The organism is Vibrio sp. V42_P2S4T144, from assembly GCF_009904715.1.
In the GTDB taxonomy this organism is placed as follows: Bacteria; Pseudomonadota; Gammaproteobacteria; order Enterobacterales; family Vibrionaceae; genus Vibrio; species Vibrio alginolyticus.
Map to the genome: position 1 here is coordinate 1 of NZ_WXWS01000290.1, position 57,671 is coordinate 57,671.

At 46.1% G+C, this 57,671-nt stretch carries 49 protein-coding genes and 1 pseudogene (1 of these 50 running past the window's edge); 12 read left to right on the top strand and 38 right to left on the bottom strand.

Annotated features, from left to right (window positions below; genetic code table 11):
• Positions 1–243: 243 nt before the first annotated feature.
• The 3 genes from CAG68_RS09755 to CAG68_RS09765 form a co-directional block, all read right to left on the bottom strand.
• A complete protein-coding gene (locus CAG68_RS09755; protein ID WP_024703815.1) occupies positions 244–1,320 on the bottom strand; it encodes a replication initiation protein in 1,077 nt (358 codons plus the stop codon).
• A gap of 89 nt (positions 1,321–1,409) precedes the next feature.
• Entirely contained in the window at positions 1,410–1,742 is a 333-nt protein-coding gene (locus CAG68_RS09760; protein WP_104968900.1) for a hypothetical protein, read from the bottom strand.
• Positions 1,739–2,329: a hypothetical protein gene (locus tag CAG68_RS09765; RefSeq protein ID WP_161441057.1), complete on the bottom strand. Its 591-nt coding sequence runs from the start codon at positions 2,327–2,329 to the stop codon at positions 1,739–1,741. The genes CAG68_RS09760 and CAG68_RS09765 overlap by 4 nt, the downstream gene beginning before the upstream one ends.
• A gap of 551 nt (positions 2,330–2,880) precedes the next feature.
• On the opposite strand from CAG68_RS09765, the gene CAG68_RS09770 reads away from it, so the two are divergent.
• Positions 2,881–3,234 carry a hypothetical protein gene (locus tag CAG68_RS09770; protein WP_109170125.1) on the top strand — a complete coding sequence of 118 codons (354 nt, stop codon included), beginning with the start codon at positions 2,881–2,883 and terminating at the stop codon, positions 3,232–3,234.
• Positions 3,235–3,325: 91 nt separating this feature from the next.
• On the opposite strand, the gene CAG68_RS09775 is transcribed toward CAG68_RS09770, so the two are convergent.
• Positions 3,326–4,279, bottom strand: coding sequence for a head processing protein (locus CAG68_RS09775; protein ID WP_161441058.1), 954 nt, complete (start codon positions 4,277–4,279; stop codon positions 3,326–3,328).
• 13 nt (positions 4,280–4,292) lie between these two features.
• Positions 4,293–5,966, bottom strand: coding sequence for a portal protein (locus CAG68_RS09780; protein WP_161441059.1), 1,674 nt, complete (start codon positions 5,964–5,966; stop codon positions 4,293–4,295).
• A 381-nt stretch (positions 5,967–6,347) separates the two neighbouring features.
• On the opposite strand from CAG68_RS09780, the gene CAG68_RS09785 reads away from it, so the two are divergent.
• The 5 genes from CAG68_RS09785 (at position 6,348) to CAG68_RS09805 (ending at position 16,011) form a co-directional block, all read left to right on the top strand.
• Positions 6,348–13,067 carry an SNF2-related protein gene (locus CAG68_RS09785; protein ID WP_161441060.1) on the top strand — a complete coding sequence of 2,240 codons (6,720 nt, stop codon included), beginning with the start codon at positions 6,348–6,350 and terminating at the stop codon, positions 13,065–13,067.
• Between the two features lie 55 nt (positions 13,068–13,122).
• Complete coding sequence (locus tag CAG68_RS09790; protein ID WP_109170129.1) at positions 13,123–13,548, top strand: hypothetical protein; 426 nt, start codon at positions 13,123–13,125, stop codon at positions 13,546–13,548.
• 532 nt (positions 13,549–14,080) lie between these two features.
• Positions 14,081–14,320 carry a hypothetical protein gene (locus CAG68_RS09795; protein ID WP_109170130.1) on the top strand — a complete coding sequence of 80 codons (240 nt, stop codon included), beginning with the start codon at positions 14,081–14,083 and terminating at the stop codon, positions 14,318–14,320.
• A gap of 3 nt (positions 14,321–14,323) precedes the next feature.
• Positions 14,324–15,097, top strand: a complete 774-nt coding sequence (locus CAG68_RS09800) for a ParA family protein (RefSeq protein WP_161441061.1) — start codon at positions 14,324–14,326, stop codon at positions 15,095–15,097.
• The gene (locus CAG68_RS09805; protein ID WP_161441062.1) at positions 15,094–16,011 is read left to right on the top strand and encodes a ParB/RepB/Spo0J family partition protein; all 918 of its coding nucleotides are present in this window, start codon (positions 15,094–15,096) and stop codon (positions 16,009–16,011) included. Before CAG68_RS09800 ends, CAG68_RS09805 begins: the two co-directional genes overlap by 4 nt.
• A gap of 21 nt (positions 16,012–16,032) precedes the next feature.
• Here CAG68_RS09805 and CAG68_RS09810 read toward each other — a convergent pair whose 3' ends face one another.
• The 18 genes from CAG68_RS09810 to CAG68_RS22150 form a co-directional block, all read right to left on the bottom strand.
• Complete coding sequence (locus tag CAG68_RS09810) at positions 16,033–16,365, bottom strand: hypothetical protein (RefSeq protein WP_079878982.1); 333 nt, start codon at positions 16,363–16,365, stop codon at positions 16,033–16,035.
• 94 nt (positions 16,366–16,459) lie between these two features.
• Positions 16,460–17,905 (bottom strand): hypothetical protein, encoded by a 1,446-nt coding sequence (locus CAG68_RS09815; protein WP_161441063.1) that lies wholly within the window; start codon positions 17,903–17,905, stop codon positions 16,460–16,462.
• Positions 17,906–18,140: 235 nt separating this feature from the next.
• Entirely contained in the window at positions 18,141–18,824 is a 684-nt protein-coding gene (locus tag CAG68_RS09820; RefSeq protein ID WP_161441064.1) for a hypothetical protein, read from the bottom strand.
• 68 nt (positions 18,825–18,892) lie between these two features.
• Entirely contained in the window at positions 18,893–23,686 is a 4,794-nt protein-coding gene (locus CAG68_RS09825; protein ID WP_161441065.1) for a hypothetical protein, read from the bottom strand.
• Complete coding sequence (locus CAG68_RS09830; protein WP_161441066.1) at positions 23,683–24,309, bottom strand: hypothetical protein; 627 nt, start codon at positions 24,307–24,309, stop codon at positions 23,683–23,685. Before CAG68_RS09830 ends, CAG68_RS09825 begins: the two co-directional genes overlap by 4 nt.
• Positions 24,302–24,715, bottom strand: a complete 414-nt coding sequence (locus CAG68_RS09835) for a hypothetical protein (RefSeq protein WP_053307343.1) — start codon at positions 24,713–24,715, stop codon at positions 24,302–24,304. Before CAG68_RS09835 ends, CAG68_RS09830 begins: the two co-directional genes overlap by 8 nt.
• Complete coding sequence (locus tag CAG68_RS09840; protein WP_074190812.1) at positions 24,712–25,035, bottom strand: hypothetical protein; 324 nt, start codon at positions 25,033–25,035, stop codon at positions 24,712–24,714. Before CAG68_RS09840 ends, CAG68_RS09835 begins: the two co-directional genes overlap by 4 nt.
• A 399-nt stretch (positions 25,036–25,434) precedes the next feature.
• On the bottom strand, positions 25,435–28,059 hold the full coding sequence (locus tag CAG68_RS09845; RefSeq protein ID WP_161441067.1) for a hypothetical protein: 2,625 nt from the start codon (positions 28,057–28,059) through the stop codon (positions 25,435–25,437).
• Positions 28,060–28,153: 94 nt separating this feature from the next.
• Entirely contained in the window at positions 28,154–29,272 is a 1,119-nt protein-coding gene (locus CAG68_RS09850) for a hypothetical protein (RefSeq protein ID WP_109170136.1), read from the bottom strand.
• A 73-nt stretch (positions 29,273–29,345) separates the two neighbouring features.
• Positions 29,346–30,605, bottom strand: coding sequence for a hypothetical protein (locus CAG68_RS09855; RefSeq protein ID WP_161441068.1), 1,260 nt, complete (start codon positions 30,603–30,605; stop codon positions 29,346–29,348).
• A complete protein-coding gene (locus CAG68_RS09860) occupies positions 30,605–31,066 on the bottom strand; it encodes a hypothetical protein (RefSeq protein WP_109170137.1) in 462 nt (153 codons plus the stop codon). The genes CAG68_RS09855 and CAG68_RS09860 overlap by 1 nt, the downstream gene beginning before the upstream one ends.
• A 56-nt stretch (positions 31,067–31,122) precedes the next feature.
• Entirely contained in the window at positions 31,123–31,962 is an 840-nt protein-coding gene (locus CAG68_RS09865) for a hypothetical protein (RefSeq protein WP_161441069.1), read from the bottom strand.
• 91 nt (positions 31,963–32,053) lie between these two features.
• Positions 32,054–33,451 carry a hypothetical protein gene (locus tag CAG68_RS09870; RefSeq protein WP_161441070.1) on the bottom strand — a complete coding sequence of 466 codons (1,398 nt, stop codon included), beginning with the start codon at positions 33,449–33,451 and terminating at the stop codon, positions 32,054–32,056.
• On the bottom strand, positions 33,448–33,795 hold the full coding sequence (locus CAG68_RS09875; protein ID WP_033905435.1) for a hypothetical protein: 348 nt from the start codon (positions 33,793–33,795) through the stop codon (positions 33,448–33,450). Before CAG68_RS09875 ends, CAG68_RS09870 begins: the two co-directional genes overlap by 4 nt.
• 3 nt (positions 33,796–33,798) lie before the next feature.
• Positions 33,799–36,486 (bottom strand): hypothetical protein, encoded by a 2,688-nt coding sequence (locus tag CAG68_RS09880; protein ID WP_161441071.1) that lies wholly within the window; start codon positions 36,484–36,486, stop codon positions 33,799–33,801.
• 128 nt (positions 36,487–36,614) lie between these two features.
• The gene (locus tag CAG68_RS09885) at positions 36,615–37,427 is read right to left on the bottom strand and encodes a hypothetical protein (RefSeq protein WP_074190819.1); all 813 of its coding nucleotides are present in this window, start codon (positions 37,425–37,427) and stop codon (positions 36,615–36,617) included.
• On the bottom strand, positions 37,427–37,942 hold the full coding sequence (locus CAG68_RS09890; RefSeq protein ID WP_161441072.1) for a hypothetical protein: 516 nt from the start codon (positions 37,940–37,942) through the stop codon (positions 37,427–37,429). The genes CAG68_RS09885 and CAG68_RS09890 overlap by 1 nt, the downstream gene beginning before the upstream one ends.
• A gap of 11 nt (positions 37,943–37,953) precedes the next feature.
• A complete protein-coding gene (locus tag CAG68_RS22150; protein ID WP_074190821.1) occupies positions 37,954–38,514 on the bottom strand; it encodes a hypothetical protein in 561 nt (186 codons plus the stop codon).
• A 343-nt stretch (positions 38,515–38,857) separates the two neighbouring features.
• On the opposite strand from CAG68_RS22150, the gene CAG68_RS09900 reads away from it, so the two are divergent.
• Positions 38,858–39,328, top strand: a complete 471-nt coding sequence (locus CAG68_RS09900) for an arsenate reductase/protein-tyrosine-phosphatase family protein (protein ID WP_161441073.1) — start codon at positions 38,858–38,860, stop codon at positions 39,326–39,328.
• A gap of 134 nt (positions 39,329–39,462) precedes the next feature.
• Here CAG68_RS09900 and arsJ read toward each other — a convergent pair whose 3' ends face one another.
• From arsJ to CAG68_RS09925, 5 genes are all read right to left on the bottom strand, one after another.
• Positions 39,463–40,689: an organoarsenical effux MFS transporter ArsJ gene (gene arsJ / locus CAG68_RS09905; RefSeq protein ID WP_161441074.1), complete on the bottom strand. Its 1,227-nt coding sequence runs from the start codon at positions 40,687–40,689 to the stop codon at positions 39,463–39,465.
• Between the two features lie 50 nt (positions 40,690–40,739).
• Entirely contained in the window at positions 40,740–41,237 is a 498-nt protein-coding gene (locus tag CAG68_RS09910) for a phosphatase domain-containing putative toxin (RefSeq protein WP_161441075.1), read from the bottom strand.
• Between the two features lie 12 nt (positions 41,238–41,249).
• The gene (locus CAG68_RS09915; protein ID WP_161441076.1) at positions 41,250–42,251 is read right to left on the bottom strand and encodes an ArsJ-associated glyceraldehyde-3-phosphate dehydrogenase; all 1,002 of its coding nucleotides are present in this window, start codon (positions 42,249–42,251) and stop codon (positions 41,250–41,252) included.
• 13 nt (positions 42,252–42,264) lie between these two features.
• Positions 42,265–42,606: a metalloregulator ArsR/SmtB family transcription factor gene (locus CAG68_RS09920; protein ID WP_071178641.1), complete on the bottom strand. Its 342-nt coding sequence runs from the start codon at positions 42,604–42,606 to the stop codon at positions 42,265–42,267.
• A gap of 76 nt (positions 42,607–42,682) precedes the next feature.
• On the bottom strand, positions 42,683–43,054 hold the full coding sequence (locus CAG68_RS09925; RefSeq protein ID WP_161441077.1) for a hypothetical protein: 372 nt from the start codon (positions 43,052–43,054) through the stop codon (positions 42,683–42,685).
• A gap of 172 nt (positions 43,055–43,226) precedes the next feature.
• Between CAG68_RS09925 and CAG68_RS09930 the strand changes: the two genes are divergently transcribed.
• The 5 genes from CAG68_RS09930 to phoU all read left to right on the top strand — a co-directional run bounded on the left by CAG68_RS09930 (position 43,227) and on the right by phoU (position 47,674).
• Positions 43,227–44,219, top strand: coding sequence for a PstS family phosphate ABC transporter substrate-binding protein (locus CAG68_RS09930; protein WP_161441078.1), 993 nt, complete (start codon positions 43,227–43,229; stop codon positions 44,217–44,219).
• Between the two features lie 70 nt (positions 44,220–44,289).
• A complete protein-coding gene (gene pstC / locus CAG68_RS09935) occupies positions 44,290–45,222 on the top strand; it encodes a phosphate ABC transporter permease subunit PstC (RefSeq protein ID WP_202599909.1) in 933 nt (310 codons plus the stop codon).
• A complete protein-coding gene (pstA, locus tag CAG68_RS09940; protein WP_102969022.1) occupies positions 45,222–46,142 on the top strand; it encodes a phosphate ABC transporter permease PstA in 921 nt (306 codons plus the stop codon). The genes pstC and pstA overlap by 1 nt, the downstream gene beginning before the upstream one ends.
• A 14-nt stretch (positions 46,143–46,156) precedes the next feature.
• The gene (pstB, locus tag CAG68_RS09945; protein WP_161441079.1) at positions 46,157–47,017 is read left to right on the top strand and encodes a phosphate ABC transporter ATP-binding protein PstB; all 861 of its coding nucleotides are present in this window, start codon (positions 46,157–46,159) and stop codon (positions 47,015–47,017) included.
• A 9-nt stretch (positions 47,018–47,026) separates the two neighbouring features.
• Complete coding sequence (phoU, locus tag CAG68_RS09950; RefSeq protein WP_161441080.1) at positions 47,027–47,674, top strand: phosphate signaling complex protein PhoU; 648 nt, start codon at positions 47,027–47,029, stop codon at positions 47,672–47,674.
• Positions 47,675–47,791: 117 nt separating this feature from the next.
• Here the strand turns inward: phoU and CAG68_RS09955 are convergent, their stop codons facing one another.
• The 10 genes and pseudogenes from CAG68_RS09955 to CAG68_RS10000 all read right to left on the bottom strand — a co-directional run.
• Positions 47,792–48,028, bottom strand: a complete 237-nt coding sequence (locus tag CAG68_RS09955) for a thioredoxin family protein (protein WP_161441081.1) — start codon at positions 48,026–48,028, stop codon at positions 47,792–47,794.
• A gap of 9 nt (positions 48,029–48,037) precedes the next feature.
• Positions 48,038–49,054 (bottom strand): permease, encoded by a 1,017-nt coding sequence (locus CAG68_RS09960; RefSeq protein ID WP_161441082.1) that lies wholly within the window; start codon positions 49,052–49,054, stop codon positions 48,038–48,040.
• Between the two features lie 102 nt (positions 49,055–49,156).
• Complete coding sequence (locus CAG68_RS09965) at positions 49,157–51,094, bottom strand: methyl-accepting chemotaxis protein (RefSeq protein WP_161441083.1); 1,938 nt, start codon at positions 51,092–51,094, stop codon at positions 49,157–49,159.
• A gap of 80 nt (positions 51,095–51,174) precedes the next feature.
• Complete coding sequence (locus tag CAG68_RS09970; RefSeq protein ID WP_161441084.1) at positions 51,175–51,741, bottom strand: sigma-70 family RNA polymerase sigma factor; 567 nt, start codon at positions 51,739–51,741, stop codon at positions 51,175–51,177.
• Positions 51,734–52,798, bottom strand: a complete 1,065-nt coding sequence (gene arsB / locus CAG68_RS09975) for an ACR3 family arsenite efflux transporter (protein ID WP_161441085.1) — start codon at positions 52,796–52,798, stop codon at positions 51,734–51,736. The genes CAG68_RS09970 and arsB overlap by 8 nt, the downstream gene beginning before the upstream one ends.
• A 45-nt stretch (positions 52,799–52,843) precedes the next feature.
• Positions 52,844–53,182, bottom strand: coding sequence for a metalloregulator ArsR/SmtB family transcription factor (locus tag CAG68_RS09980; RefSeq protein ID WP_161441086.1), 339 nt, complete (start codon positions 53,180–53,182; stop codon positions 52,844–52,846).
• Between the two features lie 476 nt (positions 53,183–53,658).
• A pseudogene (locus tag CAG68_RS09985) lies at positions 53,659–55,022 on the bottom strand (TrkH family potassium uptake protein).
• A 1-nt stretch (position 55,023) separates the two neighbouring features.
• Complete coding sequence (locus CAG68_RS09990) at positions 55,024–55,677, bottom strand: potassium channel family protein (protein WP_025787165.1); 654 nt, start codon at positions 55,675–55,677, stop codon at positions 55,024–55,026.
• Between the two features lie 13 nt (positions 55,678–55,690).
• Positions 55,691–57,151, bottom strand: a complete 1,461-nt coding sequence (locus CAG68_RS09995; RefSeq protein ID WP_337250508.1) for a TrkH family potassium uptake protein — start codon at positions 57,149–57,151, stop codon at positions 55,691–55,693.
• A protein-coding gene (locus CAG68_RS10000) for a response regulator (protein WP_014234407.1) crosses the window boundary here: on the bottom strand, positions 57,144–57,671 show its 3' portion. Its footprint extends 171 nt past the window's final position; 528 of the gene's 699 nt are visible here — the last part of the coding sequence; the start codon falls outside the window, past its right edge — the gene reads right to left on this strand; the stop codon is at positions 57,144–57,146. The genes CAG68_RS09995 and CAG68_RS10000 overlap by 8 nt, the downstream gene beginning before the upstream one ends.

Below are 57,671 nucleotides of genomic sequence, written 5' to 3' on the forward strand. Positions count from 1 at the left end.
ACATAATTTAGGTGAAAGTGATCATATATCAGGTGATTGGGTAACATATTTTAGGTGTTTATTTTCTTAAATGACATATTTTAGGTGTGTGAGATGGTTATATCGAAGTCTTGTTCGGTTTTTTTTACTTTCGAGTCAATGATCACGTCGGATTCTCGCTTACATACCTAAAATGTGTCACATAGCTCATTTCAACCTAAAAAATGTCATCTATAGAGCGCATGACCTAAAACTTGTTAGCTATCAGTAATCGTGAGTATCGGTTAGTTCTGAAAGGGTATCTATCTTTTCCATTAACGACTCTAGTTCATGTATTCCATCATCATGTTTTTGTTGCTCTTTTTCTGAGTATCGTTTTGACAAGCTATCTTCAACTTTAAGAGCGTGGTCTTCTTTACCCACATAGCGGTACGCGATGGCAAGTGATTCTAGTTCAGACTCGGTGAGTCTGACTTGGTTTTGAAGCCTTTTCAATTCGAGTTGTCGAATTGTCTTTAGAGCATCGTGTTGATTCAGTTCATCAATTGAACCTAGCTTAACCCACCGGAAGAGAAACTTGATTCCTGTAATGGTTCTACCTTTCTTTACAACCTCAAAACCCTTATCACCCTGGCTACTTTCTAAAAATAGAAGCTCTTTGCTAATCTGAGGATGTTCAGAAAGTTCTTTAATACTTTCCCGGATACAACGTTTCATAAATACACTGTTGTTTTTGAAGGAACTTTTATCTTTTTTCAGCTTCCCTGATTCGTCCAAAAGCCCGAATATTCCTTTAAGTTCACTAAGCTTTTGCGCATGCATTTCAAAGCCCTTGTCTTTGAAGCGACTAAGCAGTTCGTACAAGCGCTTAGAGTACTCCTTTTTTACCTCAAAGAAATTGCGAGTGTTAATCAGAGCAAATCCTTGATTATATTCAATATACTCTGGTTTGAGCATATCGTTAGGAACCATCGTAAGTATGCCGTGTTTATAAGCGATATGTTTAAAAAGAGGTCTATAGTCGAATTCAATATCACCTTTCGGGGTTTCCACCTTTATCCCGATTTTTCGACTAGCTAGGCGGTTCGCTACTGGACTTAAGTTGCTACCAATATGTTTAGACTCAACACCTAACCACTCTGATAATTGATGTGAAGTAAATTCATAGTGTGGTGTTTTCTGATCCCAGTCGTTTGGTTTCATATGTGCAATCATCAACGCAAACATATCAGCTTCCCTAGCGGATAGATCTTGACGACTAAAGACCAGTTGATGGCCTTTTTTGATATGTTTCGGGAGGTTATCGCTTACCGCAGGGTAGAAATATTCTTCATCACTCATGCAAATGCATATCCATAAATAACAAGATTTAGGTAATTATGACACATTTTAGGTCGCGCATGTACAGAAATACTCACATCAAGCAGTGATTACAGATACCTGATTTGTACTCGCCCTACTGCGTCACGATAGTATTCAACCAAGCCTTGAGACTCTTTCTCTGAAATGGTGTTCATGTACTCTGCTAGTATGGTAGCTGTATCACGAACCTTGTTCACGCTAGCTTTCACGGCGCTTGCAGCCTTGTTGTGCCAGCTAGCAATCACAAACTTAAGGTATGACACGAACTTAGGCGCTAAAGGCTGTTGGTGCTTGTTGTACAGCTTGATAACACGACGAGCTCCACTAGCTGATAGGCGGCCTTGCTTAGCAGCTAATTGAAGTTGTTTTACTTCATCTGCGTCACGTTTGAAGATTTTCAAAAACCAAGAATCAGATGGGATACCGTTATTATTTTATTTTTACTCTCTGTAGAGAGATCTTTTGTATTTATGCTGCAATTTTTGTTTTTGTCTGATTGCTCCCAAACCTTGTCAGAACTGGCCTCAAGAGGTTTTTCCACAGAAGCCCCCCCTAAATGCAATTTTTGTCTATTACAAAACTTCTCTGCCGCTTGTAGCGCGTATTTGTATGCACCAGTGAACATGTTTTGGATGCCATCAACGCATAGAGTGATGTGACGTTGATTCTGACCTGTGTGATCGTTCCTCTTTGGCTGTCCATAAGCGATCAGGCCAAGTTCTTTTGCACGTTTGATGTAATTATCAATAGTGCGCTTTATGATTGGCTTACAACCGTAACGGTGACAGTTCTCATTGTAGGTACGCATTAAGGTATCGCTTGAAGCAAAGCAAGTGTGACCATGCTTAAGGATAAAGCTTGAGATAGTTTCTAGTAGGCAAGCAAGCTTACGTTGTGCCAATGGTTTATTGGCTTTAATATTGGAAGCTTGTGTTCTGAATCCTGACTTCCAGTACCGAGGATTCAGCAAAAGTGGTGTAATTTGCATAAAATTTGCTCAAATAAAAAGCGCAAAAGTTTGCCACCGATCTCTTTGAACGTTATAATTACACCTGTCTTGTGTTGTGTAATTTTAACGCTCGCTAAGATTGGTGCTCAAAACAATCTAAGTTGTTAAATTAATTACGAACCATTTGAGACATTAGTCGCCAAACTAAAATGTCTCACCTGATTAGGCTTCGGTCTAATTTATTACGGCATACTGACTTTCCTTAAGTTCGTTTGTCGTGACGCTTTAAGTTTGCCGCTTAAAGCTCGATTTCAGTAAGAAAGCCCGCTCGCCAAAGCGGGCTTTTTTATTTTCTGTTGTCCGAAATCGAATCACTTTCTCTCTATCACGGCATCGCCATGATCTAATTACAGAAAAACGCCCCTATTATTGATCTTAAATGGTTGATCAAACAAGTCTCCATATCAAATCAATTCCGAACATGGTGCGTTACCATCTGGCGCTAGAGTTTACCAAAAATTTTATCTATTTAAACTCCTTTTAGACGTGTTAATATTCCGAACACGCTAAGTTTTGTGGATAACTCTGTGATGAAATTTACTCCCCCACCAAGTGCTGAACAGCAATTAGAAACTCAAGTTGACCAATTAAAACAAAAGTTTAAGCGCCGACAGTTCCCGAAAAAGAACGCACCAGTGCTACCGTTGGATTTGTTAGTAACAATCTCAGGTTGCACCTTTGGTTTGCATAGCCAAAAAGACGGTAGACTCGTTCTAAAGGCCGACAAGGCGATTAACTTTGATAAGGGTATCAATGTGTTGCGCGCAGTGTCGTATATTGCTGGCGCGCGAGATAGCGTATCTATCGCTGGTTGGGACTGGCGACCTACGCACTTTAAGAAAGATAAACTCTACTTGCGTCCTGTCGCTCCTAGTGATTTATAAAATTCCGAATTGGCCACCAGCATTTTCGATTGAATTGACTGTTTTTTGAACTTTATTGCTAATCGCTGGTGGCGCTTTTTGATTGATCAGCTTATTGGAATTTTCGTGCCGAAGATCCGAAGTTGACGAACTGCTGTTTAATTTGAGGCGCAACACTCACTTTTTGCTCTACTGGAACGTAGCTATTTGTCGGTAAAGTCGCCATTTTTCGGGAACCTAGCGACTCAAACATAGCTCGCACCACTTGATGATCTTCCTTGCTGGCCATGTTGGCGATCGCTTTGCGCTGCGCATCGGTCACATAGATAGGTAAAGAGTCCACAACATCAAGCAGCATCGAGGTTGCCTTAGCGTTTTGCTCTACCTTTTCACGCAACTCTGCGTTCACGCTTTCTAGGTACATAAGCTGGTTAGTAAGATCACCGACAAGCTCAACATTAGTCTGTTGAGTCATGTTCGCGTAGATATTACGCGCGGATTCCTCATCAAAACCTTGTTCCTGTAGCGATTCGAGGATCATTTGCTCGCTGTTCGCACTTTCCATCATCATGGCCGGATGGTCTAGGCTGATATAGTTCGGCTGCAATACGTAGTCCATACCGTGATATGAAGTCGTGATCGATGCCTCGCGTGTATCTTGGCCACCAGTCGCCCAGCTCCAACCACCAGCACGGCTATTGTGCAAACCTAAAGCAATACGGCCTGTGTCGGTATCTAAAAACTCTTGAGTGTGTTCAACAATACCGTCATCTGAACAGGTGATAGAGACTGTGCGGTTAGATGGCACGTTTTCTACCACAACCGGACGACCATTAATCATGATCACCTCAGTTTCACCGATTGAGAGCTTATTGGCGCGTTGGCGGGATTGATGACCATAGTAACCATACGCCTCACCTAGTCGCAGTAGCTCTTTAGTTCGTGGGCTGTTGATCATCGCTTGCACGGCTTTGATGATGTAATTGCGCTTGTTGGCGCTAAGTTTTCGACCGTCATTGAATAGGCTGAAACGGTCGGATACTTGTTTAAGTGCTTTTGCTGTCACTTTCTTTTCTCCATTAATGGCTTTGGATTTCGGTTAGTAGGTCGAGAACTACGTCTCTAACGAATCGTTCCGCTTCGCTTTGGTCAGTCATGCCAATGGATTCCATCATCTTGTTGTTCTTGGCCACTTGAGCTGCGAGCTCGGAAATGACTTCATTGGCCAGCTCGGAGTCGAGGCCAACAACGGACGTGTAAAGATGGTTTTTGAGTTTCGGAGACTTGCTGATTGGGGATTGCTCGATAAGGTCAAGCACGGTAGTCAGCATGGTTGCGTAGTTCGCTTGCGACTCCATTGCTGCCGACTTCTCTTGCTCGATAGCAGTGTTGAGAGAGTTAAATCGGATCTCGAATGGCATATCGTTGTCATTCCACACCTTGCCGTCTCGGTAGATGGTGTGAATGTCGATAGCGCGCTTAACGAACGTCACCACGGCTGCGCGGATTTGGTTGGCGCGTAGTGCAGATTGAATCGAAGTGCGGAAGAAGCCGCCCTCGCCTAGTCCACCAGAAAGAAGATCACCAAACCCAAGCATGGATGGGTCTACGCCAAGCGTTCCGGCTAAGCGTTTAAGGTGAAACATAATGTCTTCGATGTGGGAGATATTTGGGTCAGTGGTAAAGGTATCGATCTGCAAGCCACCTTTAGCGCCGCCCATAAAGGGCAACAGCGTGTTGATGACGGTTGGGATGAAACCTAGCTTGCGGGAACGGTCTACCACCTCTTGACGGTCTTGCTTCATCTGGTCAGCGACCATGTTGATGTATTCCGCAGCTCCCGCAGCATCTAAGCCGTCAGTGTTTACCGCTACCATGCGATCGATAAGTGAAGCATTCACACGACTTGCGCCTAGCGCTGCAATGGACTGGCGAAGCATCGACCAAGCCTCAAAACAGGTAAGCAGAATGGACGTGCCGTAGTTCTGCGTCTCGATTGGCATGCGTGAATACGCATCGTCATAAAGTGAGTAGCGCTGGCCAGTGTAGTTAACTGGCGGCATATCCATATCTGGTCGCCAGATTGGCATCTTTAGTGGGATAAGCGCCCAAGGTTCGGCAAGGCGTACCTGTTCGCCGTTCGCTCTGGTTTGTAGATATTCCGCAGTAAATCCAGCTAGCTCGCCCGAACGTTCGTACTCACGAATTTGGTTTGGCAACGTGTAGTAGTTGGCCTCAAAGTGAGTAATACCCACTCCCTCTTTCGTGTATGGGCGAACATAGTTAACCCCATAAACCAGCGTTGAATACGTCCAGTTCATTAGGTTTTCGTTGATTGGAGTTAGCAGCTCTCGATTAAGACGGCCTACGTACTCGGCGTACTTCTCATCGGTTGGATGAAGATACACAGCCATGCCATTGTCGTTTGATACCGAAAGAGCGTGACCAAGGTGCAGATTGAGCGCGGCATCAATCGTGCTGTCCTCGGCCATTTCCTTGAGTATCGGATATAGCATGAAGCGATCTTTCGGCAGCTTGTGCAGAAAAAAGCGGTCTGAGCTTTTTCGACCGTCATTGGTCAGAGCGCCGGTGCTTTCATCTAATTGGTTTTCGCGATCGTGGAATGGCGATCCCGTGTATCCAGCGCCAGATTCAAAACTGATCCCGCTCTCTTTATCGTCATTCTCGTTAAAGAAAGGGAACGCTTGTTTTAAAGCTGTCGCTAGCCCAATTGATGCCTTGTTTTGCGACATGTGCGACCTCGGTTAGTTGAGGCGCTTTCTACAGGGATGGGGATGATCTTGGATGATAGCGCATCGCGTCAATGTGACCAATACGCTAATAAATGATTGATTTTCTATGCGTTAAATTTTTTTAGTCAAAGTTCAATTGCTTGCCTTTGAATCTTGGTTACTCACCAAAAACACTAATTTTTATTCTTGATGATAACCTCCGTGTTCGGAATAATTCTCTCGTCCCTAAAAATCTACTTCCTTAGATATTTTAGATTATTCATTAACTTAAATTGATATTGATAGTGGCGTTTTTTTGGGATGGGGAATAGGAAAGGAAAAAGTCGGGCGAAAGCTCGACTTTTTTTTTGGCTTTTATCCAATGAATAAAAGGCAAGTTCAATGAACACTGATTTAACCCGCAGTATTGAACAGGCGACAACAATCGATGAACTGGTACGCCAGTTTGAAGCCTTGCTCGCTGTCGATATTAGCGACACTCCAAAAGGCCACCAGCGCCTTAAGGCTAACCAACTAGCCAAAGATATTCTCGCCAAGTACAACGGCGACTACTCCAACGTTTCACCCGAAGATAAAGCAGCTCTGCGCGACTACACAGGTTTTGGCGGTATCGGTGGCTCCACCAACGAATACTACACGCCTAAATGGCTGGCGAGCGCGACTTGGGATGCAGTTCGTTCCTATGGCTTTGCTGGCGGCAGCGTACTTGAACCAAGTTCGGGCGTGGGCGTATTTAGCGAAACCAAACCTAAAGGCACCCTGACTACATCCGTAGAAATGGATCAGACCTCAGCGGCCATCAACCAAATTCTTCACCCCGAAGACCATGTAATCCAATCAGCATTCGAAGCGGTAGCAACTAATCCTGGCATTGGTGACTTTGACCTAGTGATCGGCAACCCGCCTTATGGTGTTCGAGACGCTAGCGCGATGAAAGACAAAGCATACAAAGACATTAAGTACGCTGATCAGTATTTCGTTTCTCGTTCTATCGATAAAGCGAAAGCTGGTGGCTTGATTGCCCTAGTGCTGCCAACTCGTATTTGTGATGCGAAAAACCTTGAGAAGTGGCGTACACAACTCGCACTTAAAGCGGAGTTTTTGGGCGCGCACCGACTACCAACGGGCACGTTCTCTGATACGGGCGTAGTGACTGACCTTGTTATCTGGCGCAAACACAGCGACCAAGCGAAAGCACTGATTGATAGTGCCGACCGTGACACGCTGATTGAATCTAACGTGCTTTGGGATACTTGGCTTAAAGGTAAGTGGTTCGAGCGCGAGGGTAAGAAATTCATCAACGGCGAACAGACTGTTGAGGGCGTAGGTAAGTTTGCGCGCAAAGTCGTGAAGCGTGGCAACCGTTCTAACGAGGATATTAAAGAGTCGCTAATGCGCCGCTTTGACAGTCGCATTGACTGGATGTTGCTCGATGAAGCGGTCAGCGAGCCAGTGAGCGCGAAATACTCCGAGGGCGACACGATTTTCCGCAATGGCCAGCAGTACGAAATGATTGATGGCGAATGGGAGTTATCTGAAAGCAACGCGCAAACAGGCGCTATCAGCAAGCCGACCTATGGCGTAGATAACACCGATGAGATCGGTCCTATCACCTACTCTACTGAATCGATGCTTAAGCTATCGGCCAGCCAAGCGCTCAAGCTTTTCGAAGATTACGGTTACTTGTGTCATGACGACTTTAAAGCCCTAATGCGCGAGATAGCCAAGCTGCCAAAAGCGAGCCAAGAACACGCTTATAAAGGCATTCTACTTGGCATGAAAGTTCAAACACTTGCAACGCTGGTTGCTGGTGGCCGAACCACAGCCAATAGCGACTTGGCCAACATGGCAATGGGCGCGGAGGACTTCCAGACCGAACAATATCGCGTGAAGTTAAGCGGCGAAGTGTTTGAGCTGAACGCACTAATGGGCGGCTCTAAGGTATCGAAGAAAGCGCTAAGCAACTTAAGCGAGAAGTACGTTTCTGCATGGAATTACTACCACTCATCGATCGATTCTAAGGGCAAACTGTCTGACCTACTCAAAGGCGACCTTAAGCGTGAGCTGACTGTTCAATACAGTTCGTCTCGCATTGGTGACGTGTTCCATCTATGCGATCGTGAACTAGGCATAACCACACTGACACTGCATGACGTTCGCACGTATTACACCGCAAGCGGTATCGATGCGATGAGCGATGAGCAGTTGCTTGATTACCTAGCGAACATGGATGAGGTAGCCGTAAACCCAGACGGCACGGTGACGGCATTCCATAAGGCGACGACTGGCCTAGTCGGCAAGCGCATGGATCAGCTGACCGCACAATTAGTATCGGCCACCAGCGATACCGTGAAAGCTAACATCATGCGCCAAATTCAAGCCATCGAATCTAAGCGAAACAAGATCTCGATTGCCGATGTGAAGATGAAGCTTACCGATAAGTGGATTCCTAAAAACATCATGCTTGAGTTCCTGCATGACCGTGGCTACACGGAATTTATCTTGGGCGACTTTACCGAGGATAAGGACGGCTTTGAGGATTTCGTACAAAGCGAATCCGGCCAATACCTCACTGGCTACCGTTGGCGTGATGGCGAATGGGTTGATGGCCTAACTCGTAATGGCGTGAAAGGTAAAGCAGCGAACAGCGATGAGCGATTTGAGCGTCAAATTGAATCGTACATCAACTATGGTGCTGTTCGTGGCGGTAGTAAGAACGAAGATAAATCACTTATCCGTGAACAAATGCGCCGCCTCGATGATGAGTTTTCTACATGGATTGCATCATCTGACCATTCAGAATACTTGGAACAGGTTTACAACAATACGTTTAACGGTTGGATTAAACCGGAGTTCGATGATACTCCATTATCGCTAGATGGCGTATCTGGTGCGATTGAGTTCCTACCTTACCAAAACTCAACCATTCGCAGTCACAGTGCAGACGGTAACGGCATTATTGCCTTTGGTACTGGCTTGGGTAAAACGCTCACTGGCCTTGGCCTCGTGCAGCACAACCTAGAAACCAAACGCGCTAACCGTGTGGCCATCGTTGTTCCTAAATCTGTGTTAGAGAACTGGTTCTATGAGTCCGACCTGTTCTTTGGTGAAAGCAATCTATCTGACAAGGTATTTATCGGCCTTGGAGTTCACAAAGACGATGACGGAAAAATCATTCGGGAACCGGTATTAGATGAAACGGGCGAACCGAAGTTAGACAAGAAAGGCGATCCTATCTTGCGCGCCAAACTGACCGTAGACACCAACGGCAAGCGCGTAGCAGAACAGCTCCACCAGCTTACACAGTCAACCGCTCGCATCGTGGTAATGACAAAAGACGTGTACAACCGCATTCCATTGAAGCCGGACACGATTTCGGCCAACGTGCTTGAAATGCGCGATGCTGGTTTGATTGCTGGTTCAAGCAAGCTAGTTAAGGAAGCGGAAAGCCACACAGAGAAAGCGAAGAACGCGCGCTTTGAAGCGAAATACGCTGACGATGGCACGGCCAAAAACGAAGAACTACCGTACTTTGAGGACTTGCTATTCGATTCGGTTATGGTCGATGAGGCGCATGATTTCCGCAACTCGTACAAGGGCGGCTCATACCGAAACAATCTGGCATTCTTGCCTAGCCAAGCGCAAGCCGATCGCGCTATCGATATGCAGATTAAGAACAACGTCATTAAGGCTCGCAATGACGGTCGAGGCGTTTATTTCCTAACAGCTACGCCAACCGTAAACAGCCCTGTTGATATGTTCAATATGCTGTCCCACATCATTCCGGCAGACACGTTTGCCAAGATGGGGATCTTTGACAGCGACGACTTTATCCGCATGTTTGGTAAGACTGGCGAAGCGCTGGTTACTAAGATTTCGGGCGAAGTTGAACAGCGTGAAGCCCTACTCGGATTCCAAAACCTAGACGCACTTCGAAACATCGTTAACCGCTACATGACGATCGAGGATGCTAAATCCGTTGGTGCCAACGTTCACATTCCTGACCTGATTAGTCAGCAAAGCGTTGTCCAAATGAATAGCGAACAGGAAGCGCTATACGAGGAACTACGCCAGCGCGCTGATGCAATCAGCAATCCAGACAAAGACGAAAACCAAGAGATTGTCGAGCAATACCCTAACGACACGGTTTTCGGCCTGATCCGCAAGATGGACAAGGTAAGTACAGACCTTGATTTGTACTATGAGCGTGTTACCTACCGATTCGCCAAGGACAGCAAGAAAGAGGTTGAGGCGGCAGTAGCCAAGCTACCAAATACCGTCACGGTCGCCTTTGAGGACGTGGCACCAGACGGTACGGTTAAGCTAAGCAAAATCCAAGTTAAGGTTGATAAGAGCGTTAAGGTTGAGGGCGATCACTGCGTGGTTCAGCTCCACCAGCAACTTGATGACAGATTCACAAACATTTGTGACAAGGCCAAGTTGAAATTTACGCACCCTGTCTCTCCTAAGTACGCCAAGTTCCTTGAGAGCGCCCGCGAGATTTATCTGGCTGGTGGTAAGCAGCTTGTCTTTACCGAAGAAAAAACACAGCACAAGAAAGTCGCGCGAATCATTGCGGATTTTGTTGGTTGTAAGCTGTCTGAAATCGGCATTTTGAACAGCGATACCGTTGCGGGTAGGAAAGGCTCTAAAGCGACTGAGGACGATGAGGAAGCGGGTTTGGAAGCAATGGCCAATGCTTACAACACCTCGAAATACAAATTCATGATCCTCAATAAAAAAGGGGAAGTTGGCATCAACTTGCATCATGGCACAACCGATATTCACCACTTAACGCTACCTTGGACTCCAATGAGTATCACACAGCGTAATGGCCGTGGCGCGCGTGTTGGCTCTAAACAAAACATCGTGAACGTTCACTACTACACGTCGAAAGGCTCATTCGATGATTTCCGCTTGGCCACAATCCAACGCAAAGCCACTTGGATTGAGACAATGTTCAAAGGTGATGACAAGTACATTGCGAACGCCGATGCAGACGCAGCCGACGAAACTGCAATCATGCTGGCAGCGAATCCAGAAGAAGCGAAAGCCCGTATCGAAGCGGCTAAGCGTCAAGCTGAGCGCAAGAGAAAATTAGAGGAACGCCGACTAGCAAGTATCAACGTTAGCAAGTACATCAAAGCCACCCAAATGCTTGCTTTGGATGTGAGTGCGGTTGAGGGTGAGCTGGCCGAACTACGCGATAAGTTAGAGCCGCTACGCAAAGAGGTGGAAGAAGATCGCCTACGTGCAGAGGGCGAGAAGCGCGGCAGTTGGCAGCACAAAAACTACCAACGCACCAAGGGCAGACTGTTTGCCCTAGAAAGCCAAATCAAAACCTTTGAGGCAGCGATCAAAAACCGGGATAAGGCGAGCGACACCATCAAGAAACTGAAACCAGCAATGGAGCTGGCCATCAATGACGGTGTGCTAAAAGATTACCCTGACTTCCTAACTCATCCAGAGTTATACATTGTTCGCAACGGTGTGATTGTTCGTAATGGCTACACCTACAAAGCCGAAGTTAAGAGCCGTTCTTGGAGCGCCGAGTACGACTCAAAAGCAACAATCATGATCACCAACTTCGACCGTAAATCTGGCACGGTGGACGGCTTTATTACTGAAATGGACGGCGAACCAGCGTCACGCAACTATGTCGATCTACCTGTTGAGCGCATCATTGAAATTGCGCCAGTGAATCAGGATAGAGCAGCACTAGAAGCAAAAGCGCTCCAAGGTGTACCACTAAGTGAAGTCGCTCATACGTTTGACCGTGAGACGTTCTTTGAACTGGTCGCAGAGAAGAAAATGAAAGCCTACGGAAATAGTCGCCGTTGTTTGGTGCGTAATGCTGACGGCTCATTCTCTACGCCGTGGGGATTGGATGTTGAACCAGACCAAACGCTGATTTATCCAGATGCGAGCGATAAAGCGACCGCGAGAGCCCTACTCGACCAAGTGACCAAGCAATTGGAAGATAAAGGTCGCGTGATGTTGGAACACGACATTCTAAGTTTCTTTATCGGTAGCGATTGGGACAAACAGGCGATGGAAAACGGCAACCAAGTGAGCGAACAGGAAGTCGTTGAACTGGTGACACTTGAGATCAAAGCATTCGAGGAAAAACACCCTGAGCTTTATCAAGAGGCGCTACTCAAAGCGGAGACGACTTACAAAACGTCTATCACGTTCCTCAAAGAGCTAGATAACCATCTAAGCAATTTGAAATGGACAGGTTACACCAACGCACACGAAGCGCGCCGCCTATCGGCTCGTGAGTACACTCGTTACACCGATATTCTGACCGAACGTTCTAGCGAATACCGCACAGAGTTGGAAGATAAGCTATTCGCTGACTTCACTAAGCTGGTGGCCAACGACCCTGACCGTGCAAAACGTCTATCACAGATCGCGTACTGGATGACGCAATACAAGCCGACGACCGATACTCACTTGCTGAAAAAGGTCGATGCGATTTACGGCGAAAACTCACAAGAAACCATGCTTAAGGTATGCGCTGACCTACACGCTATTGGCGAACGTGAGTTCCTATCCGGTGACGGCTTAATCTTCTCGGATGACTGGTCATTGAATCGCATGAAAGGTGCGTATGGTTCGCTATTCACTTACCGCAGCGCACAGCGTGAGGAATTTATCGAGAAGTACCTAAATGCGGATAAGCCGGAAAGGGCCGAGGTTAAAGTGACCGAAACGCAGAAAGTGAAAATCGATAATATATCTGCCATTAACGTAGAGAGCATCGAGAAGTTTAGTGAACTAATGTCAGGCATTGGCATCGACGTTAAAATGGTGACTTCACCAATTAGCTGGAAGCCTAAGCGCGGTCGCAACCGAAAAGAGATTGTTGTGGAACCATACGAGCGCATTGGTTTGATGGACAACAACGGTCTTAAAGGTTCGCTTAAAGTGATGTTCGCTGGTGACAAGGAAGCCAAGGCCGAGTACGGCGCAGACTTCGCCTCGAACGCAAGCAGTGAGTTTAATGGCGGCTGGTGGTTTATCTCTGCTAAAGCGGATTTGGAATTGCTAGCGAAATCGCTATTAACCATTCACAACACAATGGCCGAAGCTGCCTAACTCAAATTTTCGCATGCGATAAGTTTTCGCATGCGAAAACTTTTTGGAGACAAAAATGATTACCCAAGTGAAATTGCCTACCGTTGAAGATCTACAGCCCCTACTCGATGAGGCGTTAGAAACAGCGCAAAGCAAAGAAGCATTTATCCAAGCTCAAGTAGATGGCATTTATAAAACACTTAAAGCCAATCCGCTCATGTACCGTCACTATGGCGCTTATTGGTGGGCGGTTAAATCGCTCATGGCTAAGCATGGTTATGACCTTGGCAGCGATTCAGAAGTGATCACAGAGCAACACTTCAATTTCGAAGACCCTGCGATTTTGTTGTGTGCTGCGTGGGCGTACCAGCAAGAGCAAGTTGATAAAGGCTACTGGCAAGCAAACCTACATACCTACTACGCCGATGATGAAGAATTTGAATATTCTATCGAGGACGTAAATCTCGAAGCGTGGAGTGTTAACAGCAAATCGATGCAGTAAGTTTTCGCATGCGAAAACTTTTTCTCATATACCCGTCATCTTTGGCGGGTATTTTTTTGCATGGAATTTAGTGGAGAGTTTTCGCATGCGAAAACTTTTGAGAAAAAAAAAATAAACCCCGCCACTGAAAAAATGGCGGGGATTGCACGTTGAACAGATAAGCTTTGATGCAATCAATCCTACCCCTAATAGTTTTGTTGCCGCCTATCTGTAATTTAATGTATATGAAATAATTTTCATATTCAACAGGTTTTTAGATCTTTTTTATTAAAAACAACGATCTATGCAACTAGGTGCTTTTGTCTTCTTATGCCTGTTGACGCTGCTCTTTGTAACCTAGTTAAGTAATAGAATTGTCAAAAAGTTTTCGCATCCGAAAACACATGGAATCAATCTCACAATTTATCTGATGTTCTCGCATGCGAAAACTTGTGCAATCGGTTCTGTTTGTTCACTTTTTTGCTTGTGCTGTTGCTTCTGGCAACGTATAGTGTAACCCCGTTGCCAGTGACAACAATTAAGAGGCGTTGATATGGCATCCAAGGAACGATGCGAAAGACTAATTCAATTAGTCGAGAAAGCAGGAAGTACCAGAAAAGCCAAGCTGCTTATTGATGGCGTTAAGGGAGTAAGCCCTTGTCACACTGCCATCTACAAAGCCATGAATGGCGGCGGTACGACCGATTATGTGGTTCAGTGCTATATCGATGATCTTGAGACAGCACTGAGCAAACCAAAACAGCAAACAAATTCCACCAGCAAAGGAAATTAATTAATGAGCATTATCATGGCGATTGCCAACCAAAAAGGCGGCGTTGGTAAAACAACTTGTACTTACAACTTTGGCATTAGCATCGCTAATCAAGGCAATAAATGTCTATTCCTGGACTTTGACCCACAAAACAACTTAGGCGGTTCAATCGCACCGGAAATGGTCGAGAATCCAGAGTACACATCTGCGAGCTGCCTACACAACGCTTACAACCTTTTCGAAAATCCAGTAAAGGCTAAACCTTTCGAAGTCACCGAAAACGTACACGTTATTGGCGGCGATAAGCGCATGGGCAACATTACTCAATCACAAATCTTAAACGTGGCTGAGTCTATTGACCTTATCAAAGACGACTACGACTATATCTTTATCGACTGTCCACCAGCGGCGAACGCGCTACAGCATGCAGCGCTACTTGTGGCCAGCAAGCTACTTATCATTAGCCAAGCACAAAAAATGTCGATCAAAGGCGTTAATGAGCTGGTTAAGACCTCGCGCCAAATCCGTCGAATGAACCCTGACTTGGAAGTGTTAGGCATTGTCCTAAACCTTATTGAAGCCAACATTACAAACGACCAGCGCGAACAGGAAGCGGAACTTCGTAAAGAGTACGGCAACCTAGTTTTTGAAAACAAACTGATTAAAACAACGCGCGTAAGTGAAGCTCTAAACCAAGGCAAAGCACTGATTGAAACCAACCCTAAAGCGGCTGAGAAATTCGGCTTTACAGCGGTTTGTGATGAGCTTTGCAAGCGCATGGTAGAGGTGACAGCATGACCAAAAGCTTAAGAGATCGAATCAAGCTTAGCGACCTAGATAATCTCTTGGATGAATCAGCGGTAGAAATCCGCGATGCAGCAAAAGTGCTGGCTATCCCTAAAGACTCTTTGTATTCAGTTGAGCAAGTTCGTGAAGAATTTAACGATGAATCACTACTTGAGTTATGCGAAAGCCTAGAAGAAAACGGCCAAATTCAACCTGTCGTTGTTTACCCGTTCGATGGCAAGGGATACAAAATCCAAGAGGGTGAACGCCGTTGGCGCGCCGCTATGTTGAGCGATAAGCTGACTCACGTTGAATGTATTATCCGTGAAAAGGGTGATATTTTTGGCCAGCTCATTGAAAACATCCAACGTGAAGATTTAACGGCAATCGAATTGGGTAAGGCGTTTGACCAAGCTAAGAAAAAGCACAATCTTGATAACCGTGGCTTAGCTAAGCGCCTTGGCAAATCAGACGGCTACATTTCGAAATACCTAAATGTGCTTAAAGCCCCTGACTTTGTTTTGGAAGCATTCAAAAAAGGAATTATTGGTGATGTTGAGTCCATCAACGAACTACGCAAAGCCAGCATCGATAACTCTGAGCGCGTTCGTGAAGCACTGGAAAGCGGTGAGAAGCTAACGCGCCAAGATTGTGTAAAACTGCGTACTGGCGAGCTAGATAGTAAGGTGGAAGTTACCCCTCAACCTAGCGAACCCGAGAAAGCAGAAAAGACCGATAAGACACCAGTAAGCAAAAAGCCTACGGCAAACCAAAAGCCTACCAGCATTTGTGTCATGGTTAATGGCCGTCATGGTTTGGTGTTCGCATCTGGTAAGGATAGCGACAAGCTAACGGTACTGTTTGATGATGGCGAACTTGAGCAAGTGCCAGTTGGTGAAGCTCAATTAGTTGGGTATCGTGTGTAAAGTTCTCGCATGCGAAAACTTTTAAAGCGGGTGGCTAATTAGCTGCCCGTTTTTCGTTAGGACGTAATACCCGCCATCACGGTAGACACCAACCACATAGTGATCGAGTGGCACGTCTTGCCAGCCAAATAGCCCTAGTTCGTCATCGCAATAAGCGACGATATTCACCAGCTTTACCTTTTGGACATGCAGTAGATAGATATTATCTAGCGCCCCTTTAAATGGTCTGTAGATATACTCGCCATCTTTCCTTAAAGCGGGGATCTCATTCCCTGCGACTGAATGGCCATCGGCAACGCCGTCTTCGTTTATGTCGATTAGCCCGTAGTGATAACGATGCCTGATAGTAAACATCCCCTACTCCCAAATGCAAAAACGCCAGATTTGACAATTAAATCTGGCGTTTTTGTGTGTCTATAAAGGTTGTATAGGCAGTATATGCCAAGAACTATTTTATAGCATGCCTCGAAGCGTTTGTAAGTTCGTCCAGTTGCACACTGGACTCGAACATAAAGCCTGTTTGTACCCCCTCGTTTTCCAGCTCTTGATTTACACGCCCAAGAATATCAATAAGCGATGCACCACCGCCGCCAAACATATCCCCGAGCGCTTGGCCTTGGTGAAGCAATTCACTATTGATTGCCTCGGCCATTGCCTTAAATGCCAGTGTCATGCGTTTTGCGCTTCGGTTGTTAGCAGCAATGAATCTCGCCAGCGCTTCGGCCTCGGGATCGTTGTCGCCAAACAAACCGGACTGAGCCAATAGCTCATCGATGTGTTGACCGGAATCTTTGGCCTGTCTTACCAGCTCGGTTGCTTGCACCAGTGAGTCAAGTGCTGACTTAGCGAGGTCAGGTTGTGAGGCGTTAATTTCCACGGCTTCTGCCAGTGTTCCAGACGTGTTTTTATGCACCTCCCCGCTAAGGTATTGCATCTCAACAAACGCGCTTGCTGCGCCGTTTAGCGCGCTCAAAATGTTGCGAATTTCGGGATCGGCTTCCTCGGCTACCAGCTTCACCAACTTCTCGTTTTTGTACGCCTTGGCAAACACGGCATTTTGCATGCGCTCAATCAGTTGCTTGGTTGGTCGGCCATCTTCGGTAAGTAGTCCGGCGGTTGAGTTATCCCCAATTTCAGTTAAGAAACTGTTTATAAATCCTTGGTTAGACTTGGTCAAAAGGTTGCCTGTTTCGCTCGGTTGGAAAAGGGCAATCATGCGGTCATCGATGCGCTCTGCGTCAACCCAAGCCGTCTCGGCGGCGCTCATCTGTTGCAAGTCAGAGAGGTTGGAGTCTCGGGCAAACTTAGCACGGTTAACTTTGGTGACACGTTCTCGAACCAACACTGGCTCGCGCATGCTCTCAACTTTCTCCGGTGATAGGTCGAAGCGCTCCGCATTGTCGATTAGGAACTGGCGGTACTTATCAGCCTTGCCCTCTCGATACGCCTTGATGATAGCGATGGTTCGACCGTTCCCCGACTCCACCACATTGTCTGCACCGACAATAGGTGCGCCGTGGCTAGATAGTCCAGAATCGGTTAATTGTTGTGGACGCAAATCGTTGGCCATCTTTGAGATCTGCAATTTTGAGGATACGCGAGTACGGTCGCGCGGTTGCAGTTCTTGCGGGAAGTTCGGATTGATTCGACCGTCTAAGTCGTTCGATGGAATAAGGTCGCTGGCTTCCACGACTTTAAATCCTGTTTCTACTTCGTCGCCTTTTGCTGTCACAACGTAGCTGGTGCGACCTAGCTTGGGTTTTGGATTGTCTGTTGCGTACAGTTGAACAATCTCGGCTAGGTCATTGATGTTTTTCGCCTCTTTGATTTCGGCGCTAATTGATGTGAGTTGGTTCAATTTGACCGCTCCGGTTGGAGTGGCGAGTTTTCGCATGCGAAAACTTTTGGGACAGGGAAACGGATTAAAGGCTCTTAAGCAATGCGAAAAGCGCCTTGGCGTAGTTTTGACGTTCGCTGGCTGCTAGTGCAAGGTTTAAAGATTGCTTGTAGTAATAGTCTGCTCGGATTTTAGTGAAAACATTCATTGTTTTTTCTCAAGTTCTCTGAAAAGTTCTCGCATGCGAAAATTATATAGAATGTCATGTTTTAAAGTTCTCTCATGCGAAAACTTAAGCGGCCAGTTTGTCAGGATTGTGCTCGAACCATTCAATCGCTTTTTGCTTGATGCTATCTAGCTCCAAGCCCTCTGAGTGAACGTCTCGCATTACATCAACAAACAACGATGGCTTGGCTGTATTAAACTCCCCTGCAAGGAATCTCGCAACCAGTTCGCTTTGTTCAACTGGACGTTCGCCATTGTCGCGTTCATTCTGCTCAATGTGCTTAGTGATGGTCTTGATAGCCTTGTTACGGTCAGCGCGCGACCAGCTACCAAAACCACCATTTTTCTTGGCTGAGCCCGCATCGTTTTTCCAGTCGTCCAAACCGCGCGCAATATGCCCTTTGTAGCCAAACTGGAAGTTTTCGCCATCCTTGTACACAACGTAGTTATCGCCCTTTTCAACCATTTGGTAGTTAGGGAAAAACGCCATTTCGTATTCGTACCAGTTAGGCAGAAGTAGCACTTCATTGAGCTTTTCAATCTTATCGGAGCGGCCTAACTTGGAAAATTCTTCTACCGATATTGGCTCATCCGAACTTGATACCGGTTCCTGCTCAATCTTTTGGTTAGCGCCAGTCAGTTTATTAAGAATTTCCACCAGCTCACGGTTCTTTTTGATGCGTTCACCAATCGATAGCTGGCCACTCTTAAGCTCTTTCAACAAACCCGCAGCATCGCGGTTGAGCGTCATTTTTTCTCTTAAGCTTAACACTTGATTGTCTCCGGTTTAGGCCGCCGAAGTGGCGGCCTTGGTTGTGATTAAATTTGCGCTTGGATCATGCTTGTGATGTTGCTTAGAGCGGCATCCATCAACGCTTCGTTCTCTGCTATTTGGTCGTTAGCTTCGAAGTGGGCGTAAGCCTGTTCTAGTGCGGTTTGGAACTCATCAACCAATTCCGGCGTAGGTTCACCAGTGAAATCTCGGATTTCCTTTAGTTTCTCTACATGTTCCATTTCTTCGTTATTGCCCTCTGTTTCTGATTGAGGCGCCTCACTACTTAGATTGAACGCTTTCACTAATAGCGCTTCCATTTCCGCTGTATCGTCAAATTCACCGATCAAGTTGTTGCCTTGGTATAGCGCGAACTTGTACTCGCCATCTTTAGCGATCGGATAAATGTCAGCGTGGCTTTCATTTAACCATGAACGGGCGATTAGCGGAGCGTACACGCTCGCTGGCACTGAGCCATTTACTGAGTGGATACCTGCCGCAACACTTGGTTGTACCAATGCGCCTTTTTCGTTGTAGTAGGTATCCGCAGATTGCCAGTCCTTAATCGTCTCAAGTTGAACTTTCGCTTTTTCGCTTAAGTCGGTCGCTAGAATGTTGAATAGAACGTCTAGGCTGTAAGTGAGTCCGTCCTCATCTTTCGCATTAATCGACTTCACTCGGCCTGTTGGGAAAGTCACTTCCTGCTTACCAAGTTTTAGCTCTAGGTTGGTAAAGGCTTCTAGCTGCTCAAGTGCTTTCGCTTCTTCTTCATCTAGGCTTTCACGGAATGAGGTAACGTCTAATACGTCATCCTCTGCCTGTTCGCCTTGCTGGTGCATTTCAGTTAGAGACGCGAGCTCTACCACTTTGCGCTCTTTACCAAAATCAAAGTCCACGGTTAGGCGGCCACCAAAGAAATTGCGATCGTGGTAATCGGTCATCGTGTCGCTGTTGTTGTAGTCGTATTGGCCTACATAAGCGTTAACGAACTCGATCAGCTGATCTACTGCTTCGGTATAACGGCTCATACCATGTGGCGCTGGCGAGTTAGGGTTATCAATCTCGAACTGTAGGTAAGCTGGATTGTAGAGCATGACGTTTCTTGGCAAGTCAGTCAGCGTTAGGTCTAGTGTGCCGTAGCGAGGCTTGCGTACTGAGATTTTAACGTCATTACTGATCTTGCCAGCTTTCTTAAGTTGAGCGATAAAGGCGCGGATTCGCTTAGCGATTTCACCCGTATCTCGAATGCCCTCTTTCTCGTAGATTGAGCCAAATGAATATTGAGTTGGGTCTAGCGCGAGAAGTTGTTTTTCTTCTTCGGACGTGCCCTTATTCACTTCATCTGCTGTGTCAGATTCTACGGCGTTCTTAGCACCCAATAGTTCAAGCAGTTTGTTAGCACCGTCAACCGTTAGGTAGCTGCGAGAATTGGTGTTAGCGACAAAGCGTAGCTCTTTACCCTTGCTCGATTTTGCAGAGAAGAAACTGTAGCCAAATGTGTTTTCCATTTGGTTCTCTTGTTCTTCGGTTAGCGCAATGCCGTTAATCTTGCCGTCATCGTCCACCTTGGCCAGTAGCTTGTCGGCGTTCTCGCGTAGTGTTGGGCGCGAGTGAAGCGAACCTGAGCCGTTAATGGCCAGCGTTGAATACAATGATTCAAAGCCGTTGATTGTGGTGAACATAGCCGGACTGACAGGCTCAAGTGGTGCGTTGTATTCAGTCTCTGCAATTTGCTCAAGCGTTTTGCCGTCCTTAAGCATGTTAAAGATTGCAATAGTGCTTTCTTTCACTGCTTGGTCGTTTAGTTGAGTCGCTTTTTGCTGTGCTGCTGCGCCCTCTAGGCCAGTTTCTAGCACCTTGCCTGTGTACGTATCGATAACGCTAAAGTCAGCTTGGCCAATAGTGCCTACTGGTGCGTAGCGCTTCTCGCGTGTCGCCTTGAATTGGCCTTTGTGGTTCAAGTCAGGCAATGCAGCAAGGCTAGGGAAGCCACGGCTTTCGTATTCCGCTTCGATAGCTTTTGTGTACCACAATGGCATGACCGAGTTATGGATAGCGCGCGCCATCTGTTCGTTGTCGATCTGCTCATCGTTATCCAAGTATCTAAAACCATGAATTGCCAGGATGTCTTGGTTGGTAACACTCGCCATTGCGTAGTGCTGAGCAAAGAGCTCATCTGAACTTAGTTCGGATAGGTCAGGGTAGCTACCGTCATCGATCGCCTTAATGAAGCGCTCAACTTTTTGGTAGTCCTCGCCTTGGCCTGCCATTGCTGGAATGACGGTTTCACCTTTTGCCTTGGTGTAAGCTACGTCACCCTCATGGTAAACCGTAGTCGCGCTAAACGCTTTTTCTACGTCATCCAGCGCCAACGCTTCGCCGTTCTCAAACTTCTCGTATAGGTCGCCACGTAGCGCGCGTAGGTCGAACATTTTCGCCGTTGCGCTAAAGAATCCGTCACGGTAGTTCAAGATAGCTTGCAGTAGGTCAGCACGTTTCGCACGGCGGTTAAATGGGATGCGATGAGCCGTTAGGAAATCAGTGATCTCTTTGCGGTTCTTAAACTGCGCTTCCAATGACGCTAGGGTTTCACCTTGTAGTGATTCCACTAGGTGCGCTTGCTCTGAAATGCGCTTAGCTTGGTCATCCACTTTCTCGCCACGTTTTAGCGTTTTACCAGTGCCTAGCGTTAGGTCAGCCAGCATAACTAGACGCTTGCGATCGCTTGGGCTCACTGACTGCATATCCTTAAGTTTGGATAGGGCAGTTTCTTGGAAGCGCATGCGGCCTTGCGTGTGTTCTGCTTGGCGTTGCAATTCAGCATCGCTTTGAACCAGCATTAGGTCTTCGGCAATCTCTTGAATCATTTCCGGTGTCACAAGGTCAATCGATGCGCTCCATAGCTTGTACGCTTTTGGATTTTCCTTGCGGTTCTTCATTTCCGGTTGCTGGCGTAGCTGCTTAGCGAACGCTGCTTTGAAGCCCACTTGTTTTAGGGTATCGAGCGTAGACTGAGGAATTTCATCAACGCCTTTGTCCTCAACCCATTGGTCTAGCGCTTCGGCTGCGATGCGCTCCGCTTCCTCTAGGTCGCCCTCAACCATGCCAAATAGCGGCTCTAGGTCAAAGTTGCTTACTAGCTCTGGTGGCAGTTTTTGGTCATAAGCGATCGCACCGTGGCGAATGCCATTACCAGCGTCAGCGAATTGCTCTTTAACCGATTCTGGATCGAGGTACTTAACCACTTGATGTTGTGGCGGCGTTGTACCCAAGCCATAAGGGCGTAGACGTAGGCCATACCAGAATAGGTTATCCGTGGTTTCGTCTTTGTCTTGGTCGTTCGCGTTTGGCTCGTCGTTCTCAATTGGTTGTGGTTCTTCATTGCTGTCATCGGTATCTTGAAGCAACTTAGATTCGCGATCGTAGTCAGCCAGAATAAGTGATTTAGCAGCTTCCCAACCTTGTAGATCGTCGCCACCAGCAAGCGGTGAACCCTCGCCGTAAGTGACAGCCAAGGTTTGGTTATCGCGCGCGTGGATCATGTACTGGCCAAAGCTATCATCGTCGTTCGCGTCAGGCGATTCGAAGTAGACAAACGGCTCACTATCTTCGCCTTTATCCATCTTCCAGCCCTTAGCAATGGTCTTGCGACCAATAAGAGCCAATAGCCATTCTTTGCGCTCGATATTTGCTTTTCGTTCCCGTTCTTCGTCTGACAACTGAGGAAAATCGTTTTCAATTGAATCACGGATGTATTCTTTAGCCTCGGCAAGCTCTGATACCGTCATAGCACCTTTATCGAGGTCATAAATCACATCATTGATGTACGACTCTGAATAAGTGCTAGGAACGTTTTGATTTGCTGCACCTGCAAACTCTAATGAGTCTTTAAACTCTTGGCTTAGCTGCTTAACAAAGGCATCGAGATCGCCATTGAAAGCACGGTTAATGATGAAGTCGCGCTTCTCTTGCTTAGTCCATGAAGCGTCCCATTGCTCGATCACTTGAGACGAACTACCACCAGCGTTTACATTTTTCGTTGCTGTATTTGCTGCTGGCTTGATAGCAGCAAGCTGTTTGCGTAGTTCTTCTTGGATTTCGTTTTGCGTAGCGATCTGAGATTCTAAGCGCTTCTCTTTCTTGGCCAGTTCACCGAGCTTTTGTTCCAAGTCGGTAGCTTCTTCACCTAGTTGAGCGGCTTGCTCATCGAGCTCTTGTGCCTTTTGTTGCGCTTCTTCCAATGCTTTCTTGTCAGCGTCTTTCTTCGCCTTAGCGGCTACAAACTTCTCGCTGTTGTTTTCAAGCAATTGCGCCAGCTTGTTGGTCACTTCCTTAAGGGACAAATCCATGTTGCCCTTTGGCGCGACTACGTGAGTAATATCGCGTGAGTTCATTAGGAAGCGGAACGCAATTAGCGTGTCGTCTGGATTGATTTTTAGCGGATCGTTATCCGGCGCATGGAACGCAATAGAAATGCTCTGGCCATCCGAAAATGGGATTTTCACCATTTGGACAGCAACCGCACCAGACTTGCGCGGTTTGCCTACTTCTACGGCCTCTACCGATAGAGTAGGGGTTTTACGTTCCAAGTGCTTACCGAATTGCTGAGCACGAAATTGAAGCCTTGAGGCTTTCGATTTGAACGCCTCTAACATCATTTGTGGCACAGGCTTGCACTGATACAAGTAGGTGTTCTCCAAATCCTCAAGTGACAATGCCTCTAGGATTTGATCGGCGTTTTTACCTTGCAGCACCGCTTCAATCTGCTCCGGCGTGAGCTTCTTGGCCAGATGGTCGATGCGATCCACAATCTTGATTTGATTTTGACTGGTAAACATCATGACTTTGCAGCCTCTAATTGTGCTTCAAGTTCTTTGGTTTCTTGCTTCTCTTGCTCTAATGCAGTTTCGAGATCTGTTATGCGGCGTTGTTCTTCTTCCAACTTGGTGCGAACGCTGTCCCGAGCGGCTAGGGCATTGGTGTAATTGGATTGAGCGATCTGTTCAGCCGCTTTGGCTTCTTCAAGTCGCTTAGCAATAGAACGTGTAGCTGGTTGAATGTCTGAGGTGTCTTTAACGGCTTTAGCCGCTTTACGTGCAACTTGCTTGTCAAACTTGCTTTGGTTGCGCTTCATGAGGCGAACCATTTCACGCGCAAGCTCGCGCTCGTTTTTCACGCTAGGGATAGGCTGTTTAGTGCTGTTGAGTGTCATTTGGAAAATATCACCCTCATCACCAATAAACAGCGTCATTGACTGGCCATTATCAAAGAATAACTTGGCGCGTTTAACTGTCTCGCCGTCTCGTCTCGTTCTCTTGTTCGAGGCTTCTACGTCTGTAACAGTCGCACCAGCTTGTTTTAACGCAGTGATCAGACTCTTAAGGCCGCGTTCGGTCACGTTGTCAAAATCGACCACCATATAGTTATGTGACTGGTCTAGTGCAAACTTACTGTTGTTACGCAATTTCAAATTCCTCTGAATATGTCGTACAGGTAGGAAAGATTTTGTATAGCGGATTAATGAGGGAACAGGAGCGCTCAATCTTAACGTCCAGAATCCACTCGCCATGCAGCTTTTCCCCTGCTTCGAGTTCGAGTAACTTGCGATCGAACGTCAGGTATTCGCTGTTATTTCCGGCGTGTGAAAAGTCGAGCTTACGTGTGCGAGTAATGACTGCTTTTGGTCGTTTTTTACTGCGCAACGAATAGGTTAAAGTCCCACTCGTTATGGCTCGCTGAGATTGATAACCAAGAACGAATCGAATCACATCGGGATCGTCCATCTGGTTTGCATGCAGTATTCTTACTGCGTTTCGTTTAAGCAAAAATCGGTCAGCAATGGCTAGGCCAATCACTGCAAATTCCATCATTTGCTTTGCCCTCCGGTATTAAAAAATCTCGCTAACGTTTGGCTAGTCAGCTTGCGGATAAAGTTGATCGAGTCTGCTCCGTTGTTCGACGCAATGAGGACAAGCGCGCTGGTGTAACCAGCCTCCACACCCTCGCTTTCACACAAGTAAGCGACTATCAAACCGACCACCAACGCCAGCGTTAGCTCGGTTAAAAAATCAAGGAATCCACCAGCCAAACGTTGCTCGCGTATGCCTTGGAGATATGACCCAACACCACTGAGGACAGATAGAGCCAGTACGCTAATCGCAAAGCTCTCACCAACAACTGACACTGGCATTAAATCCCCCTTTTATATGTTACCTAGTGAGTGTATTCGGAATGATGGCTTTTGCTCAATAGACGGGCGTTACTTACTTTTGAATAGGTATTAAATAGGGCTAGTTTGCAGAAAAAAGTTAGATTTCAAGAGTCTATATAAAAAAGAAGCCTCTCGCCCAAAAGGTGGGCGAGAGGCAAATTCAAGCGTTTTGTTGCGCGGCAACGCAAACAAAACTTACAACGAGGATAGTCGAGTCGAATCGATGTTTGACAAGGCAGATTATATAAATATTGGCTTTCGCATCAATATGCGCCAATGTTTTCGCATGCGAAAACATTAGGGAATGACATGTTTTAAAGTTCTCGCATGCGAAAACTTTGCAAAAAAGGGACAGCATCGTGTCCCTTAGATTGATGGTTATGGCTTGATGTAGCGGATAGAGAAATGCGAACCCTTAACCGCCGTCGACGCGCCCCTGTCTAGGAACTGAATTAAATCGCCGCGATTTAGCTTCCCAACCCATCGACAAGTGATCGTGGATGCACAATAGTCGTTAGACAAGCTCTCTGACTCTGAAATGATAACGCCGTTCTTAGTAATGGCTGAGTAAACAAGCGAGTCATTCACGGCATTGCGTCGTCGTATCGGAGTCCATTGAATGTCGTAATAACCTGCAACACGAATATCAAACCCTGACACCGGAGTATTGTATGCAACCAAATCAAACGGATCGAGATAATGGCCTATCCAATCCTTGTATTCCCATGTGGTTGAGCCAATTGTGATATTTCCCGCCCTTAACTGTCCTCCGCTACCAACAACAGACTCACCGCTACGGTTCAAAGAAGCAACTTTAGAGTCTACGTAATCCTTGCGCGCTAATGAGTGACCCGCCGAGCTTTGAGGCGCACCCGCATATACGTTGCCACTATATACCTCGACATACTTGCTTCTACGGTTAGTGTATAATCTAATCCGACCATCAGAGTTAGTAAGAATCTGAATACCAGCACGAATGTTAGTTCCATCGTAGTAAGAGGCAAAAGCCCAATGAGCACCTACACTGTCTGGCACATTAACACTGTAAGCAGCATAACCGTTACCACCCCAAGTACCATCATAGAAGTTAGGAGCTACACGAGCTGCCTTTGCTTTGGAATGCCAAGAACCAGAAGTAAACTGTCCATCAGTACGAACCAATGAGCTACCGAAAAAGACACCAGAACCAAATGTTCCTAAGTCATTGATGCGAAGCCAAGAACCATCTGTAGCTCTAACTCCTGTCTTACCACCAAAATCCAAGGTTTGGTTCAAATTTATATTTAGACCCGAAGAAGCTACGATGGGATTGTAGAAATAGAAACCACTCGTTGCCTCCGTTTGGATGTGGCACCAAGAAGAATTACGAGAACCAATCCAAGTTTTCTTTGTAGAGTAATCAAGTTCTAAACCCTTTCCGTCAATAGAGTTAATTGCCCCTAAGTCTTTATTGTAAGACGTATAGCTAGTGACCATTCGCCCTTTAACAATACCCGATGGCTCAGTCGCACCTTTGTTGCTAACGTAAGGAGTAATTGTGTGACTACACATGTATCGAATTAGGATGTTCGTGCTGTAGGCACTACGTGTTTTCACATAGATTGCGTAATTGTCACCCGATGTATTCACCCAGCCAAACTCACTAAATGGCAAGCCGCTAGGATGGTCTGTGATCACTTGGCCATTTAGGCCTTTAGGGTTGTTATTACTGGCTCGCAGAATCATTTGATGTCGTGATGATTGATAATGCAGATTGACGTTAAAGCCAGCACCACCAAAGAACTCAATAACCGCAGTAGAGCTTGATTGAGGCATCGTTACATTGGCAACCAAACACCAAGAGTTGTCACTACCTAAAGAGGTGCGCACAACCTCTGTGCGGTTGAATGCCTCTGTGACAACTTTTTGTCCTTGAACTTCGATAGGGACGGTGGAATGAAGTTTGGAGCGAGTCAGGTCTAACTTAGCATCCCCTCCATTGTGAGCGCCACCAACCCCTATTTGAACATAAGCATCAGATGAATTAGAGCCGTTAGTAAAGTAAACAGCACGGCGATTACCAATCACTCCATAGCCATCCAGCTTAACTTGCTCGCTCGCGGGAACGCTATTCCCTGAGCGCGTACCTTGCACTTCAACACTACGGTTAGAAGAAACCGACTCTGTTGCGTTCATTGAGCCGTATAGTGTTGATTGGCCACCTTTGCGGATCTTTAATCGACTGGAAATACCACTCTCTACAATCTCAAAGGTGCCATCGGTTTTCGTTTCAATATGAAAGCGCTTATCTGCATGACCTAAATGCAATTGAGAGACATTGGAACTACCCTCATCAATGGTTAGGCCACCAGTCAGTGTACCACCAGACTGTTTTAGGTAGCGGCCATCGGCTTGCGCTTGTGTCATTTTCGATGCCGCAAGGTCATACGCTTTCTTAACGGCACCTGCTGCCGCAAATTTCACATCACTGGTATCATTAATCGCCGCTGTGAATGCGTAGTTAGGCACGTTGGATAAGCCAACTTGAGCTTTTGTCACCTTGTGTGGGTTTGATGTGTCGGATTTGTGTTGAGCGATATTGGTTGTAATGGCCGCTACCGCATCTTCTTGATCCATTAACGCATCACCTAGCTCTTTGATTGTGTCTAGCGCTTCTGCTGGCGCACCACCAATCAAAGTGCTGATACGTTCGTCGGTGTGCTTGTTCGCGTTTGTCTCTGCTTGCTCTGCGCGGTCATAAGCTGCGTTACCGCGATTTAAACCATCAACGCCTTTGTCGTATGCCTGTTTAACAGCACCAGCGGTCGCCAGTTTACTGTTGGACGTGTCTGATACCGAGCTGGTGGCTGGATAGTTTGGTACGTTGCTTAAGCCTACTTGTGCCTTTGTGACTCCGTGCGGGTTCGTTTTATTGCTAGCGTGCTCATCCACTTTTGTCGTGATTTCTTCACGCAATTTTCGAGCTGGACTACCACCAACTTGAGTCAATTTTTTTAATGCCATTCAGAAATATGCCTTTCTCAATTCATTGACCAGCAACTCCGACAAAGCGCCGGAGCACATCGTTAATGGGGAAGTAGGAAAGGAAAGGTCATGTTTACTTGAAGCCAATAACCGTCACGATGTCGCCAGCTTGTAGCTGTTCACCGAACGTGATTGTGTTACCAGATAGACTCCATACACCTGCGTTCTGCATTACGCCGCACACACTTAGAACAAGGATTGCTGATACTGTACCCGCTGGCAGAGTGACCGTAGTTGATGCAGCTTCGACAGTAATATCCACCGTTCGGATCGCGTCTTTGATGGAAGCGCCTAGACTATCTTTGGTTGCATATTTACCGTCAGATTCCGCTTTGGTGTATGACGCGCCGCTAGCAGCTAGACCGCTACGTGCTTGTGAAATGATTTGTGATTTAGTGGTGTTCTCAAGCTTTGCTGCGTTAACGGCAGTTGCGTCAGCGTCTAGCGCGCCCACGTCTTCAGCTGTGAGCTCGACGTTTGCGCTTAGCGCGTGACCGTTGATGGTACGAGTCTTTGGCACTGCATTAACAACACGAGAGTCATTACCCTGCATAACCGTGCCAGCGCTAGTGCCGAAGTTTTTGTTAAATGCTGTATTTTTGCTAAACGCTGGTTCAGCACCTACGTCTGTAGCTTCAAGCACTACGTTACCGCGCTGGCCGTTAACAGATGAAACCGCATCTGTTGGCGTTAACAGCTCTTGCCAGTTCGCTAGTGTGCTTGCTGGTTGGCGCATAAGAACGAATGATTTACGCAGATCCGAACGGATTGCCATATCACCCTCTTGCGCTGTAAGAGCAAGCATTTCCGCTTCTGATTTAACAGGGAACGTTTCTTTGATTGCGATAGCTGGCAATTGGCCTTGTGGGATCTTACCTGTGCTATCTAGCGTAGCCACGCCCTCTGCAACGCCTTTCTTGTTATTAGGGATGTAGTCGTGAGTGTGGCTTGCTGGTGCTGCGCCCACATCTGAGTGAGTCAGAGTCACATCGCCCGTTAGTGGTTTGTTATTGATAGTGCGAGAAGTTGGGACAAGGTTCGAACGCGCTTCACTGACAACTTGTGCCTTGGTTTTGCCCTCAAGTTTTGATGAGTCTGTTGCGCGAGCACCCGCTGGTAATGCACCAACGTCTTGAGCTGAAAGATCAGAAACGAGACGGTTAATGCGAGTTAATTTGTTTTGTGTAGCCATAAAAGATCCAATTTTCGTTGTTAGTAAAAAGGGCATTTATGGGGAATAGGTTTTGGGGGAATGTAGAAACTGATTAGCCGACCAAGGTGATCTCCGTTCCTGCTGCAATTTCGTCAACAAACTGGATAACACCAGTGTCCGGCACAATGGTGTAAGCAATATCTTTTGATTGCTGTACACCTTGTAGGAACACAAGCTTAATCGCGCGCTCTGCAAATGCTGGCGGGATAGCGAATGTGTTCGAGGTATTAGGGAAGTGGCTATGGAATACTTCCATAGGCGAGCCAGTAGCGCCGCTGTTGATGATAGATTCAAGGTTATCGATGTGCTCTTGAAGCTCTGCAATGATGGAGCTTGAGCTTAATGATGGAACACCAAGAGTAATCACCACTTCATCACCCGTTTCAAGTGGTTCGGCTACTTCAACTTCGTTAGTGTCTTTTAGAAACTGCCAAGCACTATCTTTGGTTTGCACGATACCTTGGATAGACAATGAATCTACTTCTGGCACCTCGTAAGGCAATGCGATTTTTGTTTCACCACCAGACGCAATGTATGGCCAATGCTCAACCGATTTGTTGTAGGCGGCAACGGCTTTACCGTGGACTAGCTTGATTGCTCTCGCTGTAGCATACAGCTGATCGTTATCTACGTTTATCTCACTGGTTGCGTCCCAGTTGTTTACCAAGCCAAGGCCAACTTGCGCCTTGGTTACGTGGTGCGGGTTTTCACGGTCAGCGTAGTGCGCATCGGCTTCGGCGCGCATCGCATATTGCTTATGTGGGTCGGGATGTGAAACGTGGCCTTGTAGGTCATAACCGCCTTGTTCACGATCATCAAAATTAAGGTGTTCACTTTTGAGTTGGCTAACGCCATCTGGCACGGTAGCACGACACAAAATCAAATGATGTTCTTCTACCGCCTCCTGCGGAAGCACCTTAACTTGTGATGCTTCAATCTCTGACGCTAAATCGACTTGCTTTGTCTTTACGCCGAACTTATAGAACGCCTCAAGCACCACATAAGAAGTCGCCCCAACCGGAATTTCCACATCAATATCGTGTTGCTGGCGAACGGTTAGGATGTAGTCGTCACGCTCAACCAATGCCACGCCAAATTGTTCACCACTGCTCACACGCAGTTTCATTCCACCAGCCGGAGCACATTCAAACCCACGGAAAATACCAGCGCGAACGATGCCGTAGAATTTGCGGTTTAGACTGTTACTAGCCAGTGGTTCTAGGTACTGTGTATCGGTGATAAACGGTAGCGCTTGCCAGTCCGTTAGCAGTGGTGGAATGATGATCGTTTCTTCGAAGTTTGGGCGACTCATTAGGCACCAACCTGCGCCACTTGAGCGCTATCCGTGCGAGCCGTGTTAATCACGATTTCTATCGATAGACCACGGTCAGAGTAGATCCAAACTGGTTGAGTGACAGCTACTAGAATTAGGCCGCCGCTCGCATCTTTCACGCCCACGCAAGAGAACTGGTATTGTTCATCTTCTGCTAGCGTACCCGCTGGCAAGTTTGCCGTTATCACGATATTGCCGTTCACATAGGCGTAGTTCGCCTTAGAGCGGTAAAACACGTTTTCAACGGTTGTCTTATCCAGTGGGATAGGCATGCAGCTAGGCTTGCCCTCAATTTCTTGGATAAGGTCAAAACCCCATTCAAGATCGCCAAATTGGAAATAAGGCTCAGTACCATTGGTAGGCAACGACGACAAGGCGCGTTCGTCGTAATAACGGTTAAGCAGTTCACACTGCGATAGGACTACTTTTTGTGTAAGCACCTTTACGACCTCGTATAAGTCGTGGCGCTTTAATGGGACGGGGAATAGGAATAGGGTTAATAGTACCGTCTATCAATGGAGATCGCATCTAAGGGGATCGCATCCATTCTAGGTGTACCATACATAGGGCTAACAGGGCGTTCTTCCTGTGTCGTCGTTCCAGTCTGAACAAAATCCTGTTTATAGCTCGGTGTTGATTCTATATCGGTCGTGGTCTGTTTTCCAACCGTAACATGGTCAGAATAGTTAGGTATTTCCACCATATCCATGACTTCAAATTCAATAGAATACAATTGGCCATCTAAAACAATACGTAATGGGATAAGAGGATGCACCACTCGCTTAATCTTTGCTTCGAATGCTCGAATGGCTTCCTCGGTAATACCATCCTCACCTGCAATGTCGTTCAAAGGGATGCGAATAGCGCCGCGACTGGTCAGGAAAAAGTCGCTCGGGTTTAATCCGTTTTGCAGCTCTAACTCTGACTCGGGAACTAAGAACATGCCGTATGGGAATCGGTCTTGATCTACTGGCGCGTAGATTCGTTCCCACTTAACACGTAGCCCTTTAAATTCACGCGCGAGCGTTGAGATAAGTGGGTAAATGGTCTTTTTAAAGTGTATTTCGTCCTTACGCTGCATCACAACGTGTGGCAAGTCCTCATCGGCCACTTCGCCTAGTGGGAAGATTTTTCGCAGCTCTTTAATGTCTTCTAGCAGCGATTCTTTGTCCATTTCGTACAGTGAAGAACGCGCTTTAAGCTTTTCAATGTATGACTCTACGTGCGCTTCAATTGACTCTGCGATCGCGCTTGCTAAATCTACCCAAGCGGTTTCCTTTTGACGCGCCTTGGTTAGCTGGCCAGATAGCCATTTTCCAAAGTCTCCAAATGCCATGTTTTTTCCTTATTGGTGTGAAAGTTTTCGCATGCGAAAACATCCGTGTTTTTCATGCTCCGTGCGAAAAAGTTCTCGCATGCGAAAACTTCTATGAGTAATCGAAGTTAAGTTGAATGGTTGACGCACTCACGTCTAAATAGTGGTAAGTATCAATAGGGATGCGGTCAAGAATCCCAACAACATCAACCTCAAACTCTTTAATACCCAAAGTTACGTTGAGCTCTTGGATGGCGTCCCAAATTTGGTTTTTGGTAATGCGGTCATTGCGACTTGTCTGTTTGCCAAATTTCTCATTTAACGCATCGGCTAGTACCTTTGTCGCCCATTCTGGATTTGAGCTTGGATAAAGCTTGCCAGTAATCGCTACAGTGAAAGGCTCGTCTTTACGTTCCACCATTTCATAGCGTTCGTTGTAGCCCTCACGGCCAGCGAATAGTTCTTGTATTTCCTTATACAAAATCTCGTCGGGCTTATCGGCAGAATACGCGCAAATGAAAATGGTATTGATGTTACGAACGTCAGGTTTTCCAGTGAGTTTTTCCTGATCTGCTTCGCCCCAAATGGACAACCAAGTAACACCCGAAACATTACGCTTAACAAAGGTCATGTAATCCGAGTCCCACGCAATCTGCTCGTCATAGATTGGCGAGTAAAGGGCGTTGTTTCGGATCGATTCAATGTCTTCTGGCTCAGCACCGCCGATAATGCTGGTGGACGTTTTGATTGAGAGCTGGTCTTTATAGGCGCTTTGAATCCCTATATCGATAAGCTCTAAAGGCTGCGTATCGAGTAGGGTAGTTACACCATTAGTCAGCCATAGCTCAAACTCAATTACATCACCTGTCGCTGGCGCGCGACCGTTATTATTGTTACCAAAGCGAACGCCTAGCTGGTCGGTTGGCTTATAATATTCCATGTAGGCTTTGGATTTGCCGTCCGTATTGCGAAACTTAAAAACGTGCGTCCATTGCTCGCCGTTCACGCGCACGATGATGTTATGAATACGCTTAGTCAGCTCCTGAGGGAACGCCACGGCCAACCAGTTCTGTCCCTCATCGACCGTGTAGGTCATTTTGGACACTTCGAACTGTTGCACCTCTACTGCGGCGCTTTCTTGCGGCATCAAATCAATGGCTTCCATTAGCGTATAGCGCAATTGATTGTCGGCAACGCATTGGCTGTATTTCGGCAAGGTTACGCGCTTTGTTCCGGTATTGGTCACTAGCGCACGGCCTTTCGATGGTGCTGCTTTTCGACCTACATAGCCCTCAGTTTCAGCACCCGCCAAAATGGAGGTGCGTTTAGTGGCTAGCGTCAAATAAGATTCTTGCAATGCACGGCTACTGATTGCTGCCATACGTTCAACAATCTTGGCCACAAATAAGCAAAGGTAGTCAACGAACTGCGAACCAATATGACGTGACCACCAGCTTGAACCAGCGATCGACTCGTTAAAGGTCTTTTTGACTTCTTCTAACTTACTCAAAACGTAATACCTCTCTCCAACGTTTGACCGTTCACAACGATCGTCAATTTGTAGGCATCGATACCGTTCACGCTTGGCTCTACGGCAATGCCTTGAACCACCGCGTCTTTCACGTCAATTGGGAGGGTTAATAGGATTGAGTTTTCGATAGCTGCTGCTGTGGTTTCGTTTATTGGTTCATGCTTGTATGCCCCTAATCTGTTGCCCCATTTTGGAGCGCCCCAAACTTGGCCTTGAGGTGTATCGAGCCATTCAGAGACGCGCGCAACGATCGCGTGTTTCTCATCGGCTACTTTTACACCGTCAATATCGACCCGTAGTAAGTAATCAATTTCTTGGCTCATCTATCACTCCATATCAGCGCTTTGACGCTGTAACGAACGGTCATCAAAGTTGAGAGGAATAGAGCCACTAGCCTTAGTGGATGAGGCTGGCTTGTCTTTGCTTGAGCTGCCGTTAGGCGCTGCAAAGATAGTGGTTGGTTTGTTGTTATCACTGCCGCTAACCGCGCGCCCAATGGCATCTAGTGAATGCTTGCTAAGTTCCACGGTTTGAGGCTTACCGCTCTCTTTGAGGTCTTTCATTGCTGCCTGTGCTTGCAGCTCGCTAACTCGCTCATTGCGTTGGATGGATGATTGAGTCGCAACCGTCTTATTCGAGGTGTTTTCGGTATCCACTTTCACCACGGATTGAGCATCCGTTTTCTGGTTACTTAGCTCGGTATTGATGGATGATTCATGGCTGGCAGTGGTCACGCTGTTGGTTTGCGTGTTGTTTGCAGCCTTGGTTAGTGCAGCTACGGCCTCGGCTTCTTTACGGCGTTTGATCTCCGCATCGACAGCGGCCACTTGTTCGGCTTTCTTATCTGGCGAGTAAACTTGGCCAAGCTCGGGATGTTCGACCATACCGGACATATCCATGCCCGTTTCATTAGCCACTTGCACACGTTTGTCCTGGCTAATGCGTTTTTCTCTTTTTACAGCTAAGTAAGCTTCTTTGTAGCTAATGTCTTGCTCGCTGGCCTTTTGCGATACCTCTTGAGAGGTCACTTGAGTTGAGTTTTTCGCATCAAGTTCGCGCATGGTTTTCTCGTCGCCGGACACTTTAGCTGTGTGGTAGGCTTCGGCGCTCTTAAGGTGTTCTTCTTTCTCCGGTTGAGCTTTCTCAGCCTTAGAATCCTTAGCCTCTTTGTCGTCCTCAACCTCACCGCCAAATAGCTTGTAAATGCCTTTGGCCATATCGCCAGAATCAAAGGTTAATGCTTCCTTAGCGCCATCAAAACCGAACGCCCCAAGCGCCGAACCAAGCAAACCAGCACCGCCACTGACTAGGCCACCCAAATCGAGCACGTTCGCCAATGCCATTGAGCTTTTCTGGCCAGTTGTCGCCTCTTGGCCATCTTTGAGGTTGAACGTCTCTTTCTGCTTGTCTTGGTCTGTAAATCCGCTAAACGCTTCGTAGGCCATTAAAGCCGGAGAAAGGAAAGGAATTGCCTTGCCAGCAACAGAGCCGATTTTAGACATACCTTTAAAGGCGGCACCCGCCATCGATACGCCCTTGTTGGCCACGTTTGAGGCTTTGCTGCCAATGCCTGACATTACCGATTTGATACGGCCACGTTTGCCACCCGCTTTACGGCCAGCACGTCCACCAGCACGGCGGCGTTCAAACATATCGCCAGCTAGGTCTAATAGACCGCCTTGACCATCGTTCGCCGCTGCTTTGGTTGCCGAAATCAGATCATCGAGCTTATCTAGTACATCATCGAATTGGCGTTCACGATCAGCACTCGATTCATGGAGCACTTCAAGCATGTTTGCTCGGTAGCTCTGTTCTTTGGTGCTTTTGATCTCACTAGCTGTGCTTATCCGGCTAGAATCACTCCCAACAAGATTGACAGGCACGTTACCCCTAGCACCATCACGGTTAGGTCGATCACTAGACGTAATTTGCGTTGAATGGCTTGTCTCGAACGAATCTTTTGTCGCTGATAATTGTTCATGGCTAACTGTCTCTATGGCTGTGACGGCCTGACTGTCTGCCTCTGGCGCTTGCTTGCCTCGGGTAAAGAGTCGGCCTAGTTTCGATTCTTTTAGCTTGTTCTTGGTTGAGGTGGCTTTTTCGGTCACATCATCCAATGCTTCTTTAGCGTCTTGCCCTAAGTGATAAAGCTCTTTAGCGGAGTAGAAGAACGAACCACCAGCCGCAGCGCCAGCCGCATCGGTCGCGTCGTTTTCTTCCTGTAGGAACTCTTTCACGTTATTGATGGCCAGTTGCTTAAGGCTGGTGGCCACCTTGGCAAAAACGTTCTGGCTTTCCTTTTCCGTGTCGGTTTGCTTTTCAATTTGGCGCTCTAATGCGGTTTGCTGTGCGTTCTTGTAAGCCGATTGCTCTTGCTTACTCGCATAGCGACCATCGGAGCGTCGAAGCTTGCCGTTAGCGTCTTCCCAATAGCCCTCAAACTCTGCCAATGCGTCAGAGACAGCCTTTTCTAACTTCTCTGGCACATCATCAAGGATTGAGGTATCCAAACGTTCAGAATTGAATTCTGGCGCTTCTACATTCACGACAACGGGCGCTTGTTTTTCTGACTCGCGCGCGTCCTCGCTTTTCAGCGTGTCAGCAATCGACTTTACGCCACTTACAGAGCTGCTTTGCTCGATCGCTTTGGCGTCCGGCTTGGCTTGTGTTTCTGCTGGCTGACTAGGCGCAAATGACAACTCAATTTCACCTGTACGCTTGGTCTTGGTTGCACTTGGTTTAGGTGTGCCGCTTGATTGTTGTTTTAATCCTTTTTGTGGATTAATGCGCGGAATAGTAGAGACGTTAAGAGAGGCATTGGAAACGCCCTTAGTTACCGCCTTTTCGATGCCCTTTGTATCCACTGCAAGGACGGCCTTTTGTTGGCTCGTTGGTAGAGTCTTGCCATCGAGTTTGCGACTAATCTCAGATAGCACGGTCAGCTCTTTGTCACTGGCTCGCTTCACTGCATCAACAACCAGTGAAAGATCAACCTCTTGTTGGTTTCTGTCCATTTTTCACCTTGTCTTGGAGCGCTTTATCTAGGCTTATGGCCATCGTTTGAGGTGTTTTGAATACCGCATCGATAGGCTGGCCACCGTAGATCGTTAAGTTCTCAATCAGTACGTTCCAACCAACGTAATCAAAACGTTGTAATGAAGTCGTTATTCCGAAAGGGTAAGAGCAACGTTCGAGTTGCTTCACCTCCTTGCTCGATAACTTTCTGGCACTGCGGAATGGTGGCGACTAGGTAGTAACGCCCCTCGTCGTACTTGGTGAGCAATCCGTGACGCGCATTGCGTAGACACTTTTCAACCTTGGCAAAGGCCACACGAAATTCCGTATTGAGGTACATCGATTTCAATAGGTCGATTTTCCACACTAGGGCATCGTCTTGGTCTTTGGGTTGATCTTCGAACGTTAGGCAGTAGGCCAGCTCAGTGAGCGCCATGTGATTCGCTTGCTGCTTCCATTCAGCGCTGTCCGGTTCGTACTGGTCGCGCTCATTGCGAATGTTCTCAAGTTGCTCCGCTTCGTAACCGGTTAGTGGTTTCACGTTCGCTAGGTATGACTTGCCTTTCACGCTTAAGGTGATCTCTTGTTTTGGCAATCCATTGAGCGCTTTGGCCGATTCCATTAGCTCGCCCATATTGAGGTCGAGATAGTGAGTTTCTTTGCAGTGCTCGCACTCATAGCTAAAGGGAATAGTGCCTAGCTCGCTGGTGGACATAAAAATCCACCACAATGCTGCGCGGCGATCTTCACCAGTCCATAGGCCGCTATCACTCATAGGGCGCTTGCTGGTGTCTTGCATGTGGTTCAGATAGCGAGTTGTGTTGGCTTCCTCTTGGTACTCGTTGAGGTCGCAGAACAATAGAGCGTCTTCCACGGTTGGGACTCGAAACTCAATCACTTCTGAAATGTTACTTGGTAGTGGAAATGATGGAATGTGCATTACAGTACCTTGTTACCTACAGACATAAATTTTTGGAGAATGAGCGGGAATGACTGGATCTGGTTGCCGTTTTCGCGTGAAAACATCACGTTGCCAATCTTGGTAGGAAAGACTCGATAGCTCTTATAGAGTGACTTTTTACCGTCCTCATTGAGCGTGAATATGTTGATTTTGAACACGTACTCTTTGGGGATGTTGAGTGTGCCGTCTTGGTTTCTGACTTTCTTTATTCGGCTTTCAAACCATTTAGAAACAGTCAGGTTTTGGTCATCACGAACCGTTAGCGTGATTTCGCCAACACTGCTGTATGTAGGCAGCGCAATCGAGCCCGAACCGACTTGGAATGAATCTGCATCGATAGAGCCAGCACCAAAATCAATATCCTTTACGTAAATATCAAAGTCCGTTGGCGCGTCCGGCGAGTCGATTTCTACCGCCCATTGCCAGCCTTGTAGCCACGGTTTATTCATAAAGTTATTGGTCGCGCGTTTGGCGAGCTGCATGTATGGATTCATGGCGGCCTCGCTTAGAGCAACGATACTGGTGGAACAATGGCACGGTTCGCGCGCATTGAGTTTTCAATCTCGGCTTTACGTGCGGCTAGGTCAGGTTCGGCAGCAATATCGGTCACATCCAACTTGCCAGCGATGGCAATACGGCGTTGACGCTCTGCGTTCGGGATAGTGATCAGCAATTCCAGATAGTCGCCAAGTAAGCTAATGCACGGCGTTGGAAGCTGGAACGAATCAAACGGCTCATTGAGTACGTTTTGCATGTACATCAATGTCAGTGGGAATGTTTCTGCGCCCGTTAATTTCAGTTCAAGAACGTTGCCCCAAACTTCGCTACGCACATAACGGCCACGGTCATCTTTGACCACCAGCCTTGCAGCAAAGTCGGACGGTAATTCAAACTGATTGTTATCGGCTAAGTCGCTTTGTTGGATGCGAGTTTTAGTGGTAAATCCGGCAATCTCTTGGTACTTGGCCAGCGCTTTACGCAATAGGCTTAACAGCGCCTTTTCGTCGTCGTGGAGCAAGATAGGGAATCTCGCTTTCACGTCTTCGAGTAGTTCAATCGGTGTCATGGCCGCTCCGGTAGTGGCGGCGCATTTTGAGATAGGGGATAGGCTTGGTGAATATTAACTCAAACCAATAGGGTAAGCGATTTAAACTTTGTTATTGTCGATGGACAAAAAAGACCGAAACTCACTTTTGGACAGAAATGTTTTATATGGTTTACTAATTTAGTAAACCATAGATTACCTAAAGTATGGCAAAATTTATTGTGCAATATTGATAGTGCAGACGACTCGCTTTCTCAGCTTATTTCCATGAGTTAGCTCATACCTATTTTCAATCGTCAACAAACTGTAATGAAAGCATGATAAATGTCGAATTTAGTAATCCTAAACATTTACAGGGCAATTGATGAAAATATTATTTGTGTGCAAACATAATGCAAGCAGAAGCATTTTGGCTGAAGCAATTGCAAAAAAATACCTGCCTGAAAATTTCCAAATCGCAAGTGGCGGTAGCCATCCTAAGGGTCAGATCAATCCTCGTATTGCACAATACCTTGAAATGCATGGCTTTGATGCCTCTGAGTTTCACAGTACGTCATGGGAAGAAAGGCTGAGCTTCCATCCAGATCTAATAGTTACTGTGTGTGACACAATGCACAATGAAACTTGCCCAAACTGGTTATCTGCTGGTATTCGTGTTGCTTGGGATCTTGAGCCATTGCCTAATGATGAAGCTTCAGTCTCCGAATTTAACAAGCAGTGCGATAAAGTATACTTCTCTCTAAAACGAAGAATTGAAGCTCTTGCAAACATCGATTTTCAAAATCTCGATTCTGAAGAAATAAAACAGCATGTGCTTGATCTGAAATCAATGTAGATAAGTGTATACGTAACGAACTGATACTACTTCATTAAAGCTTTTTACAACTCTCGCTTATTCGATGACTTGATGTTAAAAAATAATGCCAGCTACGATTGCTGGCATTGGTAAATAAACCTGCTGAATTTTACTTATTGCTGAGCCAGTTTTTGATTTTCACCTGTTGGCAACCAAAACGAAATGATGGTGGTTAGTGCCAAGAAGGCAAAGGATACCCATAGACAGGCTGAGAACCCCCACATTTGGAACACCCATCCAGATAAAACCGTCCCTATCAAGCGTCCCATTGCGTTTGCCATGTAGTAGAAACCGACATCCAGAGAGACACCATCTCCCTTGGCATAGCTGACGATTAAGTACGAGTGCAGAGAAGAATTAACCGCAAACACAGCACCAAAAATCATCAGTCCAACGACAATAACCACTTCTGGGTGCCATTGCTGCTGCACACTGTAAGCAATTACGCCAGTCACTACAGACAATACCAACGCCCACACTATCGCGGCTTTACCATCTGGAGTATGACCTGATTTACTGCCTGTGATCTTTGGTGCAATCCCTTGAATGATACCGTAACCGATAACCCAAATAGCCAAGAATCCACCTACGGCGCTATGATCCCATCCAAACACAGATCCCAGATAAATAGGCAGTGCAATCACAAACCAGACATCACGCGCACCAAACAGGAACATACGAGCAGCGGATAGAATGTTTACGCTGCTAGATTTGGAAAAAATTTCAGAGAACTTAGGTTTATTTTTCGCTTTGCCAAGATCGGATTTAAGGCTAATCACACTGCCGATAAAGACCAGTAAAAGAACACCCGCCATCGCAGCTACCGCATATTGGAAGCCAATCATCGATAACAACGCACCACCTAAGAAAAATCCTGCACCTTTTAGCGCGTTTTTAGAGCCTGTAAGTATGGCAATCCACTTATACAATGCTCCTTGTGCATTCTCTGGCACCAAGGTTTTGATGGAGCTTTTCGCGCTCATCTTGTTTAGATCTTTGGCAATACCTGACAAGGCTTGTGCAGCCATGACCCATGGAATTGAGAGCCAACTTGCAGGAACGGCCAGCATTGAAAGAGCGATGATTTGCATTCCCAAGCCAATATTCATCGTTCGGTTCAAACCAAGACGAGCACCTAGCCAGCCACCGATAAGGTTAGTGACGACGCCAAAGAATTCATAAAAAAGAAACAGGGAGGCGATCTCTAAGGTTGAATACCCCAAGTCATAAAAATAGAGCACCACCAACATACGTAGTGCGCCATCGGTAACGGTGAAGTTCCAATAGTTAAATGTGACCAACATGTACTGGCGGACATTTTGGTTGAGCTTCGACAACATATTTACTCTCTTTAAAAAAAAGAGCCGCCTTAGGCAGCTCTTTAAGGCTTTTACTGATTAGCAAATTGGTGGATGTACTCAACTTGTACATCTTTGGTAAACGCGCCAGGTCGTAACGACTGGACATGGGTGATGATTTCTTGCAACTCCCAACCTTTCTCTAGCAATAGGTGGGCAGCAAGCAAACCAGTACGTCCCGATCCCCCCATACAATGCATCGCTATCTTTTCGCCATTCGCGAGGGCTTTATGCAAAGATGGTGATAAGTGCTTCCAACGAGCTTGGAACGCTTCGTTTGGTGCGCAGTCATCTTCTATTGGTGTATGGAACCATTGCAAGCCTGCTTGTTCAACAAGGTCTGGCAAGTCACCAACACCTTTTTCTTGCATCTCATGAGTGCTCAGTGCTGTGACGACGACGGTGACACCTTGAGACTTGAGTTGATCAATACTGTCAATCAGCGACGCTTCTTTAGTGCCAGGACAAGGAGTTAGTACTAACGCTGCGTTATTGTCTTCAACAGGCAGTTCCCACGTAGGATGTGTCATTTGTTTGCTTCCTTATGCTAGGCCGACTTTACGAACAAGTTCTGCGGTACGTGTTGCGTAACCCATTTCGTTGTCATACCACGCATAGATTTTAACCATACGCTTGCCAACCACCATAGTCGAAAGCGCATCGACAATCGTTGAACGTTGGTCACCTTTGTAATCAATAGAGACAAGAGGGCGTTCTTCGAAACCAAGTATGCCTTTCAGTTCATTCTGCGACGCTTCTTTAAGTAAGTCGTTAACCTCTTCAGCCGTAGTGTCACGCTTAACATCAAAAATAATGTCGGTTAAAGAGGCGTTAGCTAACGGCACGCGCACTGCATGACCATCAATTTTTCCTTTAAGTTCAGGGAAAATTTCGATAATCGCTTTCGCAGAACCTGTAGTTGTTGGGATCAAACTCATACCACAAGCACGCGCACGGCGAAGGTCTTTATGCGGAGCATCGAGAATAGTTTGGGTGTTTGTTAAATCGTGGATTGTCGTAAACGATGATTGCTCAATACCGAGTTTTTCATGGATCACTTTAACCACAGGTGCAATACAGTTAGTAGTACAAGATGCAGCAGTCACAATCTGGTGTTTCTCTGGGTCAAAAATGTGGTCGTTAACACCAACAACAATGTTAGCAACACCTTCTTCTTTGACTGGAGCGGAAACCACCACGCGTTTAACACCTTGAGCTAAATACTGATTCAGGAACTCGGATTTACGGTGTTTACCCGTTGCCTCGATCACCACATCACAACCAGACCAATCTACTGCATCGATAGCTTTTTCTTGCGAGGTGGCGATGGTTTTTCCATTGATGACAATTGAGTTACCTTCACTCGCCACTTCGTGGTGCCAGCGACCTTGCACTGAGTCAAACTCAAGCAGGTGAGCTAAGGTTGCCGCATCACCTGCCACATCGTTAATCTGAACGAACTCGATTTCAGGCCAATCAAACGACGCTCTCAGCGCTAAACGTCCAATACGACCGAATCCATTAATTCCTACTTTGATAGACATCTTAATTTTTCCTTTAAACACAACATTCTGGACGAGATTTCATCTCGGATAAGCGTTGAATATCTTGCTGGTATTCTGCTTTCAGGCAGTTAGAGTCAACTAACCCTTGGATCTGTTTTCTCATCCAACCAGGAAGCTGATCCGATAAACGGTAGAAAACCCACTGCCCCTGACGGGTATCAACCACCACACCACTCGAACGGAGCAATGCAAGGTGGCGAGAAATCTTGGGTTGGCTTTCATTAAGGGCTTCTGTCAACTCCCCGACACAGACCTTTTCTTCACGGGCAATCATTAACAAGCAACGAACCCGCGTTTCATCTGAAAGTAATTTAAAAAACTGGTGAGGTAACATGCCAAATCCTATTTATCTGTATATGCGTATATATTATTTGATGTGTATCGTCTGTCAACAAAAAAACGCAGGGAGATTACAGGATGACGTCGCAACGAGAAGAGAAATAGCTGATGTGATTCTGTAGTTCTTCTATTGCGTTTTGATTACAAGTCACTTCCCAATAAAGGTTTTTTTGATATGCCTCTCTACGCCGTCCAACTCGATGCATCGCGTAGTTGATGTCAATGACATAGTCATAGCCTGGCTCTATTTCATCCGAGGCATCTAAAAAGAGATAACCAAAATATCCGAAGCAATCCAGCGTATCGCCGCAGTCTTCTTCGTTGGGCAGCCTTTCATAACTGATGTGATATCGGTCACTAGAGCGACTAAAAAGAAGCTGAGCAGCAATACAGGCTAGATCGGAGGTTGGGTAGCTAATGAAATGTACAGTTCTCTTATCCATCCTGGCATTCTCATCAATAAGTAAGATTCCACCGTCGTAAAAACATACAGCATATTTTTAGGTTCGTACATATGGATACGTGCATATTTAAATAAACAGACACAAAAGTGTAACAAATGAGTAGTAACGTAACCATCGAAGTTATCAATGACGCAAAACATGGAGATAAGTCATGAAACATACTTTGTCAGCAGCCTTAGTTGGCGCGACGTTACTCGCAGCTAGTCAAGGCGCATTCGCTCGTGATCTGGTTAAAATTGATGGCTCTAGTACAGTTTTCCCTATTACTGAGGCGATGGCTGAAGAGTTTCAGATTGCAGAGAAAGGTAAAACCATGGTCACCGTTGGTATTTCTGGTACTGGCGGTGGTTTTAAAAAGTTCTGTCGCGGTGAAACGGACATTTCGAATGCCTCTCGACCAATTAAGGATTCTGAGCGCAAGCTGTGTGCTGAAAACGGCATTGAGTTTATCGAACTACCAGCAGCACTTGATGCGCTGACTGTGGTTATCAACCCGAAAAATGATTGGGTTAAACACCTGAACGTCGAAGATCTGAAAAAGGCTTGGGAACCAGCGGCTCAAGGTAAGGTTATGACATGGAAGCAAATGAACCCAGCTTTCCCTGATCGACCGCTTAAACTTTTTGGTCCTGGTACTGACTCTGGTACTTATGATTACTTCCTTGAAGCGATTGTTGAAGGTAAGTCTAGCCGTGGCGATTTCACCGCCAGCGAAGACGACAACATCATCGTACAAGGGGTCTCTAATGACGTTGATGCACTGGGTTTCTTCGGTTTGGCTTACTATGAAGAAAACAAAGACAAACTAAAAGCCGCACCAATAAGTTGGAAAGGCAGTCAACCTGTAGAGCCAAGTGTTGAAAATGCCAAGAATGCAACCTACCAACCACTCTCTCGTCCAATTTTCATTTACGTGAACAAAAAATCAGCCGATGAAAAATCGCACGTTGAGCGCTTCGTAAACTTCTATATGGATACTTCACATGCTCCTGAGCTGGTAAAAGAAGTTGGCTATGTACCACTGCCTGACAAAGCCTACAAGTTAGCGCAAGAAAACTTTAAGCAGCGTCGCACTGGTTCTGTTTTTCATGGAGCCGAAGTCGGTGTCGGTATTGAAGAGCTGTTAGCTCGAACTCCTAAGTAAGTCATCATTGTATTGATTCATGGAGGGAAGCTTTGCTGCCCTCCTTGTTCTCTTTACGTAGGCAATGAATATGAATACAACTCAATCCAGCTCTTCAAGCCTTTTGGTCTCTGAAGCCTTTTTAAAGCGACGTGCATTTTGGAATGTGGTGAGTCGTTACCTTCTTATGGCAGCAGCTCTGGCTTCCATTTTTGTCACTGTGGGTATTGTGTATGTGCTGGTTTCAGAATCATTACCCTTTTTCCAGCACGTATCGATTCTCGATTTTCTCACTGATACCCAGTGGACACCAATGTTTGCCAATGCACATTTTGGTGTGATGACGTTGGTTTCAGCAACACTCACAGTGGCAGGTATCGCTCTTGGGGTTGCCATTCCTGCGGGGATTGGCCTTGCCATCTATCTGAGTGAATACGCCAGCAACCGAGTACGAGAAGTGGTTAAACCTTTCCTGGAGCTTTTGGAAGGAGTGCCAACGGTCGTCTATGGCTTCTTCGCGCTACTTTTTGTTACGCCACTGCTGCAAACTTTCATTCCAAGTCTCTCTGGTTTTAACTTGTTAGCACCAGGTATTGTGATGGGGATTATGATCCTGCCGTATACGGCCTCCGTGAGTGAAGATGCCATGCGTTCTGTGCCTATGCACTTAAGAGAAGCTGGCTATGCGCTGGGCTATTCTCGCTTTCGCGTTGCGACGCATATCGTGATCCCTGCTGCCTTATCTGGCATTACTGCCGCTTGTATTCTAGGTATGTCACGTGCGGTTGGTGAAACCATGGTCGTCGCGATTGCTGCGGGGCAAAACCCACGATTTGGTTTTGATCCTACTGAAGGAGCCGCCACCATCACATCATTCATCGTACAGATGGCAATGGGAGATTTACCCCATGGCACGATTGCCTATCAGTCCGTCTTTGCCGCAGGCTTAGTACTTTTCATCATCACTCTGATTTTTAACATCCTCGGTTTCTACCTACGCCGTCGATTCAGAGAGGTTTACTAATGCAAAACACCACTTTAACTCTCGAACAGATCGTCCGTAAAAATAAACAAGCCGATCTCACCGTCGCAACGATTGGGATCATTATCCTGCTTATTGCGATGTCACTGCTGGTCAGTGTTTTTGCCGAGCTGATTTATTCTGGATTTCCTCGTCTTTTTGACGCTGATTTTTATACCAACTTTCCTTCTCGACACCCAGAGCGTGCGGGTATTTTATCTGCATGGGTTGGCACTAGTCTTGTTATGTTGGTGACGGCTTGTATCGCCATCCCCTTTGGTGTCGCCGCAGGGTTGTACCTCGAAGAGTATGCACCAAAGAACTGGCTGACGAATATCATTGAAATCAACGTCAGCAACCTAGCAGGTGTTCCTTCCATTATCTATGGCTTACTTGCTTTGGGCTTGTTTATTTATGGTTTTGGTTTAGGGGAAAGCATCATTACGGCGGGGTTAGTCCTCGCGCTACTGATCCTTCCTGTCATCATCGTATCGACACGAGAATCGATTCGCAGCATTCCTCAGGAGCTACGTGAAGCCGCTTATGGTCTGGGAGCTGACCAATGGCAAACTGTGCGCATGTACATATTACCCGCTGCAAGACCTGGTATTTTAACTGGCACGATAGTTGGATTGGCTCGTGCTATTGGTGAAGCTGCACCTGTTATTACCATTGGTGCGCTAACCTTTATTGCCTTTTTGCCCAGTTCACCTTTCCAAAGTGAGTTCCCATTTATCAATTTTGAGTGGTTGTCCAGCCCGTTCACTTTGATGCCAATCCAGCTATTTAACTGGGTGTCCCGCCCCCAAGCGGAGTTCCACATTAACGCTGCTGCGACAGGTGTTGTGCTCATGGCGATGACAATATTGATGAATGGTATTGCCATTTATATCCGATACCGACTGCGTCGTAACCTGAAGTAAGAGAGAACCAAACAATGACGACACAAACCATTTCAACTTTCTCTAGCCAATCAGCGGCAACCGAGCAAGATAGTGTGAAACGCAGCTCAACGATATCGGCTGCTTCCTCAGTGAAAGAGACGCTTCGTGCGGAAGTCAAAAACCTCAATTTCTGGTACGGCGGTAAGGTTCATGCTTTGCACAATGTCAATTTACCGATTGCGGATAAGAAGATCACCGCTTTGATTGGTCCTTCTGGCTGCGGTAAGAGTACGCTGCTGCGCAGCTTTAACCGAATGCACGACCTCTATCCAGGCAATCGCTATGAGGGAGAAATCCTGTTGCATCCTGGTGCTCATAATCTGATCGATATGGATCCTGGTCTAGTCCGTTTGACAGTCGGTATGGTGTTTCAAAAGCCGAACCCTTTTCCGAAAAGCATTTATGAAAATGTGGTGGCAGGGCTGCGTATTCGCGGTGTCAGTAGCAAAGCCGAGCTTGATGCTCGTGCAGAAGAGTCGCTAAGAGGCGCAGCGATTTGGGATGAAGTCAAAGACAGACTTCACACCTCTGCCTATGGGTTATCTGGAGGGCAACAACAACGCCTTTGTATCGCGCGAGCATTAGCGCCAAAGCCAGATTTGTTGCTACTGGATGAGCCGACATCGGCATTAGACCCGATTGCAACAGCCAAGATTGAAGACCTACTGAGCGACTTGCACAAAGAGACTACGGTAGTCATGGTAACGCACAACATGCAACAAGCAGCGCGTATCTCTCACTATACCGCTTACATGCATATGGGCGAAATGGTCGAATTTGCGCCAACAGATACCTTGTTTACGTCACCAGCAAAAGAGAAGACTCGCGACTACATCACAGGCCGTTTTGGTTAGGAAGATAAAATGGAAAATCATACTCTAAAGAAATTTGATCGTGACTTAGAACAGATAAAAACCGAACTCAATGAACTCGCCAACATTGTGTTAAAAGAGTTCGAGCAAGCGATTGATGTCTTTGATAAACCTAATACTGAGCTAGCCGATAACATTGTTGCTCAAGACCGTATCGCTAACCAGTGCTTGAGTAACATCGAGCAACATGGAGCCAGAGTATTAGCACGTCAACATGCCGTAGCCGATGACCTGCGCTTTATTCTCTCATCAATGCGCATCGCACCCAGGTTAGAGCGTGTCGGTGATTATGCAAAATCGATGGCGGTAAAGTCGAGTCAGTTCAAACAAGTCATCCCTGATGAACTCAATGAGATATTTCACCAGATGCATTTACACTTGGTGACAATGCTGCGTAGCGTCATTGAGGCATACAATACTAAAAATGCCACTCAGGCGAATGTTGTCTGGGAAGGCGATGATACGCTTGATGCCTATTATCGAGATGTATACACACTGCTCATTCAGAGCTTTAACCAACAAGCCACATCATCTGAACAACTGGTTGAACTGTTGTTTATTGCGAAAGGGCTAGAGCGAGCTGGCGATCACATCAGTGACATTGCTACGGATGTACAGTTTATGGTGAATGGGGCTTAAAAGCGCACTTTATGTGAGTCACGAAAGTTTAAAGGTTCTATCAGTAGCTACATACCAATTATCTATCGCCTGTTTCTAAAGCCTTCCTTACGGAAGGCTTTTATCATTCATATTGTGTTAACGAGATAACCAATTAATCACGCTCTCGGAGCTTGGAATCCCACCTGCGTGAACCACTTCTTCATCCATGACAACGCCTGGTGTAGACATCACGCCATAATTCATGATCGTTTCAAGGTCGGTTACTTTTTCAACCGAAACATCAACGCCTTGCTCTGCCGCAACTTTCTCAATCAGTTTCGCGGTATTAACGCAGTTGGCACAACCTGACCCTAGTACTTTAAATGCTTTCATGTTTATCTCCTAAAATTGCCAGAACGGTAAGTTAAATATCCACCCCATAACAGTAAATGCTGTCAGCAGTAGACTAAAAAGAAGTCCCAGTAAGCGCCATTGCATCACTTGTTTTAGCATGACAAATTCAGGGACACTTGCAGAGACAGTGCTCATACAAAACGCTAATGTAGTACCAATGGGAAGACCATTTCTCAGTAAACTCTCCATGATAGGAATCACCCCCGTGGCATTGGAATACAAAGGGATACCAATTAAGACTGAAGCTGGAACCGACCACCACTGACCTGCGCCTAAGTGGGCTTCTATCCAGCCATCAGGTACAAAACCATGTAAGCCTGCACCTATACCCACGCCAATAAACACCCATTTCCAAACCCGACCGATGATTTCAACCATTTCTTGTTTGGCGAACTGATGTCGATACAAAAGCGTGATTGCAGACTCTTCGTTACTAACGTTCAGATTTCCCTGAGTATGCTGTTGGGCTTGGGCTTGGGCTTGGGCTTTCTGCATGGCTTTTGCTGCAAATGGCTGTAACCAACGCTCTGCTCCTATCAGATCCAGCAACCAGCCACTCAACATCCCGATAAGCATTCCAATCAGGACGTACATGATGGTGAACTTCCATCCCAGTAAGCTAAACAGAAGCAATACTGCGATTTCATTGATCAATGGCGAGGTAATCAAAAATGCCATGGTGATCCCAAGTGGGATACCTGCGGAGGTAAAGCCAAGAAAAACGGGAATACTTGAACATGAGCAAAATGGGGTGATTGCACCGAAAACACTCCCCGTCACATAGCCAAAAAGACGCCGTTTACCTGCAAGATAGTGGCGTACTTTTTCAACATTTAAAGAAGCTCGGAACAAAGCAATGACATAAATCATGACGACCAGCAACGCCATGATTTTACTAGTGTCTTCTATAAAAAAGTGAATAGCATCTGCCAGCTTAGTACCTTGCTGCATAGCAAATAGCTGGTAGGTCATCCAATCAGCAAGATGGGTAAAGACTTCAAACATTTTGTTTCCTTCAGCCTCATAATTTGTCTTTGATATCACTAAGACGAAAATGAAGCTAAAAGGATGCAGAATAGTTTATATTTTTTGATCGATAGAGAAGTGTTAGCCAGCGTGAGTTTTAAACTGACCGAGGATAACAATCGCGTTATCGACTTCATCGGATAACGAGCTAGCGATGTTTTCATTCGTCACCGCTTGTTGTGTTGCCATGTCGGCAAATGAGCGAATGTTATTAATCATATCGGTCATTGCGTTTGCTGACTGTTCTTGTTGAGACGTGGCGATTGAAATGTGTTGATTTATCTCAACCATATGACCAATCACATGAGTAATACTATCTAATTGAGCAGATGATTCCTGAACGCTATTTGTGCATGTATCCGCATTTGTTTTTGCGGCATTGATTGCTGAGGTTATATCGTTTGCGGCTGACGCAATTGACTTAACCACACTTTCAATTTCAATGGTCGCGGTTTTTGTTCGGGCAGCTAAGGTGCGGACTTCATTCGCCACGACGGCAAATCCTCTACCTTGTTCGCCTGCTCTGGCAGCTTCTATCGCGGCATTGAGTGACAACAGGTTAGTCTGCTCTGATACTTCTTCGATAACATCGAGTATACTGCCTATTTTCTGACTGTCTGACACAAATTTATGCGTTAGTTCTGTTAGCAAAATGAAAGAGCGTGAGAGTTCAGTTAACTCACTCACAGCAGACTCCGATGAGCGTTGTCCTCGTATAACGGATTTGCTCGTGTTTTCAGTATGCTCTTGTCCGAGTAAACACTGCTGAGCAACATTAGATGAGGCTTGGCGCATATGGTTAATATTGCTATAGAACTCTTCGAGTTCAGTCAGCAATAAACTCATTTTCTCACAAGTTTGCTTGCTCGCGAGTGCGCTTTGCTGACTGAGTGACTCTGTGCTGTTGATACGCTGTGCCAGCTCGGAAAAACTCAAGCGGAGTTTTTCGATGATCAGATTAAATGAAGCGGAAAGCTGAGCAATCTCTTTTGCCCCTTTAACTGGAAGTGATACGGTCAAGTCTCCGTCTCCAGAAGCGATATCGGTCATACGTTCGACAACATAGTCTATCTGATGAGTTATCTTTCGACCAAACGTATAACCTGATACTGAAACGACTAATAAAATACAGGCCGCGCCTACCAAGACAAATGTGTCTAGTTGACGTAAATCTTGTACTAAAGACGCTTTTTGCTCGGTCAATAAATTATCAATAAAAGTCTCTAATTGAGTGAAATTCTCTATCGCCTGTTGGTAATTGAGTGAAAATGCCGCAGGATCAACGCTTGTTTCTAGCACCATTTTTTTCGTATTGAAGAATTTTGCTAGAGGCGCTTCTGCTTTAATAGCATCGAATACGCCTGGCTTGGTCTCATTTAAAGTATCAAAACTTTTTAGCGCATTTTTGTATGCTTTCTTCAGTTGGTAATTGGAATCCGTAGACAGCATGATGGCGATTGCACTGACCATCGTGGCTGTAACGTCGTTACTCATAGACGCATTTTGGGTAGCTGTATGGGCAAGCTGAGTGAGCTGATTCGATTGATAATCTAGCTCTTGGAGCAATGGCAATTTGCGCGAAACGACTTCTTGCATCAATTGGTAGATTTTATGTGCGCCATCTAACGATGTTTGTATTTCAGCTAACAGATCTTTTACTTGCAGATCTTCTGACTTTGATGACTCATCACCAATGAAAATCGTACCATGTATATCAGCGTATTTCTGTGCAGATAAAGTGTTCATGCCTGATTGGAGCGTTAACCACTCTTTATCGATTAAGTTCTGGATGTGCTCTTGGTCAACGCTATTTTCTGCTGCGGCCAATTGGTAGACGAGTAGGCTGAAATTTCTAAGTGATGCACCAGAAGCTGAGGTGTGTTGATAGAAATCTATCGTATCTTGATACTGCTGTTCTAAATGGGTTGAAAACTTGCTGGTGTTAGATAGTGTTAGCCAAACCAGAGCCACTAAACCCATCAGACAAGAGACGACAATCGCGAAAATCATTCGCTTCATACAAAAAATCCCTAATATATGAAAATACATATATATTAATGTTGTTTTATTAGGGTTTTATGACAACTTGAATTAGATAATTAGTCTTGAAAGAAGCAACAAACTCGCTGCTGTTCGTCGAAACGTATATGACATTGTACTTGCAAAACATTTCTGAGTTTTTGTCGAGCACGTTGAATGCGTGATTTGGTTGCCACTAAAGTGAGTCCATTTTGCTCGGCAAACTGCTGTTGAGTAAGACCTTGTAGATCACACTGTTTGATAATTTCGCTCTCAGACTCCGTCAGTTTTAATAGAGCTTTAGGTAGGCATTGCGCAAGGCTATCGACAGCGGGGAGTTCATGCTCTTCCCATATCGACGCATCATCACTCAGCTCCTGAACTTGTTCTTGATTCGCCCTACGTTGCTTATCAATGAGCATATTCCGTGCTACCCGATATAACCATGCTCTTTGGTTTTGAATATCGCAAAACGCTTGCCTCTGCTGTAACGCTTTTAAGAAGGTATCTTGTAGTAAATCAAAGCTCAGCTCAGGATCACCCGTTTGTTTAAGCAGCCAGTAGTAAAGCTCGGACTCGGAAAGATGCCATGTCTCAATGAGACATGGCACTGCTGAAGTTTGTTTCGAAATACGGCTCTTAGGCATAATATTTACGCTTCATTTTCAAGGCGACGTTAACCAAAGCGATTAAGACAGGCACTTCTACCAAAGGTCCAATCACACCAGCAAACGCTTGATCAGAGTTTAACCCAAATACAGCGATTGATACCGCGATAGCCAGCTCGAAGTTGTTACCAGATGAAGTAAAGGCGATGGATGCATTTTGGTCATAAGGAATACCCATACGCTTCCCGATGTAAAAGCTCACAAAAAACATCACCATAAAATAGATGATCAGTGGTACTGCAATACGCAATACATCCATCGGTAACTCGATAATCATTTCACCTTTCAGACTAAACATCAAAACGATGGTTGCCAAAAGCGCAATCAGGGTGATTGGCGAAATACGAGGGATGAAGACTGCGTTATACCACTGTTCACCTTTTGCTGCGACCAATAGCTTACGGCTTAGGAACCCCGCTAAGAAAGGGATGCCTAAATAAATTAAGACGCTTTGTGCAATGTCCCAGATAGTGATGTCAACAACGAAACTTTCAAGACCAAAGTAAGGGGGCAAAACAGTGATAAACAGCCATGCCATAAAACTGTACGTGACAATCTGAAACGCGCTATTTAAGGCGACTAAGGTTGCTCCGTACTCTTTGTTTCCGCCGCTGATATCATTCCAAACCAACACCATTGCGATGCATCGAGCAAGGCCGATCAGAATGAGTCCCACCATATAGCCAGGTTGATCGCGCAAGAAAATGATAGCCAAGATGAACATCAAAATCGGTCCCACGAACCAGTTCATCACTAAAGAAAGCGTTATCGCGCGTTTATCACGAGTGACCTCACCTAAAAGGCTATAGTTCACTTTCGCCAACGGTGGGTACATCATTAAGATTAAGCCAATGGCAAGTGGGATATTGGTTGAACCAACAGATAGGCTTTCATTCCACTGAGCGACTTGAGGAAATAACACGCCAATCCCGACACCAACTGCCATTGCAAGAAAAATCCATACGGTTAAGTATCGATCAAGAAAACTCATTTTTTCAGATGCGCTGGTTTCGACACAGCTTGAGACATTACTCATACAAACCTCTTTCATTTAAAATTGATAAACCAACGGAATAGGGCATTATTCGTTCACACCATTCGAACATGATTTGCCGTTGATGAACTGCAACTCTGACTCGATAAATGTCAAATTATGCTTGAGGGTGATCTCCAGCACTTGCTTAACCCAAGGCGCTAGTTCGGGGTTGATACGGTAGTAAACCCACTTACCACGTCGCTCATCCAGAACAAGCTCGTGCTTTCGCAATTCGGCAAGATGCCGAGAGACTTTGGGTTGACTGAGATTCAGCGCTTCCATGAGATCACAAACACACAACTCTCCTTGCTTCTGCATTAAAAGCAGAGACTTAAGCCGAGTTTCTTCAGAAAGTGCTTTGTAAAGAAGGATTGGATCAAACATAGAAACTATTCAACGCCATAAAACATATGAAATATCATATATCTGATTTTCCATATGTGTCAATTTTTCAATTAAACAGTGCTTCTGAGAGATAAGTTAGATTAGGAAAAGTAAGTCGATAACTATGAGAAATTAGCGTCTTAATATTGAGACTAAATTGGAATGGGGCAAAAGTGAGTTACGCTGAATTCCCAATATTTATATCAAACTGTATTGTTCCTACGTTTACGACTTAAGCCGATATGTGAGATATCTTTTTACCACAGTAAGAACAGTACCGTGCGTTACCATCAGGATCATGGTGCAGTCCTCTTGAACAATTGAATTTAACCCAAAACGTCCTTCTTAAAATACGCCAGTAATAATACATAGTCATACCCTAGTCATCGTAAATAAGGCTTATTATTGTTGATGACATTGCTTTAGCTATTAGTTCGTTAAACCTGCATTCACTTCCTTGTGTTAACCTTGAAAACTCATCCAATGGCTAATTTTGTCTCCGCAAAACGTAGTTTTTTCTGGCGTGGGCTGGCTAAAAAGTACGCCAAGGTTAATGGTCCCAATCTCCCCATATACATCATAAAGATGATAATGAGTTCACCCGATGCGGAAAGCTGACCTGTTAAGCCACGAGATAACCCCACAGTACCTAATGCAGAAACCGCTTCAAACACGACATCTATCATCGGGGCATTTTCCGTCAAGAGTAATGCAAAGATGGCTAACCACGTCACTACAACCGAAATCATCGTCAGTGCAAGAGCTTTGCTGATCGTATCTTTCGCGATTTCACGTTTAAACACATGGATTTGCTCATCACGACGTAAGTAAGCGTACGTCGATAAAATCAGTACCATAAAGGTGACAACTTTGATGCCACTTGCGGTACTTAACGAACCACCACCAATGAACATCAGCACTAGAATAATTGCCGTTGTTGCATCTTCGAGTTGGTCAATCGCAAGTGTATTAAAGCCTGCGGTTCTTGGGGTTACCGCCTGAAACCAAGAAGCCAGCCACTTACCGAGTTCGCTGAGTGGCGCTAAGGTGTTGGGGTTATCACGCTCGATTAGGTAGATGGCTATCACTGCCACGGCATTGATAAGCACGGTTCCCGTTATCATCATGCGGCTATAAACCGTCAGCTTTGACCACCGACGGTTTCGCTTTAAATCCATCCAAACCGAAAAGCCTAACCCGCCAATGATAAATAGTCCTGTAATCGTCAGGTTAACGACGGGGTCATCCACATAAGGCATTAAGCTATCAGCACTTAAGGCAAACCCTGCATTATTAAACGCACTGATGGTATAGAAAAAACCGTGAAATAGACTGGTTGCCCAGCCAAGTTCATCGCTCCAATACCAGGTCAGTATGGTCATCCCAACCAGTTCGACGGTCAGAGCAAACATCAGCACGGATTTAGCGGTCGCAACAAGCGTTGAGGAATCGGTTTGATTAAATGCTTCTCTTGCGACGGTACGCTCTAAAAAACCAATTTTCCCTCCCAAAGCAATCAAGGTCACAATGGCAAAGGTCATGAGTCCGAGGCCACCACACTGAATGAGTAAAGCAATGACAACTTGCCCGAATAAAGTGAACTGAGTGCCTGTATCAACCACCACTAGTCCTGTCACCGTTACGGCTGAGGTAGCCGTAAACAAACTCTGTATCCAAGTGATAGGCTCATGAGCCGCGATAGGCAGTTTGAGTAATGCCGTACCCAGCAGGATGAGCAGTAAAAAGCTGCCACTTAAAATCAGGGGCGGCGCACCAACTATTTTTTTCCTGACTTGGGTTTACGTTCTATCGGCGTGATAGAGGGGTGCCACAATACCATGTCACACCAACCTTGGAGCGAGATACTTTAGCTCAGCGCGAGTGCCGCACAACAGAATGATATCATTCGCTTTCAAGACAAAATCATGACCAATCTGATTGAGCACGTCTTGTTCACGTTTGATGAGAACCGTTTGCACACTGCCTTTGGCATCACCAAGAATTTGTCCAATCGGAGTGTCGTGTAACGATGCTCTGATATGAATTTCAACCACATACAACCCATGACCTAAGGACAAGTAGTTATTCACCATAGGGTAGTTTAGTGCCTGAGCGACACGCACGCCCATTTCCTCTTCAGGGTGAATAATACGTTGAACGCCAAGTTTTGACACTATGGTGTGATGTGCTTTGGTACTGGCCTTGACCCAAATCTCTTTAACACCGAGATTTTTCAATGCCAAAGTGCAAAGCAAACTTGACTGCATATCTTCCCCAATCGCGATCAATACCGCTTCACTGTTGCCAAGATCTAATTCACGCAGCGCATTCTCATCGGTGGAGTCACAAATAATGGCTTGCGTTAACTCCTCGACATATTTCTCAACAATTTTGGGGTCGCGGTCAACGCCCGTCACGGTGTGTCCGAGATGGATCAGTTCAAGACTGGCCGCGATACCAAAACGTCCAAGTCCAATGACAGTAAAATGTGCCATGACAATACCTTTACTATTTTTTCCAAAAGTGTGGCAATAACATGGCTAACACCGTGAAATATTCCAGTCGGCCAAGGAGCATTGCCAGATTTAATATCCAGATGCCTGTATCAGAAACAGGTTGAAAATTGCTTCCTACCACGCCAAAACCAGGTCCAAGCACATTGATACACGCCACCACTGCGGTAAAGGACGACCAAAAGTCCAGTCCTGTTGCCATCATCAGCAAAGTGAACACCACGGTGGTCAGCGCTGCCAGAGACATAAAAGCCATCACAGCATTGGTCACATCGGAGGCCACAACGCGCCCTTGATAACGGATCGGCAAAATGGCTCTGGGATGGGCAATCTGGCGAATTTCTCGTCGAATTACTTTGAACGTAATGATATCGCGCACAAATTTATTGCCCCCTGCGGTTGAACCTGAGCAACCACCAAGATAGGCACAAAACACCAAAAAGAGTGCGCTTGCCGCAGGCCAACTGCCCAAATCCGCTGCCCCAAATCCTGTACTGGTCATAAATGAGACGACGCTGAACATGGCAAAGCTAAGAGAGGTAAGAAAATCGTCATAGGCAGAATGGCTAAAAATGTACCACCCCAAAACAAAGGAGAGAGCAATCGCTGTAAGAATAAATACTCTTGACTCTTCATCAGAGACATACAGACGTAGCCCTGCAAAACCACTTCGAAATACTCGAAAATGAAGACCAAAACTGATCGCGCCCAACATCATGAAAATGTTGGATAACATAAGGATAAGGTGACTTTCAAAATGCCACATACTGGCGTCATGCGTCGAAAAACCGCCTGTTGAAACCGTGGTAAAACTGTGCGCAATGGCATCGTAAGCCGACATCCCCGCAAAATAGTAAGCCAACGCACACGCAACGGTGATCGCTAAATAGACACCCCAGAGATAATGTGCCGTCTTATTGATACGGGGCGAAAGCTTGTCATCCTTAATGGGTCCAGGCGTTTCTGCCTTAAGCAGTCGCATTCCTCCGACATTGAGCATGGGCAGTACCGCGACGACAAAAATCACCACGCCTAACCCACCCATCCACTGAAGAAATTGACGATACAAGAGAAAAGATTTCGGCATATCGTCCAAGCCAGCCAGGATGGTGGCACCAGTGGTGGTTAAGGCACTGATGGACTCAAATATTGCGTCAGTCATACTGACTTTGGTAACGAAATGGATCGGCAATGCACCTAAGAAGCCAGTTAATACCCAAGTTAAACTGGCAAACATTAACGCATCTCGAAAGGTGACTTTATGCAGCTCACTTTTTCGCAATAGAACGGATAACAAAAAAGCAGAGAGCATCATTACCGCCGAAGGAGAGAAGAAGTCACCTGAAATATGATCTTGAAATATAAACAGCGACAATAAACCAAATGAACCTTGCACAATCCCCATCCAAAGCATGGGCATGACCAAGAGTCGAACGGTATTCTTGAGATTAATCACGAGGTGGCTCCATCGAAACTAAACGGTAGCCAATCCCTGATTCGGTTTTAATGAGCTGTTGTTCGTCTGCACTATCGTTGAGTTTTTTGCGCAACTGGCTAACCAATACGCGCAGATAATGAGTATCTTCGGTATGACTTTCGCCCCACACCTCTCTCAACAAGTCTGTCTGTTTCACAAGTTGCCCTGGTGTAATCATGAGCATTTCAAGAAACGCAAACTCCTTTTTGGTCAGAATGACTTCAGTATCGTACAGCCAGCATTGATGGGTACTTTTTTGTAACTTGATCCCACTAAAAGTAACGATATCCTCGCTAAAATGGTCACTGACCAAATCTCGCAGCAGTACCTTAATCCGAACAATAAGTTCTTTAATGCCAAACGGCTTACTGAGGTAGTCGTTAGCTCCCGCTTCAAGCAAGCGGATCTTCTCTTCTTCTTGATCGCGTGCCGTTAGGATGAGCACAGGCGTTTTACTTGACTGACGGATCATCGATAGGAACTCAATACCATCACCATC

Coding starts and splice junctions, on each gene's coding strand:
- CAG68_RS09755 (WP_024703815.1), bottom strand. CDS start 1,320: ATGAGTGATGAAGAATATTTCTACCCTGCGGTAAGCGATAACCTCCCG.
- CAG68_RS09990 (WP_025787165.1), bottom strand. CDS start 55,677: ATGGCACATTTTACTGTCATTGGACTTGGACGTTTTGGTATCGCGGCC.
- CAG68_RS09880 (WP_161441071.1), bottom strand. CDS start 36,486: ATGGACAGAAACCAACAAGAGGTTGATCTTTCACTGGTTGTTGATGCA.
- CAG68_RS09845 (WP_161441067.1), bottom strand. CDS start 28,059: ATGGCATTAAAAAAATTGACTCAAGTTGGTGGTAGTCCAGCTCGAAAA.
- CAG68_RS09815 (WP_161441063.1), bottom strand. CDS start 17,905: ATGCGAAAACTCGCCACTCCAACCGGAGCGGTCAAATTGAACCAACTC.
- arsB (WP_161441085.1), bottom strand. CDS start 52,798: ATGAGTAATGTCTCAAGCTGTGTCGAAACCAGCGCATCTGAAAAAATG.
- CAG68_RS09765 (WP_161441057.1), bottom strand. CDS start 2,329: ATGCAAATTACACCACTTTTGCTGAATCCTCGGTACTGGAAGTCAGGA.
- CAG68_RS09955 (WP_161441081.1), bottom strand. CDS start 48,028: ATGAAAGCATTTAAAGTACTAGGGTCAGGTTGTGCCAACTGCGTTAAT.
- pstC (WP_202599909.1), top strand. CDS start 44,290: ATGAATACAACTCAATCCAGCTCTTCAAGCCTTTTGGTCTCTGAAGCC.
- CAG68_RS09970 (WP_161441084.1), bottom strand. CDS start 51,741: ATGCCTAAGAGCCGTATTTCGAAACAAACTTCAGCAGTGCCATGTCTC.
- CAG68_RS09800 (WP_161441061.1), top strand. CDS start 14,324: ATGAGCATTATCATGGCGATTGCCAACCAAAAAGGCGGCGTTGGTAAA.
- CAG68_RS22150 (WP_074190821.1), bottom strand. CDS start 38,514: ATGACACCGATTGAACTACTCGAAGACGTGAAAGCGAGATTCCCTATC.
- CAG68_RS09865 (WP_161441069.1), bottom strand. CDS start 31,962: ATGGCATTTGGAGACTTTGGAAAATGGCTATCTGGCCAGCTAACCAAG.
- CAG68_RS09915 (WP_161441076.1), bottom strand. CDS start 42,251: ATGTCTATCAAAGTAGGAATTAATGGATTCGGTCGTATTGGACGTTTA.
- CAG68_RS09850 (WP_109170136.1), bottom strand. CDS start 29,272: ATGGCTACACAAAACAAATTAACTCGCATTAACCGTCTCGTTTCTGAT.
- CAG68_RS09780 (WP_161441059.1), bottom strand. CDS start 5,966: ATGTCGCAAAACAAGGCATCAATTGGGCTAGCGACAGCTTTAAAACAA.
- pstA (WP_102969022.1), top strand. CDS start 45,222: ATGCAAAACACCACTTTAACTCTCGAACAGATCGTCCGTAAAAATAAA.
- CAG68_RS09890 (WP_161441072.1), bottom strand. CDS start 37,942: ATGAATCCATACATGCAGCTCGCCAAACGCGCGACCAATAACTTTATG.
- CAG68_RS09900 (WP_161441073.1), top strand. CDS start 38,858: ATGAAAATATTATTTGTGTGCAAACATAATGCAAGCAGAAGCATTTTG.
- CAG68_RS09805 (WP_161441062.1), top strand. CDS start 15,094: ATGACCAAAAGCTTAAGAGATCGAATCAAGCTTAGCGACCTAGATAAT.
- CAG68_RS09910 (WP_161441075.1), bottom strand. CDS start 41,237: ATGACACATCCTACGTGGGAACTGCCTGTTGAAGACAATAACGCAGCG.
- CAG68_RS09825 (WP_161441065.1), bottom strand. CDS start 23,686: ATGATGTTTACCAGTCAAAATCAAATCAAGATTGTGGATCGCATCGAC.
- CAG68_RS09810 (WP_079878982.1), bottom strand. CDS start 16,365: ATGTTTACTATCAGGCATCGTTATCACTACGGGCTAATCGACATAAAC.
- CAG68_RS09840 (WP_074190812.1), bottom strand. CDS start 25,035: ATGCCAGTGTCAGTTGTTGGTGAGAGCTTTGCGATTAGCGTACTGGCT.
- CAG68_RS09770 (WP_109170125.1), top strand. CDS start 2,881: ATGAAATTTACTCCCCCACCAAGTGCTGAACAGCAATTAGAAACTCAA.
- CAG68_RS09925 (WP_161441077.1), bottom strand. CDS start 43,054: ATGGATAAGAGAACTGTACATTTCATTAGCTACCCAACCTCCGATCTA.
- CAG68_RS09795 (WP_109170130.1), top strand. CDS start 14,081: ATGGCATCCAAGGAACGATGCGAAAGACTAATTCAATTAGTCGAGAAA.
- CAG68_RS09855 (WP_161441068.1), bottom strand. CDS start 30,605: ATGAGTCGCCCAAACTTCGAAGAAACGATCATCATTCCACCACTGCTA.
- phoU (WP_161441080.1), top strand. CDS start 47,027: ATGGAAAATCATACTCTAAAGAAATTTGATCGTGACTTAGAACAGATA.
- CAG68_RS09980 (WP_161441086.1), bottom strand. CDS start 53,182: ATGTTTGATCCAATCCTTCTTTACAAAGCACTTTCTGAAGAAACTCGG.
- CAG68_RS09835 (WP_053307343.1), bottom strand. CDS start 24,715: ATGATGGAATTTGCAGTGATTGGCCTAGCCATTGCTGACCGATTTTTG.
- CAG68_RS09785 (WP_161441060.1), top strand. CDS start 6,348: ATGAACACTGATTTAACCCGCAGTATTGAACAGGCGACAACAATCGAT.
- CAG68_RS09885 (WP_074190819.1), bottom strand. CDS start 37,427: ATGCACATTCCATCATTTCCACTACCAAGTAACATTTCAGAAGTGATT.
- CAG68_RS09820 (WP_161441064.1), bottom strand. CDS start 18,824: ATGACGCTCAACCGCGATGCTGCGGGTTTGTTGAAAGAGCTTAAGAGT.
- pstB (WP_161441079.1), top strand. CDS start 46,157: ATGACGACACAAACCATTTCAACTTTCTCTAGCCAATCAGCGGCAACC.
- arsJ (WP_161441074.1), bottom strand. CDS start 40,689: ATGTTGTCGAAGCTCAACCAAAATGTCCGCCAGTACATGTTGGTCACA.
- CAG68_RS09790 (WP_109170129.1), top strand. CDS start 13,123: ATGATTACCCAAGTGAAATTGCCTACCGTTGAAGATCTACAGCCCCTA.
- CAG68_RS09930 (WP_161441078.1), top strand. CDS start 43,227: ATGAAACATACTTTGTCAGCAGCCTTAGTTGGCGCGACGTTACTCGCA.
- CAG68_RS09960 (WP_161441082.1), bottom strand. CDS start 49,054: ATGTTTGAAGTCTTTACCCATCTTGCTGATTGGATGACCTACCAGCTA.
- CAG68_RS09920 (WP_071178641.1), bottom strand. CDS start 42,606: ATGTTACCTCACCAGTTTTTTAAATTACTTTCAGATGAAACGCGGGTT.
- CAG68_RS09875 (WP_033905435.1), bottom strand. CDS start 33,795: ATGAGCCAAGAAATTGATTACTTACTACGGGTCGATATTGACGGTGTA.
- CAG68_RS09965 (WP_161441083.1), bottom strand. CDS start 51,094: ATGAAGCGAATGATTTTCGCGATTGTCGTCTCTTGTCTGATGGGTTTA.